Origin of the sequence: Paraburkholderia fungorum (assembly GCF_003610895.1) — a bacterium.
GTDB classification, from domain to species: domain Bacteria; phylum Pseudomonadota; class Gammaproteobacteria; order Burkholderiales; family Burkholderiaceae; genus Paraburkholderia; species Paraburkholderia fungorum_B.
The window spans coordinates 1-57,671 of sequence record NZ_MCAS01000033.1; the positions used below are offsets into that span (position 1 = coordinate 1).

Annotated in this window: 46 protein-coding genes (1 of these 46 running past the window's edge); 21 read left to right on the forward strand and 25 right to left on the reverse strand. The window is 60.1% G+C overall.

Annotated elements, in window-relative coordinates; translation table 11 throughout:
* The 4 genes from BCY88_RS26295 to BCY88_RS26310 form a co-directional block, all read right to left on the reverse strand.
* The coding region (locus BCY88_RS26295) for a PAAR domain-containing protein (RefSeq protein WP_147408559.1) at positions 1-162 on the reverse strand (162 nt) is incomplete at its 3' end.
* Positions 163-173: 11 nt separating this feature from the next.
* Positions 174-1,655, reverse strand: a complete 1,482-nt coding sequence (locus BCY88_RS26300; RefSeq protein ID WP_183081450.1) for a virulence factor — start codon at positions 1,653-1,655, stop codon at positions 174-176.
* Complete coding sequence (locus BCY88_RS26305; RefSeq protein ID WP_120347093.1) at positions 1,652-3,841, reverse strand: T6SS effector phospholipase Tle3 domain-containing protein; 2,190 nt, start codon at positions 3,839-3,841, stop codon at positions 1,652-1,654. The genes BCY88_RS26300 and BCY88_RS26305 overlap by 4 nt, the downstream gene beginning before the upstream one ends.
* Before the next feature lie 25 nt (positions 3,842-3,866).
* The gene (locus tag BCY88_RS26310; RefSeq protein ID WP_120347094.1) at positions 3,867-6,674 is read right to left on the reverse strand and encodes a type VI secretion system Vgr family protein; all 2,808 of its coding nucleotides are present in this window, start codon (positions 6,672-6,674) and stop codon (positions 3,867-3,869) included.
* Positions 6,675-7,534: 860 nt separating this feature from the next.
* Between BCY88_RS26310 and BCY88_RS26315 the strand changes: the two genes are divergently transcribed.
* Positions 7,535-7,696 carry a SymE family type I addiction module toxin gene (locus BCY88_RS26315; RefSeq protein ID WP_236078701.1) on the forward strand — a complete coding sequence of 54 codons (162 nt, stop codon included), beginning with the start codon at positions 7,535-7,537 and terminating at the stop codon, positions 7,694-7,696.
* Positions 7,697-7,910: 214 nt separating this feature from the next.
* On the opposite strand, the gene BCY88_RS26320 is transcribed toward BCY88_RS26315, so the two are convergent.
* The 12 genes from BCY88_RS26320 to dnaA all read right to left on the reverse strand — a co-directional run bounded on the left by BCY88_RS26320 (position 7,911) and on the right by dnaA (position 27,134).
* Positions 7,911-8,474: a hypothetical protein gene (locus tag BCY88_RS26320; protein ID WP_120347096.1), complete on the reverse strand. Its 564-nt coding sequence runs from the start codon at positions 8,472-8,474 to the stop codon at positions 7,911-7,913.
* Positions 8,471-9,499 carry a hypothetical protein gene (locus tag BCY88_RS26325; protein WP_120347097.1) on the reverse strand — a complete coding sequence of 343 codons (1,029 nt, stop codon included), beginning with the start codon at positions 9,497-9,499 and terminating at the stop codon, positions 8,471-8,473. Before BCY88_RS26325 ends, BCY88_RS26320 begins: the two co-directional genes overlap by 4 nt.
* Before the next feature lie 580 nt (positions 9,500-10,079).
* Positions 10,080-10,796, reverse strand: coding sequence for a M48 family metallopeptidase (locus tag BCY88_RS26335; protein ID WP_120347098.1), 717 nt, complete (start codon positions 10,794-10,796; stop codon positions 10,080-10,082).
* Positions 10,796-13,921 (reverse strand): type I restriction endonuclease subunit R, encoded by a 3,126-nt coding sequence (locus BCY88_RS26340; RefSeq protein WP_120347099.1) that lies wholly within the window; start codon positions 13,919-13,921, stop codon positions 10,796-10,798. The genes BCY88_RS26335 and BCY88_RS26340 overlap by 1 nt, the downstream gene beginning before the upstream one ends.
* Entirely contained in the window at positions 13,918-15,789 is a 1,872-nt protein-coding gene (locus BCY88_RS26345; protein WP_120347100.1) for a DUF262 domain-containing protein, read from the reverse strand. The genes BCY88_RS26340 and BCY88_RS26345 overlap by 4 nt, the downstream gene beginning before the upstream one ends.
* Before the next feature lie 68 nt (positions 15,790-15,857).
* Positions 15,858-17,111: a restriction endonuclease subunit S gene (locus tag BCY88_RS26350; protein ID WP_120347101.1), complete on the reverse strand. Its 1,254-nt coding sequence runs from the start codon at positions 17,109-17,111 to the stop codon at positions 15,858-15,860.
* Positions 17,102-19,531 carry a type I restriction-modification system subunit M gene (locus tag BCY88_RS26355; protein WP_120347102.1) on the reverse strand — a complete coding sequence of 810 codons (2,430 nt, stop codon included), beginning with the start codon at positions 19,529-19,531 and terminating at the stop codon, positions 17,102-17,104. The genes BCY88_RS26350 and BCY88_RS26355 overlap by 10 nt, the downstream gene beginning before the upstream one ends.
* Before the next feature lie 162 nt (positions 19,532-19,693).
* Positions 19,694-20,164 (reverse strand): type II toxin-antitoxin system death-on-curing family toxin, encoded by a 471-nt coding sequence (locus tag BCY88_RS26360; protein WP_120347103.1) that lies wholly within the window; start codon positions 20,162-20,164, stop codon positions 19,694-19,696.
* Between the two features lie 2 nt (positions 20,165-20,166).
* The gene (locus BCY88_RS26365) at positions 20,167-21,177 is read right to left on the reverse strand and encodes a DNA-binding protein (RefSeq protein ID WP_120347104.1); all 1,011 of its coding nucleotides are present in this window, start codon (positions 21,175-21,177) and stop codon (positions 20,167-20,169) included.
* A gap of 413 nt (positions 21,178-21,590) precedes the next feature.
* Positions 21,591-24,062 carry a DNA topoisomerase (ATP-hydrolyzing) subunit B gene (gene gyrB / locus BCY88_RS26370; RefSeq protein ID WP_120347105.1) on the reverse strand — a complete coding sequence of 824 codons (2,472 nt, stop codon included), beginning with the start codon at positions 24,060-24,062 and terminating at the stop codon, positions 21,591-21,593.
* Between the two features lie 114 nt (positions 24,063-24,176).
* The gene (gene dnaN / locus BCY88_RS26375; RefSeq protein WP_120347106.1) at positions 24,177-25,280 is read right to left on the reverse strand and encodes a DNA polymerase III subunit beta; all 1,104 of its coding nucleotides are present in this window, start codon (positions 25,278-25,280) and stop codon (positions 24,177-24,179) included.
* A gap of 219 nt (positions 25,281-25,499) precedes the next feature.
* Entirely contained in the window at positions 25,500-27,134 is a 1,635-nt protein-coding gene (gene dnaA, locus BCY88_RS26380) for a chromosomal replication initiator protein DnaA (RefSeq protein WP_120347107.1), read from the reverse strand.
* Positions 27,135-27,527: 393 nt separating this feature from the next.
* On the opposite strand from dnaA, the gene rpmH reads away from it, so the two are divergent.
* From rpmH to yidC, 4 genes are all read left to right on the forward strand, one after another.
* Positions 27,528-27,662, forward strand: coding sequence for a 50S ribosomal protein L34 (rpmH, locus tag BCY88_RS26390; RefSeq protein ID WP_004198824.1), 135 nt, complete (start codon positions 27,528-27,530; stop codon positions 27,660-27,662).
* Between the two features lie 14 nt (positions 27,663-27,676).
* A complete protein-coding gene (gene rnpA, locus BCY88_RS26395; protein ID WP_183081451.1) occupies positions 27,677-28,174 on the forward strand; it encodes a ribonuclease P protein component in 498 nt (165 codons plus the stop codon).
* A gap of 88 nt (positions 28,175-28,262) precedes the next feature.
* Entirely contained in the window at positions 28,263-28,493 is a 231-nt protein-coding gene (gene yidD / locus BCY88_RS26400) for a membrane protein insertion efficiency factor YidD (protein ID WP_007180115.1), read from the forward strand.
* 30 nt (positions 28,494-28,523) lie between these two features.
* The gene (gene yidC / locus BCY88_RS26405; protein ID WP_120347108.1) at positions 28,524-30,185 is read left to right on the forward strand and encodes a membrane protein insertase YidC; all 1,662 of its coding nucleotides are present in this window, start codon (positions 28,524-28,526) and stop codon (positions 30,183-30,185) included.
* Between the two features lie 121 nt (positions 30,186-30,306).
* Here the strand turns inward: yidC and BCY88_RS26410 are convergent, their stop codons facing one another.
* A complete protein-coding gene (locus tag BCY88_RS26410) occupies positions 30,307-30,777 on the reverse strand; it encodes an XRE family transcriptional regulator (protein WP_259461517.1) in 471 nt (156 codons plus the stop codon).
* A gap of 358 nt (positions 30,778-31,135) precedes the next feature.
* On the opposite strand from BCY88_RS26410, the gene mnmE reads away from it, so the two are divergent.
* The 4 genes from mnmE to BCY88_RS39930 all read left to right on the forward strand — a co-directional run bounded on the left by mnmE (position 31,136) and on the right by BCY88_RS39930 (position 35,646).
* Positions 31,136-32,530 (forward strand): tRNA uridine-5-carboxymethylaminomethyl(34) synthesis GTPase MnmE, encoded by a 1,395-nt coding sequence (mnmE, locus tag BCY88_RS26415; protein ID WP_120347109.1) that lies wholly within the window; start codon positions 31,136-31,138, stop codon positions 32,528-32,530.
* 251 nt (positions 32,531-32,781) lie between these two features.
* Entirely contained in the window at positions 32,782-33,624 is an 843-nt protein-coding gene (gene dinD, locus BCY88_RS26420) for a DNA damage-inducible protein D (RefSeq protein WP_259461518.1), read from the forward strand.
* A 357-nt stretch (positions 33,625-33,981) separates the two neighbouring features.
* Positions 33,982-35,193 carry a tyrosine-type recombinase/integrase gene (locus tag BCY88_RS26425; protein WP_120347111.1) on the forward strand — a complete coding sequence of 404 codons (1,212 nt, stop codon included), beginning with the start codon at positions 33,982-33,984 and terminating at the stop codon, positions 35,191-35,193.
* A 291-nt stretch (positions 35,194-35,484) separates the two neighbouring features.
* The gene (locus tag BCY88_RS39930; protein ID WP_183081452.1) at positions 35,485-35,646 is read left to right on the forward strand and encodes a hypothetical protein; all 162 of its coding nucleotides are present in this window, start codon (positions 35,485-35,487) and stop codon (positions 35,644-35,646) included.
* A 109-nt stretch (positions 35,647-35,755) separates the two neighbouring features.
* Here BCY88_RS39930 and BCY88_RS26430 read toward each other — a convergent pair whose 3' ends face one another.
* The gene (locus BCY88_RS26430; protein WP_120347112.1) at positions 35,756-36,097 is read right to left on the reverse strand and encodes an ecotin precursor; all 342 of its coding nucleotides are present in this window, start codon (positions 36,095-36,097) and stop codon (positions 35,756-35,758) included.
* Positions 36,098-36,364: 267 nt separating this feature from the next.
* On the opposite strand from BCY88_RS26430, the gene BCY88_RS26435 reads away from it, so the two are divergent.
* From BCY88_RS26435 to BCY88_RS26470, 8 genes are all read left to right on the forward strand, one after another.
* Positions 36,365-37,990 carry a methyl-accepting chemotaxis protein gene (locus BCY88_RS26435; RefSeq protein ID WP_120347143.1) on the forward strand — a complete coding sequence of 542 codons (1,626 nt, stop codon included), beginning with the start codon at positions 36,365-36,367 and terminating at the stop codon, positions 37,988-37,990.
* Between the two features lie 76 nt (positions 37,991-38,066).
* Entirely contained in the window at positions 38,067-38,531 is a 465-nt protein-coding gene (locus tag BCY88_RS26440) for a chemotaxis protein CheW (RefSeq protein WP_120347113.1), read from the forward strand.
* Complete coding sequence (locus BCY88_RS26445; RefSeq protein WP_120347114.1) at positions 38,528-39,991, forward strand: CheR family methyltransferase; 1,464 nt, start codon at positions 38,528-38,530, stop codon at positions 39,989-39,991. Before BCY88_RS26440 ends, BCY88_RS26445 begins: the two co-directional genes overlap by 4 nt.
* The gene (locus BCY88_RS26450; RefSeq protein ID WP_120347115.1) at positions 39,984-40,673 is read left to right on the forward strand and encodes a chemotaxis protein CheW; all 690 of its coding nucleotides are present in this window, start codon (positions 39,984-39,986) and stop codon (positions 40,671-40,673) included. The genes BCY88_RS26445 and BCY88_RS26450 overlap by 8 nt, the downstream gene beginning before the upstream one ends.
* Entirely contained in the window at positions 40,670-43,084 is a 2,415-nt protein-coding gene (locus BCY88_RS26455) for a hybrid sensor histidine kinase/response regulator (protein ID WP_120347116.1), read from the forward strand. The genes BCY88_RS26450 and BCY88_RS26455 overlap by 4 nt, the downstream gene beginning before the upstream one ends.
* A gap of 17 nt (positions 43,085-43,101) precedes the next feature.
* Positions 43,102-44,118: a chemotaxis response regulator protein-glutamate methylesterase gene (cheB, locus tag BCY88_RS26460; RefSeq protein WP_120347117.1), complete on the forward strand. Its 1,017-nt coding sequence runs from the start codon at positions 43,102-43,104 to the stop codon at positions 44,116-44,118.
* A gap of 72 nt (positions 44,119-44,190) precedes the next feature.
* The gene (locus tag BCY88_RS26465; RefSeq protein ID WP_120347118.1) at positions 44,191-45,300 is read left to right on the forward strand and encodes a diguanylate cyclase; all 1,110 of its coding nucleotides are present in this window, start codon (positions 44,191-44,193) and stop codon (positions 45,298-45,300) included.
* A 139-nt stretch (positions 45,301-45,439) separates the two neighbouring features.
* Positions 45,440-45,910, forward strand: coding sequence for an HIT family protein (locus BCY88_RS26470; RefSeq protein ID WP_120347119.1), 471 nt, complete (start codon positions 45,440-45,442; stop codon positions 45,908-45,910).
* Between the two features lie 185 nt (positions 45,911-46,095).
* On the opposite strand, the gene BCY88_RS26475 is transcribed toward BCY88_RS26470, so the two are convergent.
* A complete protein-coding gene (locus BCY88_RS26475) occupies positions 46,096-46,275 on the reverse strand; it encodes a hypothetical protein (protein ID WP_120347144.1) in 180 nt (59 codons plus the stop codon).
* Between the two features lie 288 nt (positions 46,276-46,563).
* On the opposite strand from BCY88_RS26475, the gene speG reads away from it, so the two are divergent.
* Both speG and sap1 read left to right on the forward strand, forming a co-directional pair.
* Positions 46,564-47,106, forward strand: a complete 543-nt coding sequence (gene speG / locus BCY88_RS26480) for a spermidine N1-acetyltransferase (RefSeq protein WP_120347120.1) — start codon at positions 46,564-46,566, stop codon at positions 47,104-47,106.
* Between the two features lie 443 nt (positions 47,107-47,549).
* Positions 47,550-47,888 carry a surface attachment protein Sap1 gene (sap1, locus tag BCY88_RS26485; protein ID WP_120347121.1) on the forward strand — a complete coding sequence of 113 codons (339 nt, stop codon included), beginning with the start codon at positions 47,550-47,552 and terminating at the stop codon, positions 47,886-47,888.
* A 258-nt stretch (positions 47,889-48,146) separates the two neighbouring features.
* Here sap1 and BCY88_RS26490 read toward each other — a convergent pair whose 3' ends face one another.
* From BCY88_RS26490 to BCY88_RS26510, 5 genes are all read right to left on the reverse strand, one after another.
* Positions 48,147-49,880 (reverse strand): IlvD/Edd family dehydratase, encoded by a 1,734-nt coding sequence (locus tag BCY88_RS26490; RefSeq protein ID WP_120347122.1) that lies wholly within the window; start codon positions 49,878-49,880, stop codon positions 48,147-48,149.
* 49 nt (positions 49,881-49,929) lie between these two features.
* Complete coding sequence (gene araH / locus BCY88_RS26495) at positions 49,930-50,934, reverse strand: L-arabinose ABC transporter permease AraH (protein WP_120347123.1); 1,005 nt, start codon at positions 50,932-50,934, stop codon at positions 49,930-49,932.
* An 80-nt stretch (positions 50,935-51,014) separates the two neighbouring features.
* Complete coding sequence (gene araG, locus BCY88_RS26500; RefSeq protein WP_183081454.1) at positions 51,015-52,565, reverse strand: L-arabinose ABC transporter ATP-binding protein AraG; 1,551 nt, start codon at positions 52,563-52,565, stop codon at positions 51,015-51,017.
* 100 nt (positions 52,566-52,665) lie between these two features.
* A complete protein-coding gene (locus tag BCY88_RS26505) occupies positions 52,666-53,670 on the reverse strand; it encodes an arabinose ABC transporter substrate-binding protein (RefSeq protein ID WP_120347124.1) in 1,005 nt (334 codons plus the stop codon).
* Between the two features lie 257 nt (positions 53,671-53,927).
* The gene (locus tag BCY88_RS26510; RefSeq protein ID WP_120347125.1) at positions 53,928-55,385 is read right to left on the reverse strand and encodes an aldehyde dehydrogenase family protein; all 1,458 of its coding nucleotides are present in this window, start codon (positions 55,383-55,385) and stop codon (positions 53,928-53,930) included.
* A gap of 201 nt (positions 55,386-55,586) precedes the next feature.
* Here BCY88_RS26510 and BCY88_RS26515 point away from each other — a divergent pair, with 201 nt between their 5' ends.
* Together BCY88_RS26515 and BCY88_RS26520 are read left to right on the forward strand one after the other, a co-directional pair.
* Complete coding sequence (locus BCY88_RS26515; protein ID WP_120347126.1) at positions 55,587-56,567, forward strand: LysR family transcriptional regulator; 981 nt, start codon at positions 55,587-55,589, stop codon at positions 56,565-56,567.
* 157 nt (positions 56,568-56,724) lie between these two features.
* Positions 56,725-57,279 (forward strand): YaeQ family protein, encoded by a 555-nt coding sequence (locus BCY88_RS26520; protein WP_120347146.1) that lies wholly within the window; start codon positions 56,725-56,727, stop codon positions 57,277-57,279.
* A gap of 114 nt (positions 57,280-57,393) precedes the next feature.
* On the opposite strand, the gene BCY88_RS26525 is transcribed toward BCY88_RS26520, so the two are convergent.
* A protein-coding gene (locus tag BCY88_RS26525) for a VOC family protein (protein WP_120347127.1) crosses the window boundary here: on the reverse strand, positions 57,394-57,671 show its 3' portion. 148 nt of this gene lie beyond the right edge of the window; the window shows 278 of its 426 coding nt (coding positions 149-426); its start codon lies beyond the right edge, outside the window — the gene reads right to left on this strand; the stop codon is at positions 57,394-57,396.

The window sequence follows — 57,671 nt, forward strand, 5'->3', positions numbered from 1 at the left end:
ATCCCCTTCCACAATCACGCAGGCCTGATGTCCCGCGATGGGACATACACACATGTCGCCGATTCGCGCGACTGGTCTGCCCATGACCTCACTCATTGTGCTGCCAGTCGTCACCCGGCCGCCATGACTGGTTGCGTCCCCCACACGAATGATGCCGCGCATCCGACCCGCTCCTAGTACGAGTAGCCCTGCTGTTTATAATCCGTGTCATGACGACGCCCCCACCACGGAAGATAAGCGTTGTTCTCGCCGCGGGCGCGAAACCAGTCCTGATCCGCAACGATGGGCGTGAGTTTAGACGGTGGTGAGACCACGACCGCAACCGGATGGTCTGGATCCGTTGTCCCTGCAACAAGTACGCTGCCGCCGAGATGGTTTGCGCGCGCGATTGCCAGCGCCACATTTGTCAGCGCGCTACCCGCGCCCATATCTCCAAGCAATCCCGCCGTATTGAACGTCTGTTTCTGATAGTCGAACTCAGGCAAGTTCTCCGTTAACGTACGCGACAGAGAACCGACACGTTCAGACGCCGAATCCGAGCCTTTCCCCGCATCGTGGATGATGTATTGAATATCATCCAGATTTCTTCCGGCGTTTTGCGCTGCGACCTCAATGGTCGATTTCCACGCCTGTACAGCGCGCGTCGTGCCTGCCTTTGCTTCGAAATCCTTTACATTGCCCGTTGCCGCCCGACCGATCCACGCGAGTGGTTCGCGCTCGGTTTTCAATTCAGGTCCAGCAAGAATCAGCAACACCAGGTTCTCATTGATTTGACGAAACTTCGGCGGGTAGCTGGGGGCGTCCCAGTTCATCACCCAGACGCTCTGCTGGGGATGCGCCTGAAGGTAGTCGAGCGCAGCGTTCAAGGACGTGAAACCTGCGTTGGGGCCGCCGGACGTAACGCGTACGTCTGGAGGCGTATTGCGGCTCCAGAGATCAGTGAATTCGTCATTACCGATATTGAACTCGCTGATGATGCCCTTGCGCAAATATTGTCCCGCCTCAGCCGGATCGAGCCGCCCGGATGGAATCGCAAACTCGACATGCATACCGGCCAGTTCACGCCACTTCCTGCGATCCTGTGCTTTGACGGAATAGAAGTACTTCGCGTTCATGACGTAAGGATCACCAAACAGCACAAGCAACTGATCTATGTATTTTTCGTAGTAACCGTCCAGACTTTCACGACCGCCGTTTGCGTCCGCGATAGATGCAACTGGTTGGAGTGTGGTGAACTTCTTTGCATCAACTTTCACCATGTCGTCGTTCCTGTTCGGCTTAACAAGGCCCAGCGTCCACAACAACTGCCATTCGGTTGGATAGTCGCGCCGCTGAAGTGGGTTCAGCCATTCGACTCCAACGACTTGGGCACCGAATGACTGAGCAGGTCCAGTTGTCGAGACGGGCGCAATGGCTGGACTCGTGGAACTCGCCTCCGCCCGCTGACTGGCCACGGCAGTGGCCAACACAAACACGGCTAGGGCCAGCAAGCCGGGCAACACGACCAGACGTTTCATTAAATCCTCGCTACTTGAAAGTTGCAGAGCTGCTCTATCCGAACTAATCACGAATACTGCGGACAGCGCTATGGCCAACAGCATGACGCAAATCGCCAACCACACACGGCGCCGTCGCGTCGCTACGACTGCGTTCACAGATAACCCCCGACCTTAAGGAAGAAACCGCCGTCGCGTTGATCACGAATCTTCTCCGGCATCTTCGCATCTGGGTCAGACTGAATCCATCGCTGAAGAGAGTGCCCGTCCATTACGCCATCCTTGAAATATTCCGCGAACTTCCTGCTCGGATTGTCTTTGCTCAACCCACTAAGGAATCGCCAGTCAGCTTCTACGCGCAAGTCATGCAGATCGATATCAGATAGATAGCACAGACCAACTGCTACGTCATAGGTCAAAGCTTTCTCCGCATGCATCGGATTAGTCATGATCGTTGAGTGGTTAGTTGGATTGTTTTCTTCGCCCTCTTTAAGGATCTCCGTTATCTGTTCATCTCGCCATTTCGTATAGCTAGCCGATGCCCGGGTAGGATCATCCTCACCAGCCACATTGCCCTGTTCGTCAACCCAGCCATCGTTCTTGGTCCGTCGTGCTTCCATTCGCAACACCGCGTGGTCTTCATACCTCTGCGCCGCTTCGGTCTGCTCGTTGCCCTGCGCAGCTAACGCGCCAGTTCCTTTGAAGCTGTCATAGGGGTCGCTGTCCTGAAGGTTGGTTTTATCCGCGTTGCGTGCAGCGGCAGACGGGTCGTAACCCTCGTTAAAGTCGCTAGTATCATCGCCGTCTTTCACTTCGGACACTTTTCCGTACCGAATCGCCTGCGGCTTGAATCGGGTCGATTCATCCAGCTTGGGTGCTGTCACTGGCACGACCCAATCCTTTGGCGGATCAGCATTTACGGCTACGCTTGTAAAATTGAACAAATAGAGAACCGGACTGGTGATAGCCGTCATCACCTTGGCTCCAGTTGATTGATTCGAATGCAGCGCGCGCCCCAACGCAAAGCGCGCCTTTGGCGATGGCGGGTACCAAAACCCTTGCGTCTGGTTCTTGTCCTTGCGCCAATCATTTTTCCAATAGCTATAGGAAGGTGCGTCGCCGCCCACCTCAAAACCCGAGGCGAACACGCGCTGCGTGAACACGCCATTTCCTCCGGTCTTCTCGATCTCGTCTTCGTCCAATCCTCTCCAACCAATGCCTTGTACCGTCGTTGCCGAAATCACCTGGTCGTGAGGACAGCAATAGAGCGTCACTCGCCCGTAGGTCTTGTTGTTCAATCCGTGTGCAGCACGGTCTGTCGCTGCAGCGTACGGTTTGCCGCCATTTTTTGAAGGACGTGAATTCGCCATCGCCTGGTCGAGTTCCGCCGCTTCCATCTCGAGATCTGCTCGCGCTCGCAAAATATTGAAATACTCCTTCAACGTCTCTTTGCGGGCCTCGAATATCTCCCGCCCTACATTGCCTGACGAGTCGCGAACGCCGCGTTGCGCCCAGTTGTCAGTGCCCAATTCAGCGACGAGACTATACGGCGGATTGGCGAGGACGTAGCTATCTGCGACACAGCGACCGCTCTTCCCAAGCGGATCAGTTACTTCGGGTAGCCGATCGCCCAGAAACGCAGCGGCAATTCCCACCATGTTCCCCTGGCTGTGACATACCACTGTGATCGGTACATCCGCCTGTTTCTTCCGGATGGATTCGATTAGCTTAGCGAGTCGCAGCGCCGCTAGCACGCCGTAGGTGCGAGGTGGCGTGGCGTATACCTTCCGGGCATTGACCGAGTTCAGATGCTGGACTGTGATCCAGAGAAACAGCCGGTCGTTCAATCCTTCGTGCCACAGATCCGGAAGACTCGAGCAGCCGTTCGCAAAGGGACCACCTCCCCAATAGTTCTGCTCATTGAGCATAACCTTATCGCCGTACCTCTTCAGTTCTTCCTTGTTCGCCTTGTATCCCCACCTGAAATGGATCACCGGTGAGAACGACGGATCGGGATTGATGTAGGTATCGGGTTTCATATTGGGATTGATGAAGCCGTCGGCGGTCAAACTCTCGATGTAACTAGCCGGCGACATTTGTCCCGCAACGGGGCCGAAGTGAAACAGCTGGTCGTCATAGCGGCCCATCCGGCGATTCAGTCCGGCACACAGGCCCTCTTCGCTCGCCTTAAACCATTCGCCATCTGAATTTACGCCGTGCACGAAGATCACGATTCCTGGCAGCGGCATTTGCATGATGCCAATCAGTTCATTCTGGGTATCGAAGAGCGTGGTTCCTTGGCACGACCCTACTTGCACTCGATTGTCTGGATTCAGGAACGCCATATTGTTGTGATGCCCCGAGGTTCAATTAGGTAGGTTTCTTGAAGAATTTCACGGCGAGTTGCTGGAATTGGTCGCTGCTGATCGGCGACAGCTTGCCGGCCGCATCGGTTTGACCTTTGATGACGTCGCCAGCGGCTTTCTGCACTTCCGCGTCAATGCCTGTCACAGCCTGACCATCGGTCGCGCGTACAAGCTTCGGTACTCGTCCGAGCGGCGCGTTGTCGAACTTCGGCATGTCGGCACTCATACTGGCAGGACCCGCCCACGTATGACCTGCTGCCTTGACAGTGAAACTGCCTGGACAGCCGAGCTCAATGTTCGCCCCCTGTAGCTTCAGATAGGCGCCGCCGGAAGTAATCAGCACGACCTGATCGCTTGCCATACCTGACAGCTTTCCACCCGCTGCGGTGAGCATGATGTTCTTCGCCGAATCAATCTGCGTATCGTCGGCTTGACTCTGTAGACGCACCTTGCCGAGATTCGCAATCGCCGACACTCCGTTTTGATGTGCGAACAGCGAGACGCCCTGGCCTGCGTTGACATTGACGCGCTGCCCGCCAGTCAATTGAAGATGGTTCTGTGCCACGGTATCCACGTTGCCGCCGGCATAAGTCGCCACGGTCTTTGGCGTCGCCATGCTGATCCCTGCTGGCGCCGTCACACCGACAACGGCTTGTGACGACGCGTCACCACTGCCGCTCGATGTCTTCCCGTCGCTCCAGGACTTCACCGCAGTCGCGAGATCGGTCTGCGGCTGCGTGTCCATTGCGACGCCTTGATGCTCCGCGGCATAGTCGCCAAGACTCTTGAACAGCTCGATGCATTCCTGCATCAACTGCAGATACTCGTCGCGCGCTAGTTGCCCATCCTTCGCGTTCAACCGCTGCCACGCCGAAATCAACATCGCCTTACCGCTGCGAATTGCGACGTTCGCGTCGCTGCGCAACTCTGCGCCTTCGCCACGCGCTTCGCCGGTGCCGTTATCGCGGGGCTGCGTCAGATAGCCGAGGTTCAACTGACTGTAGGTGTGCTCGCTCGCCAGTTGGCTACTGATCTCTCCCGCCGTGTCGTCAAAGCGGAGCTGGTTATAGCGGGCACCCTTAATCTCCTTCGTCTTCACTCCAGACAAAAACCGATTCCCTGGCAACGTTCCGGTATGACTAAACGTTGCCGGCATATTCGGCCCGTTGTGCAGCACACCGGTGACAAACATCTTGTCCGGATCGCCATTCAGGAAATCCAGCGCAACCTCCATCCCGATGCGCGGCAACGTATCGTGCCCATAGTTCGTCCCGGCCCAGCTGCTGCTCACGCGCACGAACGCGCTGTCTTTATCCGTCCCGCTCGTACCTGCGCCCTGAGCATGCGCATGATCATCCGGATCCAGGCCCTGAAGCTGCACCTTGATCCGCCCGAGCGAATCGCAATACACCTCCTCACCCTCTGGTCCGACCACCAGCGCGGTAATCGGATAAACCCGCGGCAAATCGATTCGTGGATCGTAGGCCGGCGTCAGCGGCACACCACGCCTCACGCAACTGAAGGTGTTTTCATAGCGGCTCTCTTCCTCATCCGCGCTACTCGCCGCCCTTCCTTGCCCAGTCGACGATGAAGGCGAGGCAACCTTCGAAGGCCCCTCAACGCGCCACCGATTCGCCTCAAACAACGCCTGCGCGCGCTCATTCAACGTTTTGGGAAGACTATTCTCCCCACGATGATGCAGCGTGGTGACAATAAACTGCCGCTCCTCCTGCGGATGGGTATCCACCTCCGGATGCCCGGTCAACTCGAACCATCTGCCGACTGCCAGATCCCGCACGCCGCTCACCGCATCGACATTCGCCGAGCGCAGTTCATGGGCGAGCATGCGCGCCTTGCTGACGCGCTCATAGTCCGACCACGAATCGCCCGCGTGCGGCACGTCGATGACCGCATCGCGCAGCAGTTGCGCGAGGTCGTTGCCGGCTTCGCCCTGATCGACGATGCTCGTCTCCGACGCCTGCGCCACCGTCGCGCTTTTGTAGTCCCAGCTCGCGCGCTGCACGTTGCCCGGCACGAGCTGACGCGAGGCCGACCACAGCGTGATCGAGTCGCGCGCTTCGGTGGCGGCGTCGCGGTGATAGCGCACCGTGCCGGCCGACGACTTCGGCAGCTTCATTGGGTCGTCCAGCAACACCAGCGTGTGCACCGGCGACTCACCGGCGCCGTCGGCCGATGGGGCCGCGCCCCGCTTGCCGGCCGCCGTGAACCACGCGATGCCCTCGCGACGGCACAGCCGCCGGATGAAATCCGCGTCCGACTCGTGAAACTGCAACAGCGTCTCGCGCACCGGATACTTCGCGCGGTCCAGCGACGACAGGTCGAAATCGAACGCGCGCGCGAGCGCCGGACTCTTTTTCTGCCATTCGCCCAGCAGCCTCTCAATCACATCGGGCACACTCAGCGTGCGGAAGATGCGCGTATTGGTTCGCCCCTCCAGCACCGATAATGCATCGCGCATGGTCAACTGGTACGTCGCCAGCGACCCGTCCGACTGGCCCGCGCGCGCGTCGGTGACGATCGCGCAGATCGGGTGCAAGGCGCCACGGTCGGTGACCATCTGCACCGACAGCGGCAAGCCGATGAACGCATTGAGTGGCAAGTCCGCGCGCGTCGACAGACACGTCACGTGACCCACAATGCCTGAGCACAGGCCCTCGCTGATGTCGATGCGATGCGCGATCAGCACTTGCTCAAGGCTCGACTGGGCTGAGCCCCAGTGCAGGCGGAAGGCGCGATTGGCTTGCGTCAGGGACGGGGAGGCAAAGGCGCGGAGCAGGTCGGCGGAATTCACGGTGGTCTCTTTGGGTGTCGCGTGGTCGCGATTGTTTGGTTGGCTCGCGGGTTCTTCTGGCGGGTTTCTGGTTTGAGGTTGGTTTTGTTTTTTTGTTATTGGTGGATTTGCGGTTCGGATTTAAACGGGTGATTTATTTGGGTGATGCGTTTGTTTTGGGGCGCGGGGCTTGGGTCGCCGTTGACGCTACCGATTATGTGATGCGCTCGCATGTGTCGCCTCTTTTAGTTTGCTTTGCTTTTCACGCGCCCCGGCGTAATCGCGCGATTTTACAAAGTATTTATGGGATGAGGCAAATTGAATTATTGAAGAATGTTAAATGTTTCTTATATTGGCACTCTAATATGCATTGGGCATTGTTGTGGGGTTTATAGAGGCTTGGATGGGTTTGCTTAGGGTGGAAAGTCAAGCCATGCCGGGCGTCGATCGGGCTTCAACGAGCTCAATCTCATAGGACGTCTGTGAGGGCACAGTCTGTCTCAAATCTAGCGATGAAATGTATATTCTGTTTTGTTGTTCATCGAGCGTTCGACGTTGTTGCACAACCCTCGACAATGCGCGAAAATACATCGGATGCCTAACAACATAACCGACGATCACAACGTGTTAAGTTTATGAAGCATTACTGAGCGATTGGATCGTTGGAGGATAGAACAGGAGGCGAAAGCGCCGAGCCGAGCATCAAGGAGAACGAGGAAGGAGATGAAGCGCGGGACGCATGGGCTGCCACCCACACGACCCGCTGACCACAAACAACCCTACGGTAATAGGAGTTGATCATGGCTGACGCCAATCATAAAGCAGTTGCGCCAGTAACCCAACGCATCTTGACCATTTCGGCACAAAGACGCCCGCGGCCGATGAAAACGTTCGCACCCGCCCATGTCAAATTTTTTCCAGACTTGCCGCCGGCACCGTGGATTCGGCTTTCGGGGCGATGGCTGGAGGAGGCGGGGTTTGAGATTAGTGGGCGGATTCGGGTGGAGGTGGAAAGGGGGAGGCTAGTTATCACGCCAGAGTGAGAAGTTGCGATACCGATCGCTACACAAAGGGGGACACACGGCTCGTGTGTCGAGACAATCCGGTCAGCAATCGTGGGGTTTCGAAATTCATGTTGCCCAACCCTAGAAAGCTTTGAGTATCGATGAGATGCAAAGCGCGCGGACCATTTTCCTGACTCCGGGAAAATGGTCCGCGCGCTTTGCACACGAAGGTGTCACGTTGACGATCAAGAATCTATTGTCTTCCTTCGTCGTTGCGCGCCGGTGGCCGCTTCTTCTTCGCAAATAGCTTCTCGTAGTGGTCATGCGTCGCTGCGATGCCGGATCCAATGTCGTCAGCTGTTTTCACCAGCTCCGCAGGGAAAATCGTCAGCACAACTATCACGACTTGCCACAGAGTTAGCAAGACGAGAATCAAAAAAGACACTCCGCGGAAGAAGGGCAGGTGTGGTTGCACCGCAGGTAGCTGTTTGATCAGCGGGGCGCTAACTCCAATCAATAGTAGGGCAACCAACAGGAAAGTCGAATGGACGACCGGCGTCAGAAGAAGCCCCATGTTGTCGCCATTTGCCCGTTTCTGTCTCTGACCGCGCATCGATAGTTTGAGCCGCTCGGGATAAATGATTGCGAGCCAAGCCCCAACCACGGCAAAAATGATTGATGCAGTATTGCGGAGTGCCTCGAATAGCGGCCATTGTTGAGCGAACACGATGCCTTGGCCGAAGTAAAATCCGGCCGTGCACAATCCGATGGCTGACAGGCCAACTAACAAAAAAAATATGACTCGGAGGAGTTTCACGTCACAAGTTGAAGTAAGGCTGCTCGATGGAACGCTACGGCGTCGGCAAGAGATTTTAGCGTGACCGTTGCTTCGTCATTGCGATCCACATCCATCGAGCGAGTTTCTGTCGCGACAGCTCTTGCGAGCCAGTGGATGTTTGGATCGCCTTCGAAGGCAAAGCCCATGTCATCCCAAACACCCTTGTCCTCGTCCTTCTCTTCAGACTCGATCATCGTGCTGAGTTCCTCGACCGTAGGCTGATACTCCAACTCCATATAGACCCGGCGCTCGACCGGGTTTGCAGCGCCAGCGTCGAAATCACCCCGTACAAAGCTCACGAAGTGCTGCCAAGCTGTGCGGCTAGGTTTGTTCGTAGCTGTAAAGTGTCCGCGTCGCACGACTTTCTTGATCTTCGTGCGGTTGTCCATGAACATTTTCTTGTGGCTGGGTTTTACAAAAAGGTTGGTCCGAAAGAAGGGTCTCGCGTTTAGGACATCGCTGTTTTCGTCTTTCTGATAACCAACGATGTTTAGCTCTCCATCGGCGTCTTCATCAGCGCGAACCACGTGATTGCTCGCCATACCCATGAAACGCTCAATGTAGGCACGCATCTCCTGTTGCCCGCCAACTCGCTTGCCCATTTTCATCGTTGCGAGAAGGCCGCGCGCGGGCATAAACCAGAAATACGTGGGGAAGCCAGGAATGGATCCATCGACTACCTCATTCATATGTATCTTTGGCGCACCGACTTTAGACGTGGCACTTACCGAGGCAACTCCGCTTTCAAACGATGGAACTTCGTTCCAGCAAGCCAAAACGAAATCTTCTCCGCGCTGCAACGTATCAAGGACATAAATAGGGAAAAGCTCTTCATCGCCCTCCGATAGTTTCGTCTTCGATAACTCGATGCCGGTGGTCCAATCGCGGAGCTGTCCAAGGATGCTAGCAAGATCTCCAAACTCCGGCTCTTCCGCGCCATGCTTATAGAAGCCGCATTTATTTACTCGGTAAAACGTAAATCGGACTTCTTCTCTGACGATCATCTTGGCCCCCGCGCCTTTTTATTGGAGCTGCTTTTATATCCGAAAAGGTTCACGCAGGGTAAACGCCGTTATGCGGAGAAACCCTATAAACTGTTTTTCGCTATAGTTCGATGTAAAAGGCATTAAAACCTACGCGGGAGGTATCAACAATGCCGCCCCATGCGTTGATACGTAGCAGATGACAAGCTGTTGTCTCAAGCCTCGAAACTTCGGCGTCCGGTTCGCGCTGCTCCGTCCAAGGAGTCGCGTGTCATCGTCCCTCTGAATACTTTCTGAGCGGAGGCAATACGTGGGCTCGCGCAAAAGAGCTGCAACTTTCCCGTCCAACTCCGCAACCTCGCCGTAAAAATCGTGCCCGTCTGTCAGTGTTGAGCACAATTTCCCCAGAAGTGTTGAAGTAAAAATCCCCGTCCTGTGTAACCGGTGATTAGCCGACGTTATGATCGGGTGAGCTCCTTCGAGGACGGCCCGGCCGTCGAAGGACGGTCGGCAGGTGCAGGATTGGGTGATGACGGGCGGTTACGTAAATGCTCCGGAAGCAGGTCGGAACGCTCACGCACGCCAGTGCCCGCAGCATATGTCACTCGCTCCAGCTCTGGTGTCCCAACGGCAAAGCGTTCAACTCAGCACGCGACTCACGCCATTGAGGCCAGTACTGGTCGATCAATGCGACAAAGCGATCGCTGTGCTTCGGCTCCAGTAGGTGCAGCATCTCGTGCAACACGACATATTCAATCAGATCCTTTGGCTTCTTCACCAATTCAGTGTTGAGACGGATGTTACCGGCACGGTGATTGCAGCTACCCCACTTGGTCTTCATGCGCTGCAAGAAGTAGTCCGAGACGCGCACGCCCAACTTGGGTTCCCATTTGGCGATCAACTGCTGCACTAGGGCATGGAGCAAGGACTTATGCCAAGCGTGGATTACCTCGGCTCGTTTGGCCAGATCGTGACCTGGCCGGACCGAAAGCGTGATGCGCTTGTGGTCCAGTTTGACGAAGGGCTTTACGTCCGCTTCCACCACGGTCATCAGATGGCGGCGGCCCCATAGCTCATGACTCTCACGCTCAATGAACTGGCGCGGTGTCTCACGAGCTTGGGCCTTCAGCGTATCTTGCTGTTGGCGAATCCACGCGAGCTTGGAGATAGCATAGGCCCGCGCCACCTCCGTGCGGATACTCTGCGGCGCCACCAGGGTCACGCGCCCGTCCGGCGGATGCACAGTGAGGTGCACATTCTTTACCCCTTTGCGGATCAGATTGATCCGCAACGAGCCCAAGGCAATCTCTTCACTCATCAATACCCTGACTGATTCTTGATGATCTCGAAGATAGCCATGGTGGCGGCCTTATTCTTCTTCATGATCGGGTAGATCGCGTTCAGCACTTGGGCTTCCCTCGCGGAGTCGCCCTTCCAGCCTGCCGGCGCTTTTTCACGAACAGCTTTGTCCAGCATCAGTGCCAACGTCAAATACTCGTCACCATAGGGTGGAATAGGTTCTTCGGCGGTGTTGTCCTGCGCTGCGGTGGCCAACAACACGTCGGGCAAGTTGTTGTAAAGAACCGCTGCCTCCTTATTTCCGCGCAACTCGGTCGGCAGCTTGCTGCTTTCTTGCCCTTGATTGCCTAACTTTACGGCCAGGGCCTCGGCGTTCTTCAAAAACTGCTCGTAGCTATCGGTATCGTCACGCTTTTGCTGTATCAGGTCCTCAAGCAGCTTGGACATTTGCTCGTAGAACTTGGGATCGGTCAACTGATCCCGGATGATGGTTCTGCGAACGTTGTTGATGATGCCTTCAGCAATCGCGTTGTGGGACAGATTGCCTTTCTCATTGAGTTTCTTGGCAATCGCATCATGGATGCCTGTCTCGATGATCAACTCGGTCAGGGACAGTGAGCTCAGGTTGCCTAGCAGGTCCGCTGGGTCGGCCTGGATGTAGGTGTTAATGAGGTGGCGCATATCGGCTTCGAAGGGCTTCGTGTCCAGTTCTTCGCCCGAGTAGTTCTTGATCGCAGCGCGAATTTCGGTGTAGAAAGCCGTTTCCTTTTCGAAGGTTTCAATCTGCTGCGCGGAGTAGCCAGCCTCGTCCAGATTTTGTGCCAGATCCGCATAGGCGCGCACATAGGCCGCCACGGCCTTGTAGAACGCTATGCGCAGCGGCTCGGTGTTATTCAGCGCGGCGGCATCTGCCGCACTGCCGCAGAAGTAGTGAATGTGCTGCTCAATGCCCTGCGGTTGGTTGACCGGGGCACACAGGTAAATCAACACCTCGCGTGCTGCATCGAGCTTGGCCTTGCCCTCGTCGCGCCAGTCCTTGACGATCACGTTGCTGTCGTCGCCGCAGCTTTCTGTGTCCAGCTCATCCGAGGTGTAGACAGCAATCGCGTCCTGAACTTTGCTGAACAGCTCTTTGTAGTCGACGATATGACCGTAATTCTTGTCTTCGCCATCGAGCCGGTTGGTACGGCAGATGGCCTGGAACAGGTTATGGTCACGCAGCTCGTTGTCCAGATAAATGTAGGTGCAGCTGGGCGCGTCAAAGCCGGTCAACAGTTTGCTCACCACGATCAGCAGTTTGAGGTTGGCCGGCTCCTCGATGAAACGACGCTTCATCTCCGTCTCGTACTGCGTGGTGGTCTGGGCCGCCTTCAGCACATGCTGCGTGTAGGTGTCGAATTTGTAGCGTTCGTCGCTGTCCTTGGGCTCCTGGGAGATCGCGTTGTGATTCGGTTCAAACGACGTGATGATTCCACAGAGCTTGCCAAAGGTCGTGTTCTGAAACAACCGAAAGTAGTGGCAGGCGTCGTAAATTGATGCCGCCACGAGGATGGCTGTGCCTCGGTCGTCGTTCAACCTGGGCCGAACGCCAAAGTCGTGAATGATGTTCGCCAGGATGCGCTGCTTGCGCTCGCCCGAGCTCATCAGGTCTTCCATCGTGGCCCAGCGCTTGCGCAGCACGGACTTCTGGTAGTTGTTGAGACCTTTGGCAGCCTTCTCAAACCAGTCGTCCACCGCCTTGGGCGAGGTCAGGCGTTGCGGCACCGCGCGGGCCTCGTACTTCAGGTCCAGCACGACCCCGTCGGCCACGGCCTCGTTAAACTTGTAGGTGTGGATGAAGCTGCCAAACACCTCGCGGGTGGTCTGCCTGTCGCGGCGCAATAGCGGCGTTCCGGTGAAGCCGATGAAGATCGCCGTGGCTAGCCAGCGCTTCATCTGCTTGTTCATGTCGCCACCCTGGCTCCGGTGGCATTCGTCCACGAACACGTAGAAGCGGCCTGCCATTTTGGGTGGTTCACCCTTCAGGTCGGATGCGTCGATCTTGTGAATTAGTGCACACATCAGCCGCGGCGATGCAGAACCAAGCTTTTCCACCAGATCCTTGCGCGACTGGATGCGGGGCGACGGCGCCTCCGCCCCAATCACCCCGGCGTTCTTCATGACGCCCTCGATCTGCTTGTCTAGCTCATCCCGGTCCGTCACAACCAGAATGCGCGCATCTGGGTCGTGCTCCAGCAACCACTTGGCGATCAACACCATCAGGATGCTTTTACCACTGCCCTGGGTATGCCAGATCACGCCACCTTCCTGCTTCTTTATGCGTTCCTGCGCGGCCTTCACGCCTTCAAATTGATGCAAGCGCGGCACCTTCTTCTGGCCCGCATCAAAGATCACGAAGTTGCGCAGCAGGTCCAGCAATCGGGTTGGGTCCAGCATCTGACTGAGTGGCCCGTCCAGTAACTCACCTTCGGAGACCGCAGTGTTGTCGCCACCCAATTGGTGGTGCTTCCACTCGACGAAGAACTTCTCCGGCGTGCCCGTGGTGCCATAGCGCAGCCCCTGCGAATCGCTGCCTGCCAGCACCAACTGCACCGTGCTAAAGAAGCCTAAATTGAAGATCTCTTCTTGGTTAGTTATGAGCTGGCGGATACCATTGGCCACGTCCACCGAGCTGCGCTTGAGTTCCACTACCGCCAGCGCGATGCCATTCACGTAAAGCACGATGTCGGGGCGGCGCTCATGCCCACCTTTTAGGGTGACCTCCTCGGCCAGTGCGAAGTGGTTGTTCGCTGGAGTGGCCCAGTCGATCAGGTGAACCGTTTCATGCGGCGCCCCCGCCGCCACCTGCACGGGTACGCCATAACGCAGCAGTTGGTAAGTCCGCAAGTTGGCTTGATAGAGCGTGATACCCGTGGCGTCTGCTGCAGCCATCAACTTCTGGATGGTCTGCGACACGTGGACATCCGAATAGCCGCGCTCCTTCAAGTTTGCGCGCAGGTACTCCGACTCGATGCACCGGTTATCCGCCCGCTTGCTCCACTCGCCCAGGTTGACGTAGCCGAGGCCACCATCCGACACAGGCGTGCAGATCCACTTGACGATACGGTTTTGAGTCACGCGTTCGGGACGAAGTGGCTGGGTCATATCGTGAATTCCTGTAACCGTTGTGGTGCCCATACCTGTTCCACCAGCGCTGCCACTAGCTCGCGCCGGGCCAGCTGCTCTTCCTTGGTGAACTTGTCGAAGGCCTTAAACGGCAGTTGATGGGCTACAGCAAACTGCTTGAACTGGGGCTGGTGCAGGTACGCGCTCGTGTCCATGCTCGCCGCGTAGAAGTTCTGCTTGGCATAGTGCGCACGTTTGTCGGCGAACGGCTTGGCCTGCAGACTGCGGTTTACGTCGGCCGGCAGCAACAGCAGTGAAGCAACGTGGTTGCGCCACTCATCGAACTCATACTCGTCTGCAAAGTGCGTGGCTACTGCCTCAAAGTCATCGGCCCAGATGTGCTCGATGTCGAACGGATTCTTGACATCCCGATTGACCAGCTTGTCAAACGACTCGGTGCGCCCCGCGCCGGCCTCGGTCGTCGCCGTAAGGCGTGCCAACAGGTGGGCGATGTACCGGCGGCTGAACTGGTTCAGGCCCAGCCCATCGATGCCGGTACGGCCCCTCGCTGCGCTGCCCGCAAAGGTCACATCGTCCTCCGCCAACTTGCGGGTCAGAACGTCGATTAATTCACCTAAAGGCTTGCGACGAATGTCACGACACAGCAGCCACATGGCATACGACACGCTGGAGTATCCCACGCGGATGTAATTCACTACGCGGCGCATCAACCAGATGTCAAGGTAGGTGGCTGTCACCGCGAGCTTGCGGCGTACGGTGTCGTCATCGTCCGTTTCCACCAACGGCGCCAGCAGCACGGTGCCCTGCCACGTGAAATCGTTGTGGGCGTTATAGAAGATCGCTTCCAGGCCCGCAGTGTATTGCCTGCTTGCATCCAGGATGCGCCGATAGGCCTTGGCAAAGAAAGGAAAGCTCTCCGCCATCAGTTTCTGGTTGGCCAGGGCGCTGCCGAGGCCAAGTTGCACGCTGTGATCGCGCACCCAGCGGTGAAAGACTGAACCGATTAGCTCCCAGTCCTTGTCGACGGCGCCGGCCTTGCGTTCGCGCGTGGTCTCGGCGTACTGCGCGCGCAGCCACGCCTTGATGCAATTGGCGTCGCGCTCAGGCTCGTGGCTGCCGCCCCAGGAAATCAACTCCAGCACTTGCTGCTTCCAGGTCTGGTTGGCTTGCACGCGGGCTTGGGGCTCTTCGATCGGAGCCAGCAGGTAAGCCTTGAGCATGTCTACCGGGCTCAGCGGCTTGCCACGATCGTTCATGGTTTCGAAGATCGCGTAGGCGTAGTTGTCGTTGTCGGTGGCGATTTCAATCAATCCCACTCGCGTCAGCAACCAGTAGATGAAGTGCGGCAGCGCGTCGCCGAGATCAACCAGCAGGTCGTTGGCCTCGATGTCGCCGTAACGGGCGTACATGGTCTGGATGGACTCGTCTTTTCCGTCGGGGTTGTAGTCCTGGCCCTGGAACAACGCCTGGATGACCGGCAGGCGCTCGGGGATATCGAGGTTGAATTTGGGCTGGCCCAGGTTGTCGCTAAAAATCAGCGGCGCCATGGTCTTGGACACCGGCAAGTCCTGCACTTCCGCCGCACGGTACAGGCAGATCAGCAGCAGCGTCAGCGAGGTCACCCGCTGCTGGCCATCGATCAGGTAGTTCTTGCCGTTGCGCTTGCTGACGATGATGGAGCCGAGGAAGTATTCACCGTAACCGCTGACCGCAGGGGTTTCGTCGCCAGTCTTGTAGTGACTGGAGAACTTGGCCTGCAGGTCCGACAGCAGTTCGTCGATGTTTTCCTTTTCCCACTTGTACTCGCGCTGGTACTCGTCGATGGAGAACGACTGGCTTTGCAGCAGCTGCTGTACGCTCCGGTAATGCGGTGTGATGGCGCTCATGGCGTGTCCTCACGCGTCTTGTTTTTGGGCTTCTGATTTCTTTACTACTGCCTTGGCATGGGCAACGGTCATATTAGCCTTGTCCTGCCGGTTAGTAGTTCTTGCATCATCCCTTGCTTTAGGGCTCGGGTTTTGGCCAAGCGAGATTCGAGGGCGGAGAGGTCGGTGTCCATGTCGGAGAGAACGGTGGCGATGGCTGCTTGTTCCTCAACATCCGGCAATCGCAACTCAGCGCTAACAATGTGGGCGCGATTGGTAGCGTAGACTTTCGTCCCGGCGGCCAATCGCTTCAAGTGCGCCCTGAATGCCGGGACGAACTGCAAATAGGCCTTGAAACCGTCGACAAGTACACTCTTGTCGAAACGTACCGCGATGGTGTGCTGGCCAGAGACGAGTTCACTCTCGGTCAGCCCTTGTACTTCGACCGACTTGCCAACTCCATCTAAATCCTCTGACGCGTCCGCAAACACCAGATCGCCGTTTGCCAATCTATCAAGCTTAGAAGCTTTAGCTACTGGCAAGAATGGCATCGCTGTCATCGAGGGTCTTACGAATACACCTGTCGATCCATGAATGTCGCCGTAATGCAGGTATTTAACACTGCCGGTTTCTCTAAGTTCGGCACGAGAATTAACGCCATTTTTCAAGAGCGTCAAATGCTCTCCAAGCGGCGTCAACTTCCACTCCTTACTGAACCTTGGCAGGCGAGTTTCGCCGGTGAGGAGCTGCTGCATCGCGGCCTGTTTGATGTCGCGCTTCTTGGCGATCAGCCGCTCCAGCGCCGCAATCAGGGTATCCACATCAGAGAGCGCGGCGGCGATGGCACGTTGTTCGGAAAGGGGGGGCAGTGGAATAGGAATCGAGTTGCAGGCATTCTTATTGAGATACGGGACAGCTGTTTTCGTACCCCTGCTCTCAATCAATTCCTTCAGGTGATCGAGGGCATTTAGTAAGAACGAGGCATCAATACACTCCGTTGGAATGAAAGCATGAAGCTGCTGATTAACGACTAGCTCTTTCGCGGTTATCGATACGATTCCCAGTTCACCTGCACATGACATGAGGACCGCGCCGACCGGAACGATCTTCGAACCAACCGATTGCGCTTCGGCTCTGGAGACACAAAGGCCGAGCCTTGATCTGCTTACGGACCTCCCGACCGCCAAGTCTGGGGTTGTAATCCACGGAATATCGCCGTCAAAGAGAGTGGGTTTGTTTCTGCCCGGGACAATGCATCCGCATACGTCGCCGACTTTCGGCGTCTGCCATTCCTCAGGGATAACGCCCACTGCCGTCTGCCTATATCCGGTCCTCAATTCCATGCCACCCCCATCCGCTTTAGGTGGGCATCCACCTGGGCCGACGCAACCGCCACCTCGTCCACCAGCACCGGCAGCGGAGCTGCATAGCGCTCAGCCAATTCACGGATGCGGTAGGTGAGGGTTTGGCTGACGCGGTCAAGTTCGCCTTGTACATCACTGGCCAAGCGCGCCAGCCACTTGTCATTTGCGACAAGTGATTGAATCTCTTCCACGCTGAGCTTGTCGTACTGGTCATGGGCCAGTTGGTCGAGCTTGGCATCCAGCTCCTTGACCGCTTTCTTCAGGGCCGCTTCATCGTTGGTGAGCTTGACCCACTCTCTCAGCACCTTCAATTCGGCAGCGCCGTCCGGGTCGGTGCCAATCTCCTTGATGCGATCCTTAACGGCAGCTGCGTTGATCCTGTCGAAGCCGCCAAACGCGGCGTCTTCGCCACTGTGCTCCTCCTCCAGTTCGGCCAGCGCGCTGCCCGTCGCGTCCATTGCAGCCTGCTTGGCGCCCAGCGTCACTTGCTCCTTCGCAAAGTAGCGCCCCACGATGAGTGACTTGGGTACCAGCTCGCAAGCCCAGCCCTTGTCCTTCTTCTTGCCCTTCTTGTCGGTCTCGATAATGCGTGCCGGCTTGGCCACCCAACCGTCGAGGGCGATCGCATACGCGTCGTCCTGCATTACTTCCGCCCAGTAGTCCATCAGGTGCTGATAGACGCTATAAGCGTCGATCAGAGGCGCAGACTTCACGCTGGCAAGCAGGTCTTCCGACAGCAGTTCGAGGAAGGCCTTGGGGTGGTCACCCTGCGTGAAGCCTTTCATGCGCGGCTCGTGGCGGGCTTGCCAGTCGTCAAATAACTTCGTTACGGTAGCCTGGAAGGCGCGGAACTCGGCATGCTCCAAAATAGCGGCCTTGATTTCGGCCAAGGGTTGCTGGAGCTTGCGGTAGCCCTTGCGGTGTGGCGCGAATAGAGTGGCGCACAGCGCGGGCATCACCTGCCAGTAAGAGGACAGAGCGCTAGTGGCGCCGAAAAGATCGCGCTCCGGGATGCCACCATTCAGATGGGCGCTGAGGTCCTGGATGTCTTCGACTTCCGTGCCGTCGATGTAACGCGGCAGGTTAAGGTTGTAGTCGTTCTTCTCGCTGGCGATGTCGCTGAGCGGCACCATGCGGGCATAGCCGGGCACGTCGTCCAGTCTATGAAAGCTATCCACGATGCGATGCAGGTCTTGCTCGCGCAAGCGGTTCTTGTTGCCGTCCTTGATGAAGCCCTTGCTGGCGTCGACCATCATCACGCCCTTGCGCGCGGCGGCGTTTTCCTTGTCCAGCACCAAGATGCACGCAGGGATGCCGGTGCCATAAAACAAGTTGGCCGGCAAACCGATGATGCCCTTGAGGATGCCGCTGCTCACAAGTTGCTTGCGGATGACGGCTTCCGCATTGCCACGGAACAGTACGCCGTGCGGCAAGATGCAAGCAGCCTTTCCGCTGGCCTTCATACTGCGAATGATGTGTAGCAGGTAGGCGTAGTCGCCCTGTTTGGCAGGAGGTGCGCCCCAGGTGAACCGCTTGTAAGGGTCATCAGTGGGGATAAGGCCCGTGCTCCAGGCTTTGTCGGAAAACGGCGGGTTGGCCACCACATAATCATAGGTGCGCAGTTGCTCGCCATCCTTAAACTTGGGGTTAGCCAACGTATTGCCGCTGAGGATGTTGGCCGTGGGGAAGTCGTGCAAGATCATGTTCATCCGTGCGAGGCCGGCCGTAGTTACGTCCTTCTCCTGACCTTCCAGCGTGATGTGCTTGCCGGCCTCAGCGGCCACCTTCAGCAGCAACGAACCCGAGCCGCAAGTGGGGTCGTAGGCGGTGGTGTTGCCTTTGGTGTTGGTGGGCGAGATGCCGATAACTTTGGCGATGATGCGGCTCACTTCGGACGGCGTGTAGAACTGCCCCTTGCTCTTGCCACTTTCTGTGGCGAAGTGGCGCATCAGGTATTCGTAGGCGTCGCCCAGAATGTCATCGTGCTCGGCTCGGTTCTGCGAGAAGTCCAGCTCGGGCTTCTGAAAAATGCTGACCAGATTGGTGAGGCGCTCGACCATCTCGGCGCCGGTGCCTAGCTTCTCGGGATCGTTGAAATTGGGGAAGTCGCTACGCGCGAGGCGGTTATTGTTATCAATCAGCGGCTGGATGATCTGGGTGTTGATCTTGTCGCCGATATCGCTCTTACCCTTGAGGGCGATCATGTCTTTGAAGCTGGCGCCCTTGGGAATGACAACCGGCGGCGCGATGTCATCGCTATCGGCGTACTTGTCACTGATGTACTTGATGAACAGCATGAACAGGACGTAGTCCTTGTACTGGCTGGCATCCATGCCACCGCGCAGTTCATCGCAAGAAGCCCAGAGGGAGGAATATAGGTCCGACTTCTTAATTGCCATAAGTTTCGAAAGTGATGTTGAAGCCGCTTTTGTTTAACGTCGCAGCTACACAGTTTCTGAAGGGGGCTTGCGCACAGCCGAAGCAGCTAGGCCGGCTCAAGGTCGGCCTTTGGCAGCCAGCCTTGGGCGGGTGATGGGATAGCTCGCTACGGGTGGCATTTGCTAGTCATCCGATTCGGTTAGGGAGCGTGAAATTGCCTCAATCAGCGCAAGTTTGAGGACTTCGGAATAGTCATCCTCGTACAAAATAGACGCAATCAGTTGACGCAATAACTCTTTGCTTACGACGTTGTCCGCCACGTACACCGCAATGTTTTCCATTTCGCGAACAAAGCGCGTAACGACATAGTCGTATCCGTTTAGCTCTAGAAAATAGGCCCCAAGACCGATGGACGAACGTTTGTTGCCGTCGTTAAACGGGTGGTTTTTGTTGATGGAGAACATCAAGTGCGTGAGCTTATCCGCCATTTCTGGGTAGTACCGGTCATTTTGGATATGACCCAATACGCTTTCAAGATGCTCAACGTGCTTGACGCCAGACAAGCCGCCAGATTTGACGATAATCCAGCTCTGAGTTTCGATGGCATGCGTCACATCGAAGTAGAGGAAGCGAATGCCTTGGTGCTCGTCCATACTCACCGGTCTTTCAGACGTTTAAACACGGCAAGAGTGGCGGGGTCGCTCAAGCGCTCCTCAAGGGACTTACTAGTTTCGCCCAGGAAACGGTCAAAATCCGCCTGTGGTACAGACTGGATGTAGGCTTCCAGTTTCTGGTGAAGCGCATCCCTGAACCCCAAGTCGCGGCTGGCCATCTTGGTGCGCGCATCCATAATCAGCGGTCTAAACAGCGGATGACTCTCGAACTGGCCGAACAGCGTCTCGGCTTCCTGCATCGTCAGCTTGCGGCCTTGACGAAGAACGGCGGCGGCAAATTCGTGAGCGACACCGATTTCGTAACTTGCGATCAGGTTAAGCACTTCCGCGTACATGGTCTCGCGGATGTTGTCCTTGCCAGCCAAGTTCAATACCTTGCGGTACTCAGCGGCGTTTTCTTTGAAAATACTCTGATAGATGAGATTGGTAAAACGGACGTATTTCCACTTATTCTCTACAACATGTTGGTCTAAGGCGTCTGTGAACTGTTTGCGGTAGCTCTGTTCCTGAAACGCAGCTGTCAGAAACTGATCGTCGCGCTGATTGATGTACTTGGTGTGTCCGCCTGTGCGCTCGGCTAGCACGTCCATCACAATGTCAAGCAATCTGGAGCGGATGGCCTTTGCCCGCTCACTCTCCGTGAGGAGCATGGCCAAGTTAAGTACCGCGCGGAAGCTAAAGACCCCTAGGACGGGTGCCCTGTTACCCTCGCCCGTGAGGGTAACATCACTCAAGTCTTTGAATTCTTTGAGTTTTTTACCCTTGAGGAGCTCGTAGCCGTTTGCTTTAAGTTCCTCGCCATGACTAGCGATGTAACGCTCGACAGTGGCATCGCTTACCTCGAGCAGCGCCGTTACCTGCTGCTTCGTGAATACCATTTCGCCTTGGTACGCGATACCACCCAGCTCCAGATGTTGCTCGGCCGCCTGTAACGCATACCTGTTGTTCAGGATATTCTGTCGCTGATACTGAGCAGGGGTCTGATCGCTCATTCAGAGTTCTCTACAAAACAAAAGGCGCAGTGTTGGAGGGAGCCCTCGGCAGGAATGATCGCTGAGGTGAGATCGCACCAATTTTAGCAAGGTGCAGCAACTGAGGAGTGGCGTATCAAGCGTTCAGTACCGACTTACGCCAACACCAAAAACCCGTCTCCCGCTCTGCACAATGCACGTTCTGGCAAACGGTCGAAAACTGCTGAGAATGGGCATTGGCGATGGTATTTTCAGCGCCCAGATAAGTCTATCAAGCTGGAGCGCAGCCGATCCTCTCCCCCAAGCAAAGCCCCGAAGCCGCCTCCTTGCTCGAGCCAAGAAAGCGGTCGCGCGCCGCTAAAGTAGCGCGGGCGGAGTGCGCCGCTCATCGGCATGTCCATACCGAGAGGGCGCACAACTAGAAGCAATTGTCCTCAAACGTCAATATTCCCCGCCCTAAGCGCATTCGACTCAATGAAAGCCCGACGCGGCTCCACATCATCCCCCATGAGCGTCGTAAAGATGCCATCAGCCGCAATCGCATCCTCAATCTGCACACGAAGCAAACGACGCACCGTCGGATCCATCGTAGTCTCCCAAAGCTGCCCAGGATTCATCTCGCCGAGGCCTTTGTATCGCTGCTTGGAAATATTCCGTTCAGCATCAGCCAGCAACCACTTCATAGCGCTCTTGAAGTCGGTAACGGCCATACTCCGCTCACCACGTTTGATCACCGCCCCACTACCAATCAACCCCTTAAACGTATTAGCGGTATTGATCAGCTGTTGGAAATCCGCCGTCAGTTGAAAATCCTGATCCAGCACGGAAACCTTCTGATTGCCGTGATGTGTCCGAGCGACCTTCAGCGAGCGCAACTCCCTCACCGGGTCATACATCGTCGAAACGGTAACCTCAGGCTTCAACGCATCATCCCGCAACTTGGCCTCAAGAGCCGCCGCCGAAACCGCAGCCGCCTCTTCGGAGGAAAGGTCAATAACAACCCCATCCATCACAGCCTCAAGCGCCCCAGCGTCATACAACCGGCTCAGACGGTTGACCACAGCTTGAGCCAACAAATAAGCCCGAGCCAACTCGCCAAGCGCATCGCCGGTGATAGGCGTAGCGCCTTCGGAAGCCAACAACTCCGACCCCTGCAAAGCCAGCTTCAGAATGTGAGCATTAACCTCAGCCTCATCCTTCAAATACCGTTCATCCTTACCCGCCTTGATCTTGAACAGCGGCGGCTGCGCGATGTAGATATACCCACGCTCGATCATGTCCGGCATCTGACGATAGAAGAACGTCAGCAGCAGCGTGCGGATGTGCGCGCCGTCCACGTCAGCATCGGTCATGATGATGATGCGGTGATAACGCAGCTTGTCGAGGTTGTAGTCTTCCTTGCCGATCCCGCAACCCAGCGCAGTAATCAGCGTCACAATCTGCTCCGAAGAAAGCAGCTTGTCATAGCGCGCCTTCTCCACGTTGAGCACCTTGCCGCGCAGCGGCAAGATCGCCTGAAACTTCCGATCCCGCCCCTGCTTCGCCGAGCCGCCTGCCGAGTCGCCCTCGACGATATAAATTTCCGACTTCGCCGGATCCTTCTCCTGGCAATCCGCCAGCTTCCCAGGCAGACCAACCCCATCCAGCACACCCTTACGACGCGTCATTTCACGCGCCTTCCGAGCCGCATCCCGCGCCCGCGCCGCATCAACAATCTTGCCGCAAATGATCTTCGCGTCGTTCGGCGTTTCCAGCAGGAATTCCTCGAGCGCCTTCGCGACCACATCCTCCACCGGCGCGCGCACTTCCGACGACACCAGCTTGTCCTTGGTTTGCGCGCTGAACTTCGGCTCCGGCACCTTCACCGACAGCACGCACGAGAGCCCTTCGCGCATGTCGTCGCCGGCCGTCTCGACCTTCGCTTTCTTCGCGACTTCGTGATCGGTGATGTACTTGTTCAACACGCGCGTCATCGCCGCACGCAACCCGGTCAGGTGGGTGCCGCCGTCGCGCTGCGGAATATTGTTCGTGAAGCACAGCACGTTTTCGTTGTAGCTGTCGTTCCACTGCATCGCCACTTCCACGCCCACGCCGTCTTTCTCGCCGCTGATGTGGAAAATGTTCGGGTGCAGCACAGCCTTGTTCTTGTTGATGTACTCAACAAAACCCTTCACGCCGCCCACGAACGCGAAATCTTCTTCCTTGCCCGTGCGCTGGTCGGTCAGCTTGATTCGCACGCCGTTATTCAGGAACGACAGTTCGCGAATCCGCTTGGCCAGAATGTCGTAGTGATATTCGACATTGCCGAAGATCGTCTCGTCGGCGAGGAAGTGCACTTCGGTGCCGCGGTTTTCGGTGTCGCCAATCAGCTGAATCGGCGAGACAGCCACGCCGTCGATCTCTTCGATCACGCGGTTCTGCGGCACGCCACGGTGAAATTCCATGAAGTGCTTCTTGCCGTCGCGGCGAATGGTGAGGCGCAGCCATGCCGAGAGCGCGTTCACGCACGAGACGCCCACGCCGTGCAGGCCGCCGGACACCTTGTAGCTGTTCTGGTCGAACTTGCCGCCGGCGTGCAGTTCGGTCATCACGATTTCAGCGGCGCTGCGCTTCGGATCGTGCTTGTCGTCCATCTTCAGGCCGGTCGGCACACCGCGGCCGTTGTCGGTGATGGAAATGGAGTTGTCCGCGTGAATGATCACCTGGATATCGTTGCAATGCCCCGCCAACGCTTCGTCGATGGAGTTGTCCAGCACTTCGAATACGAGGTGATGCAAACCGGTCCCGTCTGACGTATCCCCGATGTACATCCCCGGCCGCTTGCGCACCGCCTCCAGACCTTCGAGGATCTGAATCGAGGAGGCGCCGTAGCTGTTATCGGGTTGCGAATTGTTCGTTTCAGTCATGGATTTTTTCCGGTTCTGCGTTGCTGCTTGGTTGCTGCTCGGGACTTTTCAAAACACCATAAAAACGCCAAAGGGGCGCTGCGCCCCTTGGTGTGTTCTTTGGTTTTGGACGCGTTAGATGCGCATTGGCATCACGACGTATTTGAATTCGTCGTTCTCGGGAATCGTGATCAACGCGCTGGAGCTGGCGTCGCCAAGGCTCACTTGCAACATGTCGACCTTCAGGTTTGCGAGCACGTCGAGCAGATACGTGACGTTGAACCCGATATCGACGCTGTCGCCGTCGTACGCGATTTCCAGTTCTTCCTGCGCCTCTTCCTGATCGGCGTTGGTCGACATGATCTTCAACTGGCCCGGCTCGATAATGCAGCGCACGCCCTTGAATTTGTCCGACGTCAGAATCGCGGCGCGTTGCAGCGAGCGCTGCAGTTCTTCACGGCCGATCAAGAACTGATTCTTGTGCGACTTCGGAATCACGCGCTGGAAGTCGGGGAATTTGCCTTCCACCAGCTTCGACACCAGTTCGACCTGGCCGAAGGTGAACTTCACCTGCGTCGGCGCGATGTCGATCTTCAGCGTGTCGTCGATGTCTTCCAGCAGACGCTGCAGTTCGAGAATTGTCTTGCGCGGAATGATCACTTCCTGGCGCGCAAACGAGCCTTCGATCTTCATCGACGAGAACGCCAGACGGTGGCCGTCCGTTGCGACTGCCATCAACTGGTCGCCATCTACCACCAGCAGCATGCCGTTCAGGTAGTAGCGGATGTCCTGCTGGGCCATCGAAAAATGGACCATGCCGAGCAACTGGCGGAACGTTTTCTGGGGAACCACCAGGTTCGCGCCGTAGTCTTTAGCCTGAGCGACGGTCGGGAACTCGTCGGCCGCCAGCGTTTGCAGCGCAAAGCGGCTCTTGCCGGATTGCACGGTCAAACGCTTGTCGTTCAAGGTCAGCGTGACTTGCCCGTCGGGCATGGCGCGCAGAATGTCGAGGAGCTTTCTTGCTGCCACCGTGGTCGCGACCGAATCGCCGCCCACGCCGAAATCGGCACGCGTGGTGATCTGCAACTCGAGGTCGGTCGACAGGAACGACACGTCAGGGCCGTTCTTGGTAATCAGCAAATTGGCGAGGATCGGCAACGTATGGCGGCGTTCGACGATGCCGCTCACGGTTTGCAGCGGCCTGAGGAGGTTATCGCGTTCGGTCTTGACCAGTTGCATAGAGTTCCTTCGTTGATATAACGGCCTGCGCGCCTGACTTGCCAGCCTTACAGCGCGCAACCGCGGCTCCCCGCCGGCGCCACGCAGCGCCTGTCACGGCGTGAATTCCGCCCGCGGCCGCCGGGCGGTTAAACCTGTATTGTGCCTGAAAACAGAACCGCTCCCCTAAAATGGGGGCGAGTTCCGAAATAAACAGGTCGATTTTTACGTTCGGCCTGCTTAACCCTTAAGCGTTTGCTCCAGCACGTGCAGTTCGTGGTTCAGTTGCGCGTCCGTGCCGCGCTCGGCGGCAATCTTGCGCACCGCGTGCAGCACCGTGGTGTGGTCGCGCCCGCCGAACAGCTCGCCGATTTCCGGCAAACTCTTCTGCGTCAACTCCTTCGCCAGATACATCGCGATCTGCCGCGGCCGCGCGATGTTCGCCGGACGCTTCTTCGAATACATATCCGCGACCTTGATGCTGTAGAAGTCAGCCGTGGTCTTCTGGATGTTTTCCACCGAAATCTGCCGGTTCTGTACCGTCAGCAGGTCTTTCAGCGCTTCTTTCGTCACTTCGATCGTGATTTCGCGGCCGTGGAACTTCGAGTACGCGAGGATCTTGCGCAGCGCGCCTTCCAGTTCGCGGACGTTCGAACGCAGATGCTTGGCGACGAAGAACGCGACGTCTTCATTCAGGCTCACGAACTCGGATTGCGCCTTGCGCATCAGAATCGCGACGCGCATTTCCAGCTCGGGCGGCTCGATCGCCACCGTCAGGCCGGAGTCGAAGCGCGAGATCAGGCGGTCGTCGATGCCGGAGATTTCCTTCGGATACGTGTCGCTGGTGATGATCACCTGCGCCTTGTTCGCGACCAGCGCTTCGAACGCGTAGAAGAATTCCTCTTGTGTGCGCGACTTGCCGGAGAAGAACTGAATATCGTCGATCAGCAGCAAATCGAGCGAATGGTAGTAACGCTTGAAATCGTCGAACGCCTTGCGCTGGTAGGCCTTCACCACATCGGACACGTACTGTTCCGCGTGGATGTAGCGAATCCGCGCGCCGGCCTTATCCATCAGAAGCTGGTTGCCGATTGCGTGGATCAGGTGGGTTTTGCCCAGACCAACGCCGCCGTACAGAAACAGCGGGTTGTACGAGATGCCGGGGTTGTCCGCGACCTGAATCGCCGCGGCGCGCGCCAACTGGTTGGCCTTACCGGTCACGAAGTTGTCGAAGGTCAGCACGGGGTTGAGCTTCGAGCGCTCGTACATCGAGTCGTTATCACCGTTGCCATTCGAGCTGGCGCTTTGGCCTGGACGCCACGTGCGGCGTGCGGCCGCGGCTTCATTCGCATCGAGGCTGGGCAGATCGAGGTCGGCGGCGTCATCAGCGGCCGCACGGGCGTTTGCGTTCTGGTCGGCCGCGGCGCGTGCATTCGCGTTGAGGTTCGCCATCGCGTTGTTCGCGCCATTGCTGCGCGCGGCCTGCGACGCTTGCACGGCGCCGACGGCCGCGTCCACGGCGGCAGCGCCACCGTTCGAGCCAGACGCGTGAGCGCCACCCATCGAACCCGCCGCGGAAGACGGACGCGACTGCGCCGACGACGCTGCCGCAGGGGCGCGCATGCCGGCTTTCGGGTCCAATACAAATTGCACGTCGACCGGGGTGTGCCAGAAATCGCGGGCCATATCCGCGATGCGGCCGGAGAACTGGCTCTTGACCCAGTCGAGCTTGAAGCGATTCGGCGCGGCGATGCTAAGCGTGTTCGCAGCGGCGTCGAAGGCGACCGGGGCCAACGGTTTGATCCACGTCACGTACTGCTGGGGCGTCAGCTCACGCTCCAGCAATGCGGAACAGTGTTGCCAGAAATCGTTCATCGAGTTGCTGTCGTTATGTATGCACGGCGGTTCGCCGCTGCCCCTGTCGCGTGTACGCAACAAGGCCCTGAGCAGCTAGGCCGAACCAGGCGCAATGGCTCCAGGCGCTTGTGCCACAAGGGTTTGCGGGGCAAGCGAGCCGGAGCGGCGTGCAGGATTTTTGGGAAGTAAGGCGAGATTCTACCGCCAAAACGTCGGCGAAAGGGAGTTATCCACAGGGACGGATCATCCTGTGAACTCTTCTCGGAGACAGGCCGAACCAGGCTAAACTATTGACGGTCAACGAAAAACCGGTTTAAATAGCGGGTTCCGCGAAAACCAATTCAGTAAACCTCCGGCCATTGCGCTTTCAGCGATGATCGCGCGGTTATTTTTCGATCAAGTGAGAGCAACATGAAACGTACTTACCAACCTTCCGTTACCCGTCGCAAGCGCACCCACGGCTTTCGCGTTCGCATGAAGACCGCAGGTGGCCGCAAGGTCATCAACGCACGTCGCGCGAAGGGCCGCAAGCGCCTCGCCATCTAAGGCAGGCGAGCGGATTGCGCGCTCCGTCTGTGCCAGGCGAGGCCCGCGGTGAAGCGGGAGCGGCAGGGGCGCCGCGGCAGGGCTCGGTTCCGTTGCGAGCGCAAGCCGCCTTCCCCAAAGCCGCAAGGCTACTGAAAACGGATGAATTTTCATCCGTTTTTCGTTTGCGCCCGTGGCGCCGCACCGCGCACTTCGTGGTGTACGGCCGGCCCACCGGCAATGACGCGCGCCTGGGTCTCGTGATCGGCAAGAAGTATGCGCCGCGCGCGGCCACGCGCAATCTGGTACGCCGACTCGCGCGTGAAGCCTTCCGGCTGCGTCGCGCGGAATTCGGCGGTTGGGATGTGCTGCTGCGTTTGCACACGCGCTTCGACAAGAAGGCTTTGCCGAGCGCCTCGTCGCCGCCGTTGAGGGCGCTGTGCCGCAGCGAGATAGAGGTGCTGCTCGACAAGGCAGCGCGCGAAATTGTCCGTCGCGAGGCGCCGCCCGCGGAAGCGCCCAAGACGGAATGACGCTCAAGTGACCGCCCGCAGTGCAGCCAGGCTGCGCGGGCGTCGCCCGGTACTCCACGTTGCGCGGCGCCGTCCGGCCGCACCAGCCATGCAAACGGTACTCATCGCTTTACTGCGTTTCTACAAGGTTGCTGTGAGCCCCATGCTCGGCAACCGGTGCCGTTTTTACCCTTCCTGTTCTGATTACGCGCGCGAAGCAATCCAGTATCATGGCGCCGCGCGCGGGACTTATCTCGCCGCCAGGCGTATTTGCCGCTGCCACCCGTTTTCCGCTGGCGGCATCGATCTCGTCCCGCCTCCCACTTCTGAAAAGCGCTGACGCGCCGTTCCATCGACACTGAGACAACGCATGGATATCAAACGCACCGTCCTATGGGTCATCTTTTTCATGTCAGCTGTCATGCTGTTCGACAACTGGCAACGCGACCACGGACGCCCGTCGATGTTCTTCCCGAGCGCCAACCCGACCAAGACCGTCGATGGCGCCGCTCCGGGAACCACGACGCCGGGAACCCAATCCGCCGATCTGCCGGCCACCAACGCAGCAGCACCGGGCAACGCGCCGGCCGCAGCGGCCCAGGGCCAGTTGATCAGCTTCAGCACCGACGTCTATAACGGCGAAATCGACACCCGCGGCGGCACGCTGTCGAAGTTGTCGCTCGTCAAGCAAGGCGACGGCAAGACGCCCGACCTGGTCATCACCCTGTTCGACCGCACCGCGAACCATACGTATCTGGCGCGCACCGGTCTGCTCGGCGGCGATTTCCCGAACCATACCGACATCTACACGCCGCTGCCGAACCAGCCGCACGATCTGACGGGCGACGCCAAGTCGTTCCAGCTCAGCTTCGAATCGCCGGTCAAGGGCGGCGTGAAGGTCATCAAGACTTACACGTTCACGCGCGGCAGCTATGTGATCGGCGTCGACACGAAGATCGAGAACGTCGGCACCGTGCCGGTCACGCCGTCGGTCTATATGGAACTGGTGCGCGACGACCAGCCGGTGGAAACGCCGCGCTTCTCGCACACGTTCATCGGACCGGCCGTCTACACCGACCAGCACCACTTCCAGAAGATGACGTTCAGCGACATCGACAAGAACAAGGAAGACTTCGTCAATTCGGCCGACAACGGCTGGATCGCGATGGTGCAGCATTACTTCGCGTCGGCGTGGATTCCGCAGCAAGGTGCGAAGCGCGACATCTATGTTGAGAAGATCGATCCGACGCTGTATCGCGTTGGCGTGAAGCAGCCGGTTGCAACCATCGCCCCGGGCCAATCGGTCGATGTGTCCGCGCGCCTGTTCGCCGGTCCGGAAGAAGAGCGCATGCTCGAAGGCATCGCGCCGGGTCTGGAACTGGTGAAGGACTACGGCTGGGTCACGATCATCGCGAAGCCGCTGTTCTGGCTGCTCGAGAAGATCCACAGCTATGTCGGCAACTGGGGCTGGTCGATCGTGCTGCTCACGCTGCTGATCAAGGCCGTGTTCTTCCCGCTGTCGGCCGCGAGCTACAAGTCGATGGCGCGCATGAAGGCGATCACCCCGCGTATGCAAGCCCTGCGCGAACGCTTCAAGGGCGATCCGCAGAAGATGAATTCGGCGCTGATGGAGCTGTACAAGACCGAGAAGGTCAATCCGTTCGGCGGCTGTCTGCCGGTCGTGATTCAGATTCCGGTGTTCATCTCGCTGTACTGGGTGTTGCTGTCGTCGGTTGAAATGCGCGGCGCGCCGTGGATTCTCTGGATTCACGATCTGTCGCAGCAAGACCCGTTCTTCATCCTGCCAGTGCTAATGGCCGTCTCGATGTTCCTGCAGACCAAGCTGAACCCGACGCCGCCGGACCCGGTTCAAGCCAAGATGATGATGTTCATGCCGATCGCGTTCTCGGTCATGTTCTTCTTCTTCCCGGCCGGTCTGGTGCTGTACTACGTCGTGAATAACGTGCTGTCGATTGCCCAGCAGTACTACATCACGCGGATGATGGGTAAGCCGAAGACGAAGGCAGCCTGATCGATGTCTTGCCTGCAGCGGGCGGCGGTAGCGCCCGCCGCTGGCTGACTGGCAAAAGCAGGCAAAGACAGACAGAAGCTGGTTGTAAAAAAGCCGCCCGGTTTGCGCCGGGCGGCTTTTTTTATGATTCGGCCGATGGTGGGCCCTTATCTTTCGATGCGTCTTCAGGCGCGGCACCGGCTTCCTGTTGCGCACCGCCATCAAATTCAGTGATCAGTTCTTCCACCAGATTGCGCTGACGCGGCGACAAACCCGCGAACCGGTTCGCCATCTGCGTCACCAGCTCGATCGTTTCCGGCGTCATCGGATATTTCTCGCCACGACCAAGCGGCTTGGCCTTGCCGGATGGCGCAGGCCCGTAATGCAACCAGTGGATGTCTTTTTGCAGCCACGTTGCTAAAACCTGCAACTTATCGGGCTTTGGAATCGTCGTACCCGCGAGCCATTTGTGCGCGGTTTGCGGCGAGACGGCAGGGCCGCTTCTGTAGAGCAGATTGAATTCACGGGCTAAATCGGTCCCACCCTGGACGTCGTTGGGGAGTGAGTCTTTCAGCCGTTTGGCGAAAGCTGCTTTTTCTTTGGAGGTCGGCATGGGCCCGATTGTGCAATTCGGCGCATAATCAGTGGACAACCAATTGCGCTATTTTGTAGCCTAAATAAGCTATTTTTAGCCTGAAATCGCCACCTAATAACGCATTTCGCGATTTCATCGAACCCCGTCTTTTCCTTCTGCAGTCTGCGTTGCAGGCATCCCGACACGCCCATCTGGCGCAAATGTGTCTTAAGCTATCTTAGCTTATGCGAGATAAATCCTTATTTGTCTGATGAAAACTTGAGCATGCTAGGAATTCGCCCCTGTCTAGAGACGGAGGAGGCCCGCGTTACAATGCCCGGCGCCCATTCGTGCGCACTCAATCCCGCATTCACCCGCTTCTGATAGCCTCGCTCCCATGCTCGCCACTGATTCCGATCCGATCGTCGCCATTGCCACCGCACCCGGCCGAGGCGGGATCGGGGTCGTGCGGATTTCGTTCGGCCGCGCGGGAGAAAGCGCCGCGCAGCCGCTGATGCAAGCGCTTACCGGCCAGGCGCTTGCGCCACGGCATGCGAGCTACGTACCCTTCCTCGACGGCGCCGGCAACGCGCTCGACCGCGGCATCGCGCTGTACTTCCCCGCACCGCACTCCTACACCGGCGAGCACGTGCTCGAGTTGCAAGGCCACGGCGGTCCGGTCGTGCTGCAACTGGTGCTGCAGCGTTGCATCGAAGCCGGCCGCGCGTTTGGCCTGCGCCTGGCCGAGCCGGGCGAATTCACGCGACGTGCGTTTCTCAACGACAAGCTGGATCTGGCGCAAGCGGAAGCCGTCGCGGATCTGATCGAGGCCAGCACCGAGGCTGCCGCACGCTCGGCCGGCCGCTCGCTCGACGGTGCGTTTTCGCGCGACATCCACGCGCTTGTCGAAGAAGTCATCACGTTGCGGATGCTGGTCGAAGCGACGCTCGATTTCCCGGAAGAAGAAATCGACTTTCTCGAAGCCGCCGACGCCCGCGGCAAGCTCACGCGAATCCGCGAGCGCCTCGCGCACGTGCTGAGCGAAGCGCGCCAGGGCGCGTTGTTGCGTGAAGGCTTGTCGGTGGTGCTGGCGGGCCAGCCGAACGTCGGCAAGTCGTCGCTGCTGAACGCGCTCGCCGGCGCGGAGCTGGCCATCGTCACGCCGATCGCCGGCACGACGCGCGACAAGGTCGCGCAAACCATCCAGGTCGAAGGCATTCCGCTGCATGTGATCGACACGGCCGGCTTGCGCGATACCGAAGACGAAGTAGAGAAGATCGGCATTGCGCGCACGTGGAGCGAGATCGAGCGCGCGGACGTCGTGCTGCATCTGCTCGATGCCCGAACCGGCATGACCGCCGAAGATGAAAAGATCGCGGACCGTTTCCCGAGCGGTGTGCCGGTGGTCCGCGTGCTGAACAAGACAGATCTGACCGGGCTCGCGCCCACCGTCACACCGCTAGACGCTGATCTTGATCTCAGCGAAGTGCGGCTGTCGGCGAAACAGGGCGATGGCGTTGCGTTGCTGCGCGAGGAGTTGCTGCGCATTGCAGGCTGGCAGGCGGGTGCCGAGAGCGTCTACCTCGCGCGTGAGCGGCATCTGATTGCGCTACGCGCGGCTGAGGACAATCTGGCGACAGCTGCGGCACACGCCGATCAGAACGCCCAGGCGCTGGATCTGTTCGCGGAAGAACTGCGTCTCTCGCAGGACCAACTGAACTCGATTACTGGGGAATTCAGCTCGGATGATCTGCTCGGAGTGATTTTCAGCCGGTTTTGTATTGGCAAGTAGAGCGAATGCGGAATTCGCTACGAGAGACTTGCCCATTAAAGCTGAGAGAGTTATTCAGCGCTGTCTGCTGTGCCCATGTCAAATACCCTCTGTCGACCAAAAGCCGGCAATTTCTTTGGTACACAGAATACCGTCGGCCTGATACATCGTGCCACGCCGCTACCTGTATAAAAACACAGTACAATCTTCCGCAGGCGCCGATCAGGTTCGGGCAGCCATCGTCGTCGACCAAGTTGGTCCGGGAGTCGTCCGTGTTGAACAATAAGCCCATAGCTGCGCAGCATCACCGTACCTTTGAAAGCATCAGGCAGGTCAACGATGACGATTCCGAGTTTTGGTTCGCGCGCGACCTTGCGCCATTGCTCGAATACCAGGACTGGCGCAACTTCCTGCAAGTAATCGAGAAGGCGAAGACTGCCTGCGAGCGGTCGGGACATCCCGCCCAGGACCATTTCGGTGAAGTCACCAAAATGGTCCCCCTTGGATCCGGAGCAACGCGCGGGATCACTGACTACACGCTATCCCGTTACGCCTGCTATTTGATCGTACAGAACGGCGATCCATCGAAATCCGTTATCGCCAACGGGCAAACGTATTTCGCACTGCAGACGCGTCGCCAGGAGTTGAGCGACGATAAGGCGTTTGCGGGGATGCCGGAAGATCAGCGGCGCTTGATGCTCCGAGGTGAACTGGTCCATCACAATAAGGCCCTTAGTGCCGCCGCCCGCGACGCTGGTGTTGAAACCGGAATTGACTACGCCGTTTTCCAGGACCATGGATACAAAGGCTTGTACGGCGGCATGGGTGCGAGAGACATTCATACGCACAAAGGGCTCAAGAAGAGCCAGAAAATCTTGGATCACATGGGCAGCACTGAACTGGCCGCCAACCTGTTCCGGGCAACACAGACCGAAGAAAAGCTCAGGCGGGATGGTACAAGCGGAAAGCAGAAAGCGAATCAAACCCACTTTGAGGTGGGTAGCAAGGTGCGCCAAACGATCCGCGAACTGGGCGGCACAATGCCAGAGTCGCTTCCGACTCCGGACACAAGCATTCAGCAGCTTGAGAAGGCACAAAAGAAACTCGAAAAGTGAACGGTAGCCTCGACCGTCGACAAGTCAAACCACACCTCGACCGATCCCCGAAAACCAGGCTTTCTCATCGGCCATCATGATGGGTTGCGCGCACGGCAGACGGCATCCGGGATGCCGCCGAATTCCGCGGCGAGGTGCTGGCGGACAAGTAACGCACTCGGTCCGATAAGGCCTTGAACATCCATCGCTAGGTTATGTACTTGTGCCGAAGGTTTATCCAAATGTAGTTGGGTAGACTTCTGTAGCCCGTATAGCGTCCATCGAACGCTATACGCCGACCCAGTCCAAGCTTTTTCTTTGGTACACAAAACACGTCCGGTTTAAAATCCCCGCCGTCCCCGTACCAAACGCTCCGCCATGCCCAAACTAGCCGCCCCCCTCACCGAAGCACAGATCCGCGCGCTTGAACCGCGCGCTACCCGGTATTGCGTCGCAGACGGCAACGGCCTCGTCATCGAAATCATGACCACGGGCACCAAGGTCTGGCGCTTCCGCTATTCGCTCGACGGCAAGCGCCAGCCGCTCGTCACGATCGGCGACTACCGGATGATTTCGCTGCGGGTTGCGCGCGCCAAGGCGCAGAAGTACGCGGAGATGGTTACAAATGGCGTCTCGCCCGTGGCGACAGCCAGACGCGACCGCGGCGCGGAGGACAAGATCGACGTACTGCGCGAGGGCGCGGAGCTCTATCTCGCCACGGAGATGGTCGGCAAGTCGGCGGAATATCAGCGCACCACGCGGCGCGCGCTCGAAAAAGACGTGCTCCCCGCCATCGGCGGCAAGCCGATCAAAGCGGTGACCGACGACGACATCCGCGCGATTTGCGATCAGATCAAAAGCCGTGGCTCGCCCAAGATGGCGCTGCACACGCGCAACGCGGTCAAGCGGCTCTACGAGTACCTGATAGCCCGGCAACTCGCCACGGCCAATCCGGCCGCGCTCATCCCGGCACGCTTCATCGCGACGCCGGACAGCCGCACCCGCGTGCTCGCGCCAGAGGAAATGGGCGCCATGCTCCGGGCGATCTACGCATCCAACATCCGACGTCCGTTGAAGTTGGCGCTGCACCTGCTGGTGCTGACCATGGTGCGCAAATCGGACATCGTCGAAGCGGCCTGGTCCGAATTCAGTCTCAACGCCGCGCGCTGGACAATCCCCGCCGCGCGGATGAACAAGGGCCGCGACCACGTGGTGTACCTCCCGCATCAGGCGGTCACCCTGCTTCGCGAGCTCCAGGACACAAAGACCAGCCGCAATTTCGTATTTCCGAGCGTCAGGGGCGACGACCGGCCGATCGCGAAAAGCACGCTCAATCAGGCCGTCAAATCGCTCGGACTCGACGTCGAGCATTTCGTCCTGCACGACTTTCGACGCACCGCCGCGACCCATTTGCGTGAAATGGGTCAGCCTTCAGACACCATTGAAAATGCACTGGCGCATGCCGTCAAAGATGCCTCGAGCGGAGTCGACCACGCTGACCATGCCGCCGAACAGCGGCGGACCTTGCAACTGTGGGCGGATTTCGTCGACACGCAGATCGAGAGCGGCCGGCAAGGCGTGATCGGCTGAGTACAGCGGGCGTGTCAGACGCGTCAGGCGCCAGATCGGTAGTCGCGCCTCACTTCACCGCTGGCCAGCAGTGTGCCCAATGGTACACAGTCAAACAAACCCCATCCTTACTTCCCAACCGGGAAAAGGAAATCACCTTTTTCACTAGGTTCTCAATCGCCCCGCTCCACGCGCACTCTGCCGATTCGCGTCAATCCCGCCGCGTTGCCGGCCAAGCCATCACGGCGTCCTTTTTTCCCGCCGTTCATCGCCTAAACTGAAGGATGGATGACGGCCGGGACGGAGGCTCCGATGTCTGAATCGTTGATGGCGTATTTGTTAGGACCGTTGGTGATGCTGATGGTTGGCGCGGTGATCTGGGCTGCGTCACACTATCGCGACAAGACAAAGCCCGAGCGCCTTGAGCGCTGGCTGGATACGCACTATGCGGAGTGGTTGCATCACAAGCACTGAATAGAGACACCCAACACGACAAGGCCGTCGCATAGTGCGACGGCCTTTTTCTCTGTGGTGCGCGAGCGTCCAGATTGCGCGTGCCCGTTCAGTGCGTTTTTTAGTTCGTTTACCAGCCCGGCTGAGGCCCCTGCGGATACCCATACTGTCCGGGCGGCGGCGCACCACACGCGACGTACGCGCGCTGGTACTGGTCATAGCAGTATCCCGGCGGCGGCCCCGCATACACGGGCGCCGGTTGATACGCCGGCTGTGCATACACCGGTTGCGCATACACCGGCTGCTGGTAGGCGACCACTGGCGCCGGATTCAGCACCGACGTCACCACTGCGCCCAGCACGGCACCGCCGATCAGCGCGCCGACCACGTCGCCGCCATTGCCATGAGCTTGTGCTTGACCGGCCACGCTCAGGCTCCCCACCATCAACAACGCCACCGCAATCTTTTTCATGTTTCGCTCCCGCCGTTCAGGCATGGAACAGATTGTGTAGGGCGCGCACGGAAATAGATGCTGCAGTTGGTAACCGGGCATTACGGGTGTAACCCCTAGGCGGAAGACGCCACGCCGACCGCCATCCACTCCTACGATCAATGTAAAATTCGCCGCAGACCCGTCGGACAAATCCGACGACCTGTAAAGCCTTCCGATCCTTCGACCCCGATACGCAAAAGCCGACGTCGGCGTCGAAATCAAGCCAAAAAGTTAAGGGGCGTGCGCGTGAAACAATGGACCATCCGGCAACGGATTCTGTGCAGTTTCGGGATCGTGCTGATCGTGATGCTGACAATGGCAATCGTCACTTTCGAGCAACTCGGCGGCATCGACCACGACGCGAAGAGCCAGCAGCAGGATTCGATGCCCGGCCTCTACTACGCGACCGCCATGCGCGCGGCCTGGTTCGAGAATTACTCGGTCACGCAGCGCCTTATCTACGTCGATGCGGATAAAGAGGCCGAGAAGCGCGACAGCACGCGGCTCATCGAGACCCAGCAAACGCTTCAGAAGCTGCTGAGCGACTACGGCAACACGATCTTCCGTCAGGAAGACCGCGATCTCTTCAATGACTTCCGCCAGCAATACACGCAATATTTGCCGATCCAGGCGTCGCTGATCGCCGTGCTGCCGGCTTCGAAAGCGAATGCCGCACAGATTTTCAACGCACAGCTCACGCCGGTCTGGGAGACGGGCCGCCTCTCGGTGCGCAAGCTGGTCGAGAACAACAAGACCTATGCCGACCAGTCCGCTGAAAGCATCCGCAACTCGGTCGAGACAACGCGTATCGTGCTGCTCGTGATGCTGCTGCTCGCCGTCATCGCCGCCATACTGGCCGGTTACTGGCTGCTGCGCGCGGTCACCACGCCCATGGCAAAAGTGTTACAAGTCGTCGACGTCATGCGCACGGGCGACCTCACACAGCGTCTGCAACTGAATCGCGCGGATGAGATCGGCGCGCTCGAAGCGGGCTTTAACCGCATGACCGACGAGCTCACCGCGCTGGTCGGCCAGGCGCAGAAGTCGGCGGTCCAGGTGACCACCTCGGTGACGGAAATCGCCGCGACATCGCGCGAGCAGCAAGCCACCGCGAACGAAACCGCGGCGACCACCACCGAGATCGGCGCCACGTCGCGCGAAATCTTTGCGACCTCGCGCGATCTGCTGCGCACGATGAATGAAGTCTCCGAAGTAGCCGGGCAATCGGCGGCGCTCGCCGGCACCGGTCACGCCGGTCTCGCCCGCATGGAAGAAACCATGCGCCTCGTGATGGAAGCAGCCGGTTCGGTCAACGCGAAGCTTGCGATCCTCAACGAGAAAGCCAGCAACATCAACCAGGTCGTCGCCACCATCACCAAGGTTGCGGATCAGACCAACCTGCTCTCGCTGAATGCGGCGATCGAAGCAGAAAAAGCCGGCGAATACGGCCGCGGCTTCGCGGTCGTGGCAACCGAAATTCGCCGCCTCGCGGATCAGACCGCCGTGGCGACCTACGACATCGAACAGATGGTCAAGGAGATCCAGTCGGCGGTGGCGGCGGGCGTGATGGGCATGGACAAGTTCTCCGAAGAAGTGCGCCGCGGCATGCTCGACGTGCAGAACGTGGGCGGCCATCTCACGCAGATCATCCAGCAGGTGCAGGCGCTCGCGCCGCGCTTCTCGATGGTCAACGAAGGTATGCAGACGCAGGCCACCGGCGCCGAGCAGATTACCCAGGCGCTGACGCAGCTTTCGGAGGCCGCGCAGCAAACAGCGGAATCGCTGCGTCAGTCGACCCAGGCGATCGACGACCTGACGCACGTCGCCAATAGTCTGCGCACCGGCGTATCGCGCTTCAAGGTGGTGGCCTGACGCGCGGCAACGCGCTCATTCAGGCACACACGCTGAAGCAGACCACTCCGCACGCCACTCCACCCAGCCCACGCCGATGCTCTTCATCCTCTTCACGCTCGATAGCGAACGCTACGTGATCGACGCGACGCAGGTGGAGCGTCTGATGCCGCTCACGCCGCAGTCGCCGCCGAAGACGATCCCCGGCGCGCCCTCGTGGGTCGCGGGCGTGCTCGATTACGAAGGCACACCGCTGCCGGTGATCGATCTGCCGGCGCTCGCGCTCGGCCGCCCCGCCGCGCAGTTGATGTCGACCCGCGTGGTGCTGGTGCGCTATCCGCATGCGGGTACGGTGCGCCTGCTCGCGCTCCTGCTGGAAGGCGCAACGCGCACCCTGCGCCTCGCCGCCGACGCGTTTCAGGATGCCGGCATCGACATGCCGCACGCGCGCTATCTGGGTCCGGTCGCGCGCGAAGCAGACGGACTGGTGCAATGGATTCGCGTCGAACATCTGCTGCCCGACGACGTCAAAGCCCTGCTGTTTCCCGAGGCGCACGTATGAACGCGCATCACGACAACGCGCCGCTCTATCGACGCTTCAGCGATCTGCTGCATCGAACCATCGGGCTCGATGCAGCGTCGCTCGGTCATAGCGCAATCGAGCGTGCGGTCGATCAGCGCGCCGCCGCCTGGTGCGCGGACGGTCACGCCGACGCCACGCTCACCGACTACTGGGAAGCCGCGCAGGCGTCGCCCGCGATGGTGCAGGCGCTGGTTGAAACGGTGGTGGTGCCGGAGACCTGGTTCTATCGCGACGCCGACGCGTTCAAAGCGCTCGCGCGTCTCGCGCACGAGCGCCTCGACGAGCGCGGCACCGCGTTGCCGCTGCGGATCCTGAGCCTGCCCTGCTCGACTGGCGAAGAGCCGTACACGATCGCGATGGCGCTGCTCGACGCCGGTATCGAGGCGGCGCAGATGCGCATCGACGCCATGGATATCAGCGAGCGCTCGCTGGCCTTCGCGCAACGCGCCGTGTACACCCGCAACTCGTTTCGCGGCAATGCGTTCCCGTTTCGCGACGCCCACTTCGCGCGCACTGAAGACGGTTGGCGTCTCGCGCCGCGCATCGTCGACGCGGTGCGGTTTTCGCGCGCCAATCTGATGCAGCTCGATGCCGCGGCGCTCGGCGTCTACGACTTCGTGTTCTGCCGCAACGTGCTGATTTACTTCGACCGCGATGCACAACAAACGGCCCTGCATGCGCTCAATAGCGTGTTGGCTGAAAGCGGCACGCTCTTCGTCGGCCCCGCGGAAACCGGACTGTTGATGCGTTACGGCATGCAGTCGGCGAAGATTCCGCTGGCGTTCGCGTTTCGCCGCGCCGCGCCGACAGAAACGCAATTCGACGGCTGGCACACCGCGCCGCTCGCAACCGCTGCGGCACTCGCGATGACGCATTCGCCGGTGCCCGCGCTCGCGCCGCTGCAAGTGTTTTCGGCAAAGCCTTTCGCGTGGCCCGATCCGGTTGCGCGCCCGCCGCTCAACGCTGGTTCGCCGCAGCCGCTTTTCAATGGTACGCGGCCTCACGCGACACCAGCTCAAGCTATGCCGCCCAACGGTATATCCAGCCACACGGCCAATCCGTTGAAGCCCGCCTCCCCATCGGACGATCTGATGCAGTTGCACGTCGCCTCGCCGACCAACGCCGCCCGCGACACGCTGCAATCCGCGCACGCACTGGCCGATGCGGGTCGCCTGACGGAAGCAGCGAACGCGATCAACGCCTATCTGGAACGGCACGCACCGCATGCCGATGCGTTCTACCTGCTCGGCGTGCTGGCCGACGCCGGCGGCGATACGAATCTCGCACGCAGCCAGTATCGCAAGGCGCTCTACCTCGATCCGCAGCACACCGAAGCGCTCGCACATCTGGCGACGCTGCTCGAACTCGAAGGCGATCGCAACGGCGCGCGTCTGTTGATGGAGCGCGCGTCGCGGGCGCAGGGAGCGCAACGTGGTTGAAGACCGCCCGGTGACTTTCGACGATTGCTGGAACCGCATTGGCGTGCGTGGCGATTCGTCGTGTGAACGGCTGGTCGAATACGTGCGCTGTCTGAATTGCCCCGTGTTCGAAGCGGCTGCGGCCAAATTGCTGGAGCGTCCGATTCCGCTGGTGGACCTCGCGCTGCATGACGCCGGCACGCCGGCGCAACAGAGGGAGCAGCGACACGATCCGCAAGGTGTGAGCGAATCGTTCCTCATTTTCCGGATTGGCCGCGAATGGCTCGCGCTGCCCACGCCGATCTTCAAACGCATCGTTCAGACGCGGCCGATTCACACGTTGCCGCACCGGCAGCATCGCGCGGTGCTGGGCGTGGTGAATGTGCAGGGCGACTTGCTGGTATGTCTGTCGCTCGCGCATCTGCTCGGTTTCGAGGCCGACACCAGCGCAGGCGACGCTCAGTCGCGCCACGATCTGCCGCGTTTGCTGGTGGTTTCGCGCGCCGAGGAGCACGCGGTGTTCCCCGTCGACCAGGTCGACGGTGTGCATCGGATCGCGCTCACCACTTTTTTCGTGCCGCCCGCAACGCTCTCGCATGCAGCAGCCGCGCATACGCGCGCCGTGGCCCCGTGGCGCGGCGTGACGGTCGGACTGCTCGACGCCGACGCATTGTTCAATACCTTGAACCGGAGTCTCGGATGACGGACGACCCGCGCCGCCCGTCGCTGATCGATCTCTTCCGCGAAGAAGCGCGGACCCAGGCGCGCGTGCTCAACGACGGCCTGCTCGCCCTCGAACGCACGCCGCGCGACGCCGCCGCGCTCGAGGCCTGCATGCGCGCGGCTCATTCGCTGAAGGGCGCGGCGCGTATCGTCGGCGTGCAGGTGGGTGTCGAACTCGCCCACGCGATGGAAGATTGTTTCGTTGCGGCGCAGGAAGGGCGCGCATTGCTCGATGCCGCCTGGATCGATGAGTTGCTGCGCGGTGTCGATATCGTCGCGCGCATCGGCAATGACGAGGACGAGTCGGCGCGTGACGCGGTGAGTGTGTGTGTGGGAGCGTTGCAAGCGCGTATGGCGGGTGGCGCGGCGATGCGCTGGGAGGCTGCGCAGCAGGCCACCGCGACGCCTGCCGCGGGTCTTGCCCGCGCCGGCGGCTCTGCATCCAATGCCACCGCCGGCGCGCAAACGGCATCCGCGGAAGCCGACGCCGCATTCAATCTGCTGGCCAACGCCCTGCGCGCCGAAGCGACACCTGTTTCAACCGTTTCAGCCACACCGGCCAGCACGGCGGCAACGTCGATCGAGCCCGACTCCACCAGCGCCCCTGCATCCACCGCCGCAAGCGTAGCCCCCGCGAACGAAGCAGGCCGCATGCTGCGCGTACGCGCCGACAACCTTGACCGGCTGCTCTCCTTGTCCGGCGAATCGCTGGTCGAATCGCGCTGGCTCAAACCCTTCGCGCAATCGATGCTGCGCGTCAAGCGCGTCCAACGCGACGGCTCACGCGCGCTCGATCAGTTGCACGAAACGCTCGCCGACCTGAAACTCGACCCGCGCGCACACGCCGCGCTCGAAGAGTTGCGCCGCCTCACCGCGGAATCGCAGCATCTGCTCGCCGAGCGCCTGGCCGATCTGGAGAGCTTCGACCGCCGCTCGACGCATCTTTCGCAGCAGCTTTACGACGCCGCGCTGCAATGCCGGATGCGCCCCTTCGGCGACGGCACCGGCGGCCTCGCGCGCATGGTGCGCGACGTCGCGCGTTCGCTCGGCAAGAAGGTGCGCTGGCAGCTGATCGGTGAATCGACACAGGTGGACCGCGACATCCTCGATCTGCTCGAAGCGCCGCTCGGCCACCTGCTGCGCAATGCGATCGACCACGGTATCGAAGCACCGGCGGACCGTCTCGCGCACGGCAAGTCCGAAGAAGGCACGCTCACGCTCGACGCACGCCACACCGCCGGCGCGCTGCTCATCACCGTCACCGACGACGGCGCGGGCATCGACCTCGACGCCTTGCGCGCCTCGATCGTCCGCAAGAAACTGGCGAGCGCTGAAACCGCCGCGCGCCTCTCCGAAGCCGAACTGCTCGAATTCCTCTTCCTGCCCGGCTTTTCGCTACGCGATCAGGTCACCGATGTTTCGGGCCGTGGCGTCGGACTCGACGCGGTGTACGACGTCGTCAAGCGCGTGCGCGGCGCGGTGCGCATCACCCACGAACCCAATGCCGGCACGCGCGTGCAGTTGCAGTTGCCGCTCACGCTCTCGGTGATCCGCAGCCTGCTCGTCGAAGTCGCGGGCGAGCCGTATGCCGTGCCGCTCGCGCATGTGAACCGCACGCTGCACGTAAGCCGCGCGGAGATCGAGTTGCTCGAAGGCCATCAGCACATTGCCTTCGACGGCCGCCGTATCGGCGTCGTCACCGCGCATCAGATTCTCGACACGGCGCCGCCCGCCAATGAAGCCGAACTCGTCAGCCTGATCGTGATCGGCGACGGCGAAGCAACCTACGGCGTGGTGGTGGACCGCTTTCTCGGCGAGCGGATGCTGGTCGTGCAGCCGCTCGACCCGCGTCTCGGCAAGATCAGGAACATCACCGCGGGCGCGCTGATGGAAAACGGCGACCCCGTGCTGATCGCGGATGTCGACGACTGGCTGCGCTCGGTTGAAAAACTGGTGGCGGGCGGCGATCTGAAACATACCCAGCACGGCGCGACCCTTGCTGCCCGGCGAGTCACGCGGCGCGTGCTGGTGGTCGACGATTCGCTCACCGTGCGCGAACTCGAACGCAAGCTGCTGACCACGCGTGGCTACGACGTGACGATTGCCGTCGACGGCATGGACGGCTGGAACGCGGTGCGCAGCGAGCGCTTCGACCTCGTGATTACCGACATCGACATGCCGAGAATGGACGGCATCGAACTCGTCACACTCATCAAGCGCGATCCGCACCTGCAGGCACTGCCGGTGATGATCGTCTCCTACAAGGATCGCGAAGAGGACCGCCGCGCCGGCCTGAACGCGGGCGCCGATTACTATCTGGCGAAAGGCAGTTTCCACGACGAAGCACTGCTCGACGCAGTGCGCGATCTGATCGGCGAAGCTTACGGTTAAATGCACGGGTAAAACGGATGAAAATCGGAATCGTCAATGACTTGCCCCTCGCCGTCGAAGCGCTGCGCCGCGCACTCGCCGCGCGCCACGACTACGAGGTGCTGTGGGTCGCGCAGGACGGCCAGCAGGCAGTCGATTTCTGCACCGCGCAGCGGCCCGACATCGTGCTGATGGATCTCGTCATGCCGAACGTGGACGGCATCGAAGCCACGCGCCGCATCATGGCGAAAGCGCCGTGCGCGATCCTGATCGTGACCGTCGACGTGGGCGCGAATGCGTGGCGCGTCTACGAAGCGATGGGCGCGGGCGCGCTCGATGCGGTGGATACGCCCTCGCTGAGCGGCCCGGACGCGCACAAGAGCATCGCCACGCTGATCGCGAAGATCGACCGTATCGCCGCGCTGGTCGCGGAGCGCAACGCGCCTGGCGCCACGGCGGCCGCGGAACCGAAAAGCGTGACGAGCCGCGACACGCCGCTGGTGGCGATCGGCGCCTCGGCGGGTGGCCCGGCGGCGCTCGCCACGCTGCTCGCCGGTTTGCCGAAGGATTTCCCGGCGGCGGTCGTGATCGTCCAGCACGTCGACGCGGCCTTCGCCGCCGGCATGGCCGACTGGCTGAACCAGCAGTCGGCGCTGCCGGTGCGGATCGCGAACGAAGGCGACCGGCCGCAAGCAGGCGTCGTTCTGCTCGCCGCTACTGACGATCACCTGCACCTGAAATTGCCCAACGTGCTTGGCTATACGAAGGAGCCGGCCGAAACGCCCTACCGGCCTTCCGTCGACGTTTTCTTTCACAGTGTGGTGGCACGCTGGCCGGCGCGCGCGATTGGCGTGCTGCTGACCGGCATGGGCCGCGACGGCGCGATCGGGCTCAAGGCGATGCGCACCAAGGGCTACCACACGATTGCGCAGGACGAGGCGACCTGCGCCGTGTACGGCATGCCGAAGGCGGCCGCGGCGCTCGACGCCGCCGCCGCGATTCTGCCCCTGCCCCGTATCGCCGCCGCGCTCGCCACCGCCGTCGGCGCGCGCTAGGGGCCCGGCAAGCGCACACTAGCCACACATTAGCCCGCTACGACTCACTGACATTCATTCTGGCTGACCAATATGGACACTTCCAAACCGCATCAGAACGCCACCGCGCCGGATCTCGCAGAGCACGACGCGAACGCGCAGGGGTACGCGGAGGACGCGCCCAACAGCGCCATCGACGACGCGTTAGCGCGCATCCTCGATAGTCCGCCCGCGGCCGAATGCCCAATCATGGTGCTGCTGGTCGACGATCAGGCGATCATCGCCGAGGCGGTCCGGCAGGCGCTGGCCACCGAAGGGAGCGTCGACTTTCACTACTGCGCGTCGCCTGAAGATGCGTTGCGCTGCGCGGAGGAAACCCGCGCGACAGTGATCCTGCAAGACCTCGTCATGCCCGGCACCGACGGCCTCACTCTCGTGCGGCAATACCGGCAGAATCCGGCAACCCGCGATATTCCGATCATCGTGCTGTCGACCAAGGAAGAGCCGCTGGTCAAGAGCGCGGCCTTCGCGGCCGGCGCCAACGACTACCTCGTGAAACTGCCGGATCGCATCGAGCTGATCGCACGCATTCGCTATCACTCGCGCTCGTATCTGAACCTGCTGCAGCGCGACGAGGCCTATCGGGCCCTGCGCCAGTCGCAACAGCAGTTGCTCGCGACCAATCTCGAACTGCAGCGGCTCACGCATTCGGACGGCTTGACGGGTTTGTCGAATCGACGTTACCTCGATCAGTACCTGGCCGCCGAATGGCGTCGCGGCACGCGCGACAGCACGGGCCTCGGTTTTCTGATGATCGATGTGGATAACTTCAAGGCCTACAACGACACCTATGGGCACGTCGCCGGCGACGAAGTGCTGAAACGCGTCGCGCAAACCATCGAGTCGTGCCTCGGGCGCGCGCCCGATCTTGCGGCGCGGTTCGGCGGCGAGGAATTTGCGGTGGTGCTGCCGGGCGCGTCGTCGGGTGGCTTGCGCCTGCTTGCTGAAAAGATCCGTCTTGCAATCGAAGGACTCGACATTGCGCACGCCGGTTCGGCGAGCGGCGTCGTGACGATCAGCATCGGCGCGGCGGCCATCGTGCCATCCGCCGCCGAACCGGTGACGACGTTGATCGAAGCCGCCGACGTCGGACTGTATCGGGCGAAACGGGATGGCAAGAATCAGGTGGCGGTGAGTAGCTGATTGCCGGCGGTCCGCACCAGATACAGGGACAACGCAGGGACAACACGGGGACAAATACGGCGCGTTGTAACAGAGGTGGTGGACAATATCGCTGACAGCATCTCCACCTTGAACCGTAGGGCAACCCAAAGGACGCGTGATGAACTACGACGACAGCAATCCCTTCGCGAAGATTCTGCGCGGCGAGCTACCCTGCATCAAAGTGGCGGAAAGCGATGCCGCGCTGGCCTTCATGGACTTGATGCCGCAAGCCGACGGCCACATGCTGGTCGTGCCGAAGGAAGCGGTGGTCGAGATTTTCGAGTTGTCGGACGCCTCGACGGTGGCCTGCATGCGCATGGCGCAGAAGCTCGCCATTGCCGTTCGCGCGGCCTTGCGCCCCGACGGCGTATTCATCGGACAGTTCAACGGCTCCGCCGCGGGGCAAACGGTGCCGCACGTGCATTTTCACGTGATCCCGCGCTGGGAAGGACAGCCGCTGCGCATGCATGCGCGCGATGTCGCCGACGCGGCCACGCTCGAAGCGCTCGCCACACGCATTCGCAACCATTGGCGCGCCCCCGCTGACGGCGCGAGGGCCGACGACGACGCAACTGGTCATGCCCCGTAATATGTGTAATGGCTGGTGAAACCAGCCGCACGCGCTGTCCGGCTAGACTGGTGTCTGCCTTGTACCCGCAAGGCATTGAGTGTGGATCTCTTTTTAGCCTGCCCGAAACGGCAGGCTTTTTTATTTGCGGGTTATGTGCGGCTTATTTGCGGGTTATTTGCGGGTTATTTGCGCGTCCAACCGCCTCAAAGCCGATGCCGGGCGCGGCGCAGCGGATGCCGCCAGTCGATGCGGCGCGGTTTCGCTGGTTCAAGATGCATGTCGTGTAGATGCCGATGCTCCTGCCACAATTCGTCTGAGAAAAGAAATGCGACGATGAGTAGCGGGATGACCAGAAAGGCGCCTAGTATCAAGTGCTCGATCACGGTAGCCTCCATCGCAAGAGCATGATTTCATTGTAGAGCACGGTATGTACCTCGACGGTGCCGGGCCCCTCACAAATTTGCGATAAGCGCGTGAAAAGTGGCCTGCGACAACGCGCCACCCCACCCTCGCCGAACCCGCGCGGCGCCTCGCGCCTTGCAGCAACGGTCTGCACCGCCGACAGACGTTGTAAGAACTCCCCGCGCTGCGCCCGGACTAACAGGAAACGCGGGCCCCGGTTCTCACCTCGGGCTTGCGCGCTCAAACCAATAATTCTCAAGGGGAATCCAATGACTATCGAACGCAGCAGCGAACTCACCCTGCGCCCGCTCGAGCGCACCGATCTGCGCTTCGTCCACGAAGTGAACAACAACGCAAAGATCATGCGTTACTGGTTCGAAGAACCCTATGAAACGTTCTCTGAATTGACCCAGTTGTACGACCAGCACGTACACGATCTGCGCGAGCGCCGCTTCGTGGCGATCGACAATGAGGGTCAAACCGTTGGCGTCGTCGAATTGATCGAGCTGGACTATATCCACCGGCGCGGCGAGTTTCAGATCATCATCGCACCGCACGCACAGGGGCGCGGCTACGCCACCGTCGCCACGCAACTCGCGGTCGACTATGCGTTTTCGGTGCTGAACCTGCGCAAGGTCTATCTGATCGTCGACAAGTCGAATACCGCTGCCATCCATGTCTACGAGAAGTGCGGTTTCCGGCACGAGGCCGAGCTCATCGAGGAGTTTTTCGGTAACGGCCGCTATCACAATGCGTTACGCATGTGCATGTTCCAGGCCGAGTTTTTCAAGACCGATCGGCACGGCGAGTGACCTCGGCAGGTGCCGTCAGGGACGTCATGCGACGTCGCCTGGTGCACCTGGCACCGTTTATCTTCTGTACACACACCGTTATTTCGTGATTTTTGATTAGTCGGGTGAATGACTTTGTGTGCAATGCACCAAGTGCGCCCGCTAATTGTATTAAATCACTTAATTGGTGCTTCTCGTTTACGCCAATACGCACCGCAAAGCTTTACTGGTTAAAGCGATGCGCCCTGCCCGTCTTTTAGTTATCCGTTTCAATCCGCCCGGTTTAAGTGGCTGCTCAAGGTTTAAGCAGGTGTGACAGGTGGTGCGACAATTCGCCGCTGTTGCGACCGCACACAAGATGTGCTTGTCGTTCTCTCGCGTTCTCCTAAAGTGCAAGGTGCGGGTTCGACGTTAAAGTTAAATACATAGCTAACCTGAGTATTCAACCCGCACCGGAGGAAAATATGAAAACGCGAATCGCCCTTGTTTTCGCCATTGCGGGTTTAGCCGCCGCTTCTGTTCAGGCGCAGGACGTAATGGTCAAGCCGTCGCAAACCATTCAGTTCAAGGCCAACGCGTATGGCTGTCTGTCGAAGGATAAACTCGACGCCGCCGATCAGCACGCGCAAGCCGGCGAACAGCAAAAGATGCAGGAATTCTTCTCCGGATATCAATGCGTTTCCACGCCAGAGAATTCGAGTTTCCGCGTGGTGCGCGTGGTTGGCCATGATGTCGAATTCGTGAACGCCGGCAATAGTGATACGCAAGGCCTCTGGGCAAACGATCGATTCATCAAACAATAAGCTGAACGCCGATGCTCCAGTGAAACGCTGGGAGTTTTAGGGTTTTAATTTACGCCTGCCACCCGACTTTAAAATCGGGTGGCGGTGAACCTGCGAGTTAAAAAACGGCTGGGCATTACGCGCCCGGCCATTTTTTATGTCCGCTCGCTTTTCCCTCACGTGAAGTCGAAAAAAAAACCGATGCGGGCTTTCGATCCGCATCGGCAATACGCCTTCTCGCAAAGCGCAGGGAGAAACGCCCAGTCGTTCAAACGGCGATCAATGCGAATCGCGCGGCACCGGCGCGCCGCTCGACCCGACCAGAAAGTCGAGATCCGCGCCCTGATCCGCCTGCAGCACGTGTTCGACGTAGAGCTTGTAGTAACCGCGCGCGGGCGGCGCGGGCGGCTGCCACGCGGCACGGCGGCGCGCGAGTTCCTCGTCGGTGACATCCAGATGGAGACGGCGCGCCTCTACGTCGAGTTCGATCATGTCGCCGGTTTGCACGAACGCAAGCGGGCCGCCCGCAGCGGCTTCAGGCGACACGTGCAGCACCACCGAGCCATACGCCGTGCCGCTCATGCGGCCGTCGGAAATGCGCACCATGTCCGTGATGCCTTTTTGCAGCACCTTCTTCGGCAGCGGCATGTTGCCGACCTCCGCAAAGCCCGGATAACCCTTTGGCCCCGCCCCCTTGAGCACCATGATGCAATGCTCGTCGATGTCGAGCGAATCGTCGTCGATCTTCGCGTGCAATTCCTCGATGTTCTCGAACACCACCGCACGACCGCGATGCTTCAGCAGCTCTGGTGTCGCGGCCGACGGCTTGATCACCGCGCCGTTCGGCGCCAGATTGCCCTTGAGCACCGCAATGCCGGCCTTCGGCTTGAACGGCTCGGCGAACGTCGTGATGACCTTCTCGTCATGATTCGGCGCGTTGCGCACGTTGTCCCAGATCGTCTTGCCGTTCACCGTCAACGCTTCGCGGTGCAGCAGGCCTTGCTCGCCGAGTTGTTTGAGCACGGCGGGCAAGCCCCCCGCGTAGTAAAAGTCTTCCATCAGGTACTCGCCCGACGGTTGCAGATTCACGAGGCACGGCACGTCCGAGCCGAGCTCCCAGTCCTCCAGCGACAACTCCACGCCGATGCGCTTGGCGAGCGCAATCAGATGCACGACCGCATTGGTCGAGCCGCCGATCGCCGCATTGGTGCGGATCGCGTTTTCAAACGCCTGGCGCGTGAGGATCTTGTCCATCGTCAGATCCTCGCGGACCATATCGACGATGCGCCGGCCCGCCAGATGCGCGAGCACTTGCCGGCGCGCGTCGACCGCCGGAATCGCCGCGTTGTGCGGCAAACCCATGCCAAGCGACTCGACCATCGAAGCCATCGTCGACGCCGTCCCCATCGTCATGCAGTGACCACGCGAGCGATTCATGCACGACTCGGCTTCGGTGAATTCTTCCTGCGTCATCGTACCGGCGCGCACTTCTTCGGACATCTGCCAGACACCGGTTCCGGAACCGATGTTCTTGCCACGGAACCGTCCGTTGAGCATCGGGCCGCCCGAGACGGCCAGGGCCGGCAGATTGCACGACGCCGCGCCCATCAGCAGCGCGGGCGTGGTCTTGTCGCAGCCGACCAGCAGGATCACGCCGTCCATGGGATTGCCGCGAATCGACTCCTCGACGTCCATCGAAGCGAGGTTGCGAAACAGCATCGCGGTAGGCCGCAGATTGGTTTCGCCGAGCGACATCACCGGAAACTCGAGCGGCAAGCCGCCCGCTTCGTGCACGCCTTTTTTCACGTACTCGGCGAGCTCGCGAAAATGCGCGTTGCAAGGCGTCAGTTCGGACCACGTATTGCAGATGCCGATCACGGGGCGCCCGTCGAATTCGTCGTGCGGAATGCCCTGGTTTTTCATCCACGAGCGATGCAGAAAACCGTCGCGGTCCTTAAGACCGAACCACGCCTGGCTGCGCAGCGGCTTTTTAGTCTGGTTGGAATCAGCCATGAAATCTCCTGTTGGCAAGCATGTAAGAAGGCGGAGCGCCGGGCATCGGTCAATGCACGCGCTTGCTGCGGCGGAACTGATCGAACAGCACCGCGAGCAGCAGAATCCCGCCGCGAATCAGGTATTGGTAGAAGGTCGGCACGTTCCTCAGGCTCATTGCGTCCTGCACGGAGCCCATGATCAGCACGCCGACCAGCACACCGGAAATCGTTGCGACGCCGCCCGTTAGCGAAACGCCGCCGAGCACGCATGCGGAGATCACGCCGAGTTCGAGACCGACTGATGTCTTCGGGTCGCCGAGACTCATGCGCGATGCCAGCATCACGCCTGCAAAGCCCGTTACGAGACCCTGCAATACGAACACTGTGATCTTGATTCGGGTGACGGGCAAGCCCGCGAGCAAGGCGGCCTCGCTATTGCCGCCGACGGCCAGCACGTTCTTGCCGAACACGGTTTTCTTCAGCAGAAAGCCGAACAGCACGAAGCCGACGATGTTGCTCCAGATCGGATACGAAATGCCGAGGAATGCGCCGCCACCGAGGTCGAAGAAACGCTCCTCCGAAATCATCACCGCGTCGCCGTTGGACGTGATGTAGGCGAGGCCGCGCACGACCTCCATCATCGCCAGCGTGACGATCAGCGAATTGATCTTGTAGCGCGCGACCAGCACGCCGTTGACCAGCCCGACCGCGCCACCCGCAAGCACGCCCGCGGCGATGCCGAGCGTCACGCTATGCGTCGCGGTGATCAAGGTGGACGCCACCACGCCCGCGAATGCCACGATCGACGCCACCGACAAATCCACTTCGCCCAGCGCGAGCACGAACATCATCGTCACGGAGATCGAGCCGATCAGCGTGACGGAAAGCAGCAAGCCCTGGATATTTCGCGAGCTCAAAAAATCCGGCACGGTGAATGACAAAGCCGCGAACAGGATGATGAACACCATCACGATGCCGGACTTGTTGATCAGGTCCCAGGTGCGTGCGGCGCGTGCGCTCAAGCCCGAGGAAACGGCGGCTGGCGTAGGGGAGTCGGTTGAGGGTGTGTGCATAGTGTTTGTTCCGTTTTCAATGACGCGATTCGCTTCGGTTGCGTCTCTTCGCCATCGGTTGCCTGATAAGTTCGGCGTTCCTAATGAGGCAGCGCGAGCTTGATCAACGCATCGGGCGTGGCCCGCGCTTTCGGCAGATCGCCGACAATGCGGCCTTCCTTCATCACGATCACGCGATCCGCCACGCCGATCACTTCGGCCAGATCGCTCGACACGACGATCACCGTGCGGCCGGCTTCGGCGAGCCCATATAGCAAGCCGTAAATCTCACTGCGCGCGCCGACGTCGATGCCGCGTGTAGGCTCATCCATCAGGAACACGTCGATGTCTTCGGCGAGCCAGCGCGACAGAATCACCTTTTGCTGATTGCCGCCGGAGAGGGTGCCGATCGGCGTGTCGCCGTTACGCGTTTTGATCGAGAGCTTGCCGATAAACTCCTTGGCGGTCTGTGCTTCCTTGCGGCCGTTGAGCACGTTGAAGCGGCTAAAGTGACGGCGGCAACTGATGTTGAGGTTGTCCGACACCGAAGCAATCGACACGATGCCTTCCTGCTTGCGATCTTCCGGGCACAGCGCGAGACCTGCACGCACGGCATCGCGCGGCGTGGCGAAGCGCACGCGCTGGCCTTTGAGCATGATCTCGCCGGCGGCCGGTTTGACCGCGCCGTAGATGAGCTTCATCAACTCGGAACGTCCCGCGCCGACCAGTCCGAAGAAGCCGAGAATTTCGCCTTTGCGGGCTTTGAACGAAGCCGGTTCGCGCAAGCCGCGGCCCATCAATTCGCTGACTTCGAGCTGGACGCCACCGAGCTCGCGTGAGCGATAGCCGTACACGTCCGCGATCGAACGGCCCACCATGCAGCTGATCAGGCGATCGCGATCGAGTCCTTCACCGGCCTCGAACGTATCGATCCGGCGGCCGTCGCGAAACACCGTCACCCGGTCGCACAGCTCGTACACTTCATCCATTCGATGCGTAACGTAGATGATCGCGCGGCCCTCGGCCTTCAAGGCGCGGATGATGCGGAACAGCTGCATGGTTTCGCGTGACGACAACGAACTGGTTGGTTCGTCAAAAGCGATCACGCGTGCATCGCGCATCAGCGCCTTGCCGATTTCGATCATCTGCCGCTGACCGATCGAGAGATTTTTCACCTGCTGCGCAGGGTCGATCTTTTCGCCGAGTCTTTCCAGCTCGCGCACCGCGCGTGCAATCAACGCCTTTTCATCAAGCAGACCGAACCGATTTGGCAGGGCGCCGAGCATCAGGTTTTCCGCAACCGTCAGCTCGGGCACCAGATGCAGTTCCTGATAGATGATCGCGACACCCGCCGCGATGGCCGCCTTCGTGGTGACGAACTGCTGCTCGACGCCATCGAGCGACAGCGTGCCCACCGCAGGCTGATTCACCCCGGACAGCACTTTGAGCAGCGTCGACTTGCCGGCGCCGTTTTCTCCCATCAGCCCGTGTACTTCGCCGCGCCGCACGTCGAGCGACACCTGGTCGAGCGCCAGCACGCCGGGAAAGCGCACGGTGATGCCGTCGAGTTGCAGATACGGATCAGCCGACGTAAGGGGAGGTGAGGGCGCTTGCGCGGACCGCGCCGTTTCACCTGTGTGAGAAATCGTCATCGAAAGCCTCTTGCTGATGGACAGGCTGTGCAGCCGTTTTTCGCGTGAGCGCTAGCCTCAACGCAAAAAACGGCCTGCAGCGTGCGGACTCGAATACCGCTTAAATACCGAGCTCTTTACGCACGTCCTGCCAGTTGCCGCGCACCATCAGCTTGCCGGTGGTTTGCGTATCGGCCGGCGGCTGCTTGCCGTCCTTGATCCACTCCACGAGATTTTCCGTGCTCTCCTTGCCGTGCATCGTCGAGCTCACGGCGATGGTGCCGTAGAAGCCTGTCGGTTCCTTCTTCTGGAACTCGGCAAACGCTTCGCCCGCACCGTTGATGCCGACACCAATCACGTCGGCCGCCGGAATATGCAATTGCTCGGTCGCGCGAACGCCGCCCAGCACGCTTTCCTCATTGAGCGCGAAGATCACCCACTTCTTGATGTTCGGATGCTGTGCGAGCACCGGCGACGACGCGTTGAAACCGCCTTCGTCATCCGTGGTCTTTTGTGGCGCGTCGAAGATGTTTTCCTTTTTGAAGCCGCCGGCCAGCAGCGTTTCCGTTGCGCCGTCGGTACGCAGCTTGGCAGTCGGCAATTCGTAGTTCGTGATGCGCAGCGCGCCGACTTCTTCCGGCTTCCAGCCGCGGCGCTTCATCTCTTCAGAAATTGCCGTGCCGACCTGATTGCCGATCTTGAACGCGGACATGCCCAGATGCGGCACGTTCGGCAGCGGCTTGCCGGTGGAGTCGACCAGTTGATCGTCGACGGTGACGAACTTCATGTTGTAGCGCTTCGCACGCGCCTGGATCGCCGGTCCGAGCCGCACGTCCGGCGCGCAGATCACGAAACCTTTGGCGCCTTGCGCGCCGAGGTTGTCGATCGCGGCCAGCACTTTTTCGCCGTCCGGCGTGCCGATGTTCACCACCGAAAAGCCGTCCTTCTGACCGAGCGCCGTGGCGGCTTTCTGTTCGTTGATGAACCAGGCCTGTTCCGGCATCTTCACGAGGAAGCCGACTTTGAGCGGCTGATCGGCATGCGCGGAGAATTGCACGGCAAAGGGTGCGGCGAGTGCCGTGGCGGCGATCGCGAATAGCGTCAAACGGCGAAGCTTGCTGGTCATACCTGTCTCCTGAGGTTGAAAAGCTGCATTGGTTTCGTTTATTTGCAGCGAAGGTGCACGGCGGCGTCAGCCGGAACGTGGATAAGCGTTGAGGTGGGCAACTCGAATCGCGGCACTCCGCGGCTCGCAGTGCACGGCATGCCAGGCGCCGAGATTCGCCGCCGGGCGGACCGCAAGATGCACAGCAGCTACGGCGCCATAACGGGCGGCGGATTGCGCCGTGGGCGATGTGACCGGGTAAGCACGTCTCATGGCCGTCATCCCGCGACATAAGCCGTTTTCACGGCTGTCCAGAACGCTGCGTCGGTTGCGCCATAGGCGGATGCCTTGCGCCCGCCGCCGGGCGTGTGATGTTCGACAGCTGTCGTCGGCAGATTGATCGTGACGAGGCCGCACTGCGCGTGGCGGCGGAAATGCCGGGCGCGGCTCAGCGAGCGCGTACAGATGCCGGCGCATAACCCGTAGGCGGTGTCGTTCGCGAGATGCAGGGCATGGTCGTAATCGTCGGCGCTCAGCACGACGGCAAGCGGGCCGAAAATCTCTTCTCGCGCGATGCGGTGTTCCGGTTCGGCGACAAACAACGCGGGTTCAAAAAAGTAGCCCCGCGTCGCGCGTTCTGCACGCTCAAGCTGACGGCCGCCGTACAGCAAGTGCGCGCCTTCCTGCTGACCGGCGCGCACGTAATCGAGACTGCGCTCCAGCTGCGCGGCGTTGGCAAGCGGGCCGATATCCGTGCCGTGCTTCAGTGCGTGATCGACGCTGAGCTTCGCGAGCCTCGTCTGCAACGCGTCGACGAACGGCTCGAACACCGCGCGCTCGACGATCAGCCTCGACGCCGCCGTACTGCGCTGGCCGGCGCAGCCATAAGCGCCGCTGAGCGCCGCGTCGACCGCGCCGTCGAGGTCGGCATCGGCCAGCACCACGAACGGATTTTTGCCGCCCATTTCCAGCTGCACACGCGCCTGTCTCGCGGCCGCAACCTGCAGGACGCGGGTGCCGGTTTCGGCCGAACCGGTGAAGCTGATCGCCGCCACCAACGGATGCGCGGCGACCCGCGCGCCGACCTGCCGCCCGCTGCCCATCACGAGATTGAATACGCCGGCCGGCAAACCGGCGCGGCTCACTATCGAGGCCAGCGCCGCCGCGCAAGCCGGCACCGATTCGGCCGGTTTGAACACCACGCAATTGCCGTGGGCGAGGGCGCCGCCGATCTTCATCGCGGCAATCGCCAGCGGCGCGCTCCACGGCGCGATGATGCCGATGACGCCGAGCGGTTCGCGCGTCATTTCGATCTCGACGCCGGCGCGCGCCGACGCCCCGGGCTCGGCAGACACGCGAATTGCCTCGGCGGCGAAGAACCTGAAAATCTGGCCGGCTCGCGTTGCTTCGGCCAGCGCTTCCGGCAGCGTCTTGCCGACTTCGCGCGCAAGCAGACGGGCCAGTTCGTCACGCCGCGCCAGCATCTCGCTGCCGATCGTATCGAGCGCATCCGCGCGGCGCTGCGCCGAACTGAGCGACCATTCGCGGAACGCCGCGCTAGCCGCTTCGATCGCAATGTCGGTCTGCCTCGCGTCGGCCCGCACGTATTCGCCGACCGGCTCATCCAGGTCCGACGGATTGAGCGACACACCCGTCGTCGCGCCCGTCTCCCAGCCGCCATTGATGTAGTGGCGGAACGGGCTGGCAACAAGCGGGACAAGCGGATCGCGGTTCATCGAGGGAAGGCCGTCATCTAGGGACGCTCATCAGGAAATTCATGAGGAAGCTCACAAAGTCCACGAATGGTATGAGTCGCCCCAATAACTTTCCAATCCCTTTTTCGGCCATCCCGATATCAATTTCGATATGGCATGATGGAGTCTTCACGACGTCAAATCGTCCGATAGACGGCTTCAGGCCGCATAAGGAAACAGGCCATGACGACACGTAGCTACTCGAACTGGTTCGTGCGGGCGCGGCTCAAGACACGGCAGTTGCTGCTGCTCGCGGCGATGGAGGAGGAGGGCAACGTCCGGCGCGCCGCAGACGTGCTCGGCATGACCCAGCCCGCGGCGTCGCGGCTCCTGAAGGAGCTCGAGGACATGCTGGAGGTGAGTCTGTTCGACCGCACGCCGCACGGCATGCACGCCACGCTGTATGGCGAGGTGATGATCCGTCACGCGCGCATGGTGCTCTCGAACCTCAGCCACGCGCACGACGAAATCTCCGCGCTGCGCGCCGGTCTGGCCGGCCAGGTGCGCATTGGCGTGATCGCCGCGGCCGCTGCGACGATGGTGCCGCGTGCCATTGCCAGCGTGAAAGAGCGCTATCCGCAGTTGCAGATCTGGGCGGAAGTCGAAACCTCAGACGTCATGCTGCCGAGACTGACCGAGGGCGAACTGGACATCATGATCGGCCGGGTGCTGGAGCGGCAAAACCAGTTCAAGGCCGAAATCCGCTACGAACCGCTGGCCGACGAGCCGTTGTGCGTGGTGGCGCGTCCCGGCCATCCTCTCGAAAATGAAACAGGTTTGACACTGCGCGGAATCGTCAACGCAAGCTGGGTTTTGCACCCGCCAGGCAGCGTATTGCGCCATCGCTTTGATCTGATGTTTTCGCAGATTGGACTGAATCCGCCGCAAAACGTGGTCAATACGAACAATTTTCTGGCAATTTCGAGCTTATTGCTCCAAAGCGACATGTTGGCGGTTTTGCCCGACGAAGTGGCGCGTCAGTACCAACAGTACGGTGTTCTCAAGCAGGTTCCGATCGATTTACCGTGCAGAATGGATACATTCGGTATCATCACGCGCCAGTCGCACCAGCTTTCGCCGGCGGCCATCATCGTGCTCGAAGCCTTGCGGGAAGCCGCAGGCGAGGTCTACGGCAGCACTTTCGAGCCGCCCGTGGCGCGATAAATGCTTCTCCCATTGCAATAGTCGCAATTGCAGCCGGCCTACGGCTCGGGAGGATCACGCGATGTACACCAAACACCGAACACGGCAACGCGCCGTCGACGATTCTTTTTCTGTTCGCTCCGCCTCCGGCGGGGTGAGCGCCTGGTTTAGCAACGGCATGGCTCTCAAATCGACGATTTACAAAGCAGAACTCCAGATCGCCAACATGGACCGGCACTATTACGCCGACCATTCGCTGACGATCGCCCGTCATCCCTCGGAAACCGACGAACGGATGATGGTGCGCGTCGCCGCGTTCGCGCTGTTCGCGCAGGAACGCCTCGAATTCTGTAAAGGTTTGTCGGACGTCGACGAACCAGACCTCTGGCAGAAAGACTTGACCGGCGCGATCGAAACCTGGATCGAAGTCGGCCAGCCGGACGAACGGCGCATTGCCAAGGCAAGCGGCCGCTCGAACGAAGTGATCGTGATCGCCTATGGCGGCCGCACCTCGGACATCTGGTGGCAAGGGGTGCGCAGCAAGGTCGAACGCATGCGCAACGTGACGGTATGGACGCTCGCCGAAGATGTCGCCGCCGCGCTCGGCTCGCTCGCCGAACGGACCATGCGTCTGCAATGCACGGTGCAGGACGGCGAAGCATGGCTCGGCAGCGCCGACGCCGACGCGGTGAAAATCGAGTGGACGGTATTGAAGGCGCCTGCCAACGCCTGATAGCCTCGACGGGCGCCAACACGCGCTGGCAGCCTGAGTCCGTCTACCGCAGTGCGCGTCTATCCGGCTCGACGCGTGCCTGCCGCGCCGGCCGGGAGGCCGCACTCACCTTGGTCACAACGACGTCGCACGCGCCGCTTCGGGCGGCCCTTTGAGTTCGACCATATTGCCTTCCGGGTCGAACAGATACAGCGACTGCCCAAACCCATCCGCGCCGTAGCGCACAGCCGGCTCGCCAGGCTGCGCGCCGTGTTCGGCCAGATGCGCCTTGAGCGCCTCGGCGTCGAACGGCTCAACGCGCAAACACAGGTGGTCCATATTCCGCCCCGCACCCGGCACACCGTTGCCGGGATGATCGAGCTTGGCGCCGACCTGCAACAGGTCGATCAGCG

What these genes read in the sequence shown, in the direction of transcription:
- BCY88_RS26305 (WP_120347093.1), bottom strand. Translation starts at nt 3,841, where the DNA reads ATGGCGTTCCTGAATCCAGACAATCGAGTGCAAGTAGGGTCGTGCCAA.
- BCY88_RS26315 (WP_236078701.1), top strand. Translation starts at nt 7,535, where the DNA reads ATGAAAACGTTCGCACCCGCCCATGTCAAATTTTTTCCAGACTTGCCG.
- BCY88_RS26325 (WP_120347097.1), bottom strand. Translation starts at nt 9,499, where the DNA reads ATGATCGTCAGAGAAGAAGTCCGATTTACGTTTTACCGAGTAAATAAA.
- BCY88_RS26335 (WP_120347098.1), bottom strand. Translation starts at nt 10,796, where the DNA reads ATGAGTGAAGAGATTGCCTTGGGCTCGTTGCGGATCAATCTGATCCGC.
- BCY88_RS26340 (WP_120347099.1), bottom strand. Translation starts at nt 13,921, where the DNA reads ATGACCCAGCCACTTCGTCCCGAACGCGTGACTCAAAACCGTATCGTC.
- BCY88_RS26345 (WP_120347100.1), bottom strand. Translation starts at nt 15,789, where the DNA reads ATGAGCGCCATCACACCGCATTACCGGAGCGTACAGCAGCTGCTGCAA.
- BCY88_RS26350 (WP_120347101.1), bottom strand. Translation starts at nt 17,111, where the DNA reads ATGGAATTGAGGACCGGATATAGGCAGACGGCAGTGGGCGTTATCCCT.
- BCY88_RS26355 (WP_120347102.1), bottom strand. Translation starts at nt 19,531, where the DNA reads ATGGCAATTAAGAAGTCGGACCTATATTCCTCCCTCTGGGCTTCTTGC.
- BCY88_RS26360 (WP_120347103.1), bottom strand. Translation starts at nt 20,164, where the DNA reads ATGGACGAGCACCAAGGCATTCGCTTCCTCTACTTCGATGTGACGCAT.
- BCY88_RS26365 (WP_120347104.1), bottom strand. Translation starts at nt 21,177, where the DNA reads ATGAGCGATCAGACCCCTGCTCAGTATCAGCGACAGAATATCCTGAAC.
- gyrB (WP_120347105.1), bottom strand. Translation starts at nt 24,062, where the DNA reads ATGACTGAAACGAACAATTCGCAACCCGATAACAGCTACGGCGCCTCC.
- dnaN (WP_120347106.1), bottom strand. Translation starts at nt 25,280, where the DNA reads ATGCAACTGGTCAAGACCGAACGCGATAACCTCCTCAGGCCGCTGCAA.
- dnaA (WP_120347107.1), bottom strand. Translation starts at nt 27,134, where the DNA reads ATGAACGATTTCTGGCAACACTGTTCCGCATTGCTGGAGCGTGAGCTG.
- rpmH (WP_004198824.1), top strand. Translation starts at nt 27,528, where the DNA reads ATGAAACGTACTTACCAACCTTCCGTTACCCGTCGCAAGCGCACCCAC.
- yidD (WP_007180115.1), top strand. Translation starts at nt 28,263, where the DNA reads ATGCAAACGGTACTCATCGCTTTACTGCGTTTCTACAAGGTTGCTGTG.
- yidC (WP_120347108.1), top strand. Translation starts at nt 28,524, where the DNA reads ATGGATATCAAACGCACCGTCCTATGGGTCATCTTTTTCATGTCAGCT.
- BCY88_RS26410 (WP_259461517.1), bottom strand. Translation starts at nt 30,777, where the DNA reads ATGCCGACCTCCAAAGAAAAAGCAGCTTTCGCCAAACGGCTGAAAGAC.
- mnmE (WP_120347109.1), top strand. Translation starts at nt 31,136, where the DNA reads ATGCTCGCCACTGATTCCGATCCGATCGTCGCCATTGCCACCGCACCC.
- BCY88_RS26425 (WP_120347111.1), top strand. Translation starts at nt 33,982, where the DNA reads ATGCCCAAACTAGCCGCCCCCCTCACCGAAGCACAGATCCGCGCGCTT.
- BCY88_RS39930 (WP_183081452.1), top strand. Translation starts at nt 35,485, where the DNA reads ATGTCTGAATCGTTGATGGCGTATTTGTTAGGACCGTTGGTGATGCTG.
- BCY88_RS26430 (WP_120347112.1), bottom strand. Translation starts at nt 36,097, where the DNA reads ATGAAAAAGATTGCGGTGGCGTTGTTGATGGTGGGGAGCCTGAGCGTG.
- BCY88_RS26440 (WP_120347113.1), top strand. Translation starts at nt 38,067, where the DNA reads ATGCTCTTCATCCTCTTCACGCTCGATAGCGAACGCTACGTGATCGAC.
- BCY88_RS26445 (WP_120347114.1), top strand. Translation starts at nt 38,528, where the DNA reads ATGAACGCGCATCACGACAACGCGCCGCTCTATCGACGCTTCAGCGAT.
- BCY88_RS26455 (WP_120347116.1), top strand. Translation starts at nt 40,670, where the DNA reads ATGACGGACGACCCGCGCCGCCCGTCGCTGATCGATCTCTTCCGCGAA.
- cheB (WP_120347117.1), top strand. Translation starts at nt 43,102, where the DNA reads ATGAAAATCGGAATCGTCAATGACTTGCCCCTCGCCGTCGAAGCGCTG.
- BCY88_RS26465 (WP_120347118.1), top strand. Translation starts at nt 44,191, where the DNA reads ATGGACACTTCCAAACCGCATCAGAACGCCACCGCGCCGGATCTCGCA.
- BCY88_RS26470 (WP_120347119.1), top strand. Translation starts at nt 45,440, where the DNA reads ATGAACTACGACGACAGCAATCCCTTCGCGAAGATTCTGCGCGGCGAG.
- speG (WP_120347120.1), top strand. Translation starts at nt 46,564, where the DNA reads ATGACTATCGAACGCAGCAGCGAACTCACCCTGCGCCCGCTCGAGCGC.
- sap1 (WP_120347121.1), top strand. Translation starts at nt 47,550, where the DNA reads ATGAAAACGCGAATCGCCCTTGTTTTCGCCATTGCGGGTTTAGCCGCC.
- BCY88_RS26490 (WP_120347122.1), bottom strand. Translation starts at nt 49,880, where the DNA reads ATGGCTGATTCCAACCAGACTAAAAAGCCGCTGCGCAGCCAGGCGTGG.
- araH (WP_120347123.1), bottom strand. Translation starts at nt 50,934, where the DNA reads ATGCACACACCCTCAACCGACTCCCCTACGCCAGCCGCCGTTTCCTCG.
- araG (WP_183081454.1), bottom strand. Translation starts at nt 52,565, where the DNA reads ATGACGATTTCTCACACAGGTGAAACGGCGCGGTCCGCGCAAGCGCCC.
- BCY88_RS26505 (WP_120347124.1), bottom strand. Translation starts at nt 53,670, where the DNA reads ATGACCAGCAAGCTTCGCCGTTTGACGCTATTCGCGATCGCCGCCACG.
- BCY88_RS26510 (WP_120347125.1), bottom strand. Translation starts at nt 55,385, where the DNA reads ATGAACCGCGATCCGCTTGTCCCGCTTGTTGCCAGCCCGTTCCGCCAC.
- BCY88_RS26515 (WP_120347126.1), top strand. Translation starts at nt 55,587, where the DNA reads ATGACGACACGTAGCTACTCGAACTGGTTCGTGCGGGCGCGGCTCAAG.
- BCY88_RS26520 (WP_120347146.1), top strand. Translation starts at nt 56,725, where the DNA reads ATGGCTCTCAAATCGACGATTTACAAAGCAGAACTCCAGATCGCCAAC.